The 54,785-nt window shown below is 70.3% G+C and carries 53 protein-coding genes, 8 tRNA genes and 1 riboswitch (1 of these 62 running past the window's edge); of the genes, 17 read left to right on the forward strand and 44 right to left on the reverse strand.

Annotation, left to right across the window (positions count from 1 at the left end):
- Nucleotides 1-34: 34 nt before the first annotated feature.
- The 12 genes from IEY63_RS11625 to murF form a co-directional block, all read right to left on the reverse strand.
- Nucleotides 35-349, reverse strand: coding sequence for an alpha/beta hydrolase-fold protein (locus tag IEY63_RS11625; RefSeq protein ID WP_229784672.1), 315 nt, complete (start codon nt 347-349; stop codon nt 35-37).
- Complete coding sequence (gene aroQ, locus IEY63_RS11630; protein ID WP_189069195.1) at nt 346-777, reverse strand: type II 3-dehydroquinate dehydratase; 432 nt, start codon at nt 775-777, stop codon at nt 346-348. Before aroQ ends, IEY63_RS11625 begins: the two co-directional genes overlap by 4 nt.
- A 69-nt stretch (nt 778-846) precedes the next feature.
- Nucleotides 847-1,902 carry a 3-dehydroquinate synthase gene (gene aroB, locus IEY63_RS11635; protein WP_229784673.1) on the reverse strand — a complete coding sequence of 352 codons (1,056 nt, stop codon included), beginning with the start codon at nt 1,900-1,902 and terminating at the stop codon, nt 847-849.
- The gene (locus IEY63_RS11640; RefSeq protein WP_373290910.1) at nt 1,889-2,668 is read right to left on the reverse strand and encodes a shikimate kinase; all 780 of its coding nucleotides are present in this window, start codon (nt 2,666-2,668) and stop codon (nt 1,889-1,891) included. Before IEY63_RS11640 ends, aroB begins: the two co-directional genes overlap by 14 nt.
- A gap of 5 nt (nt 2,669-2,673) precedes the next feature.
- Complete coding sequence (gene aroC / locus IEY63_RS11645; RefSeq protein ID WP_189069198.1) at nt 2,674-3,822, reverse strand: chorismate synthase; 1,149 nt, start codon at nt 3,820-3,822, stop codon at nt 2,674-2,676.
- Between the two features lie 98 nt (nt 3,823-3,920).
- On the reverse strand, nt 3,921-5,870 hold the full coding sequence (locus tag IEY63_RS11650; RefSeq protein ID WP_189069199.1) for a secretin N-terminal domain-containing protein: 1,950 nt from the start codon (nt 5,868-5,870) through the stop codon (nt 3,921-3,923).
- Nucleotides 5,871-5,873: 3 nt separating this feature from the next.
- Entirely contained in the window at nt 5,874-7,007 is a 1,134-nt protein-coding gene (locus tag IEY63_RS11655) for a hypothetical protein (RefSeq protein WP_189069200.1), read from the reverse strand.
- Nucleotides 7,004-7,648 carry a type IV pilus inner membrane component PilO gene (locus IEY63_RS11660; RefSeq protein ID WP_189069201.1) on the reverse strand — a complete coding sequence of 215 codons (645 nt, stop codon included), beginning with the start codon at nt 7,646-7,648 and terminating at the stop codon, nt 7,004-7,006. The genes IEY63_RS11655 and IEY63_RS11660 overlap by 4 nt, the downstream gene beginning before the upstream one ends.
- Nucleotides 7,638-8,339 carry a fimbrial assembly protein gene (locus tag IEY63_RS11665; RefSeq protein ID WP_189069202.1) on the reverse strand — a complete coding sequence of 234 codons (702 nt, stop codon included), beginning with the start codon at nt 8,337-8,339 and terminating at the stop codon, nt 7,638-7,640. The genes IEY63_RS11660 and IEY63_RS11665 overlap by 11 nt, the downstream gene beginning before the upstream one ends.
- Nucleotides 8,332-9,510: a type IV pilus assembly protein PilM gene (gene pilM / locus IEY63_RS11670; protein WP_189069203.1), complete on the reverse strand. Its 1,179-nt coding sequence runs from the start codon at nt 9,508-9,510 to the stop codon at nt 8,332-8,334. Before pilM ends, IEY63_RS11665 begins: the two co-directional genes overlap by 8 nt.
- A gap of 447 nt (nt 9,511-9,957) precedes the next feature.
- Nucleotides 9,958-10,674: a hypothetical protein gene (locus IEY63_RS11675; protein WP_189069204.1), complete on the reverse strand. Its 717-nt coding sequence runs from the start codon at nt 10,672-10,674 to the stop codon at nt 9,958-9,960.
- A 210-nt stretch (nt 10,675-10,884) separates the two neighbouring features.
- On the reverse strand, nt 10,885-12,174 hold the full coding sequence (gene murF / locus IEY63_RS11680) for a UDP-N-acetylmuramoyl-tripeptide--D-alanyl-D-alanine ligase (protein WP_189069205.1): 1,290 nt from the start codon (nt 12,172-12,174) through the stop codon (nt 10,885-10,887).
- 101 nt (nt 12,175-12,275) lie between these two features.
- On the opposite strand from murF, the gene IEY63_RS11685 reads away from it, so the two are divergent.
- Nucleotides 12,276-14,006 (forward strand): bifunctional metallophosphatase/5'-nucleotidase, encoded by a 1,731-nt coding sequence (locus IEY63_RS11685; RefSeq protein ID WP_189069206.1) that lies wholly within the window; start codon nt 12,276-12,278, stop codon nt 14,004-14,006.
- A 63-nt stretch (nt 14,007-14,069) separates the two neighbouring features.
- Nucleotides 14,070-15,053 carry an acetamidase/formamidase family protein gene (locus IEY63_RS11690; RefSeq protein ID WP_189069207.1) on the forward strand — a complete coding sequence of 328 codons (984 nt, stop codon included), beginning with the start codon at nt 14,070-14,072 and terminating at the stop codon, nt 15,051-15,053.
- A gap of 13 nt (nt 15,054-15,066) precedes the next feature.
- Here IEY63_RS11690 and IEY63_RS11695 read toward each other — a convergent pair whose 3' ends face one another.
- A complete protein-coding gene (locus tag IEY63_RS11695) occupies nt 15,067-16,407 on the reverse strand; it encodes an amidohydrolase family protein (RefSeq protein ID WP_189069208.1) in 1,341 nt (446 codons plus the stop codon).
- 30 nt (nt 16,408-16,437) lie between these two features.
- On the opposite strand from IEY63_RS11695, the gene IEY63_RS11700 reads away from it, so the two are divergent.
- Nucleotides 16,438-17,133, forward strand: coding sequence for a helix-turn-helix domain-containing protein (locus IEY63_RS11700; RefSeq protein WP_189069209.1), 696 nt, complete (start codon nt 16,438-16,440; stop codon nt 17,131-17,133).
- Nucleotides 17,134-17,155: 22 nt separating this feature from the next.
- Here the strand turns inward: IEY63_RS11700 and rsr are convergent, their stop codons facing one another.
- From rsr to IEY63_RS11755, 11 genes are all read right to left on the reverse strand, one after another.
- On the reverse strand, nt 17,156-18,760 hold the full coding sequence (gene rsr / locus IEY63_RS11705; protein ID WP_189069210.1) for an RNA-binding protein Rsr: 1,605 nt from the start codon (nt 18,758-18,760) through the stop codon (nt 17,156-17,158).
- A gap of 133 nt (nt 18,761-18,893) precedes the next feature.
- A tRNA-His gene (locus IEY63_RS11710) sits at nt 18,894-18,968 on the reverse strand.
- Between the two features lie 160 nt (nt 18,969-19,128).
- Nucleotides 19,129-19,204: transfer RNA gene (locus IEY63_RS11715), tRNA-Arg, on the reverse strand.
- A gap of 3 nt (nt 19,205-19,207) precedes the next feature.
- A tRNA-Arg gene (locus IEY63_RS11720) sits at nt 19,208-19,330 on the reverse strand.
- A 9-nt stretch (nt 19,331-19,339) separates the two neighbouring features.
- Nucleotides 19,340-19,479 (reverse strand) — tRNA-OTHER (locus IEY63_RS11725).
- Between the two features lie 19 nt (nt 19,480-19,498).
- Nucleotides 19,499-19,637 (reverse strand) — tRNA-OTHER (locus IEY63_RS11730).
- Between the two features lie 442 nt (nt 19,638-20,079).
- Nucleotides 20,080-20,157, reverse strand: a tRNA-Leu gene (locus tag IEY63_RS11735).
- 115 nt (nt 20,158-20,272) lie between these two features.
- Nucleotides 20,273-20,347 (reverse strand) — tRNA-Gly (locus IEY63_RS11740).
- 79 nt (nt 20,348-20,426) lie between these two features.
- A tRNA-Glu gene (locus IEY63_RS11745) sits at nt 20,427-20,501 on the reverse strand.
- A 257-nt stretch (nt 20,502-20,758) separates the two neighbouring features.
- Nucleotides 20,759-22,375, reverse strand: a complete 1,617-nt coding sequence (gene fakA / locus IEY63_RS11750; protein WP_505703709.1) for a fatty acid kinase ATP-binding subunit FakA — start codon at nt 22,373-22,375, stop codon at nt 20,759-20,761.
- A 4-nt stretch (nt 22,376-22,379) separates the two neighbouring features.
- On the reverse strand, nt 22,380-22,712 hold the full coding sequence (locus tag IEY63_RS11755) for an Asp23/Gls24 family envelope stress response protein (protein WP_189069211.1): 333 nt from the start codon (nt 22,710-22,712) through the stop codon (nt 22,380-22,382).
- Between the two features lie 257 nt (nt 22,713-22,969).
- Between IEY63_RS11755 and IEY63_RS11760 the strand changes: the two genes are divergently transcribed.
- Nucleotides 22,970-24,292, forward strand: a complete 1,323-nt coding sequence (locus tag IEY63_RS11760) for a M17 family metallopeptidase (protein WP_229784674.1) — start codon at nt 22,970-22,972, stop codon at nt 24,290-24,292.
- 67 nt (nt 24,293-24,359) lie between these two features.
- On the opposite strand, the gene IEY63_RS11765 is transcribed toward IEY63_RS11760, so the two are convergent.
- On the reverse strand, nt 24,360-25,280 hold the full coding sequence (locus IEY63_RS11765) for a transcriptional regulator (RefSeq protein WP_189069212.1): 921 nt from the start codon (nt 25,278-25,280) through the stop codon (nt 24,360-24,362).
- A 225-nt stretch (nt 25,281-25,505) separates the two neighbouring features.
- On the opposite strand from IEY63_RS11765, the gene IEY63_RS11770 reads away from it, so the two are divergent.
- From IEY63_RS11770 to IEY63_RS11785, 4 genes are all read left to right on the forward strand, one after another.
- Nucleotides 25,506-26,102, forward strand: coding sequence for a sulfite oxidase-like oxidoreductase (locus tag IEY63_RS11770; RefSeq protein ID WP_189069213.1), 597 nt, complete (start codon nt 25,506-25,508; stop codon nt 26,100-26,102).
- Nucleotides 26,103-26,139: 37 nt separating this feature from the next.
- Nucleotides 26,140-26,670 (forward strand): mismatch-specific DNA-glycosylase, encoded by a 531-nt coding sequence (locus IEY63_RS11775; RefSeq protein ID WP_189069214.1) that lies wholly within the window; start codon nt 26,140-26,142, stop codon nt 26,668-26,670.
- A complete protein-coding gene (locus IEY63_RS11780) occupies nt 26,667-27,410 on the forward strand; it encodes a hypothetical protein (RefSeq protein ID WP_189069215.1) in 744 nt (247 codons plus the stop codon). The genes IEY63_RS11775 and IEY63_RS11780 overlap by 4 nt, the downstream gene beginning before the upstream one ends.
- Nucleotides 27,411-27,548: 138 nt before the next feature.
- Nucleotides 27,549-28,988 carry an alpha/beta fold hydrolase gene (locus IEY63_RS11785; RefSeq protein ID WP_189069216.1) on the forward strand — a complete coding sequence of 480 codons (1,440 nt, stop codon included), beginning with the start codon at nt 27,549-27,551 and terminating at the stop codon, nt 28,986-28,988.
- A gap of 63 nt (nt 28,989-29,051) precedes the next feature.
- Here IEY63_RS11785 and IEY63_RS11790 read toward each other — a convergent pair whose 3' ends face one another.
- The 3 genes from IEY63_RS11790 to IEY63_RS11800 form a co-directional block, all read right to left on the reverse strand.
- Complete coding sequence (locus tag IEY63_RS11790; protein ID WP_189069217.1) at nt 29,052-29,357, reverse strand: hypothetical protein; 306 nt, start codon at nt 29,355-29,357, stop codon at nt 29,052-29,054.
- 66 nt (nt 29,358-29,423) lie between these two features.
- Nucleotides 29,424-30,569 carry an HD-GYP domain-containing protein gene (locus IEY63_RS11795; protein WP_189069218.1) on the reverse strand — a complete coding sequence of 382 codons (1,146 nt, stop codon included), beginning with the start codon at nt 30,567-30,569 and terminating at the stop codon, nt 29,424-29,426.
- Nucleotides 30,570-30,844: 275 nt separating this feature from the next.
- Nucleotides 30,845-31,705, reverse strand: coding sequence for a GNAT family N-acetyltransferase (locus IEY63_RS11800; RefSeq protein WP_189069219.1), 861 nt, complete (start codon nt 31,703-31,705; stop codon nt 30,845-30,847).
- Between the two features lie 349 nt (nt 31,706-32,054).
- Here IEY63_RS11800 and IEY63_RS11805 point away from each other — a divergent pair, with 349 nt between their 5' ends.
- Both IEY63_RS11805 and IEY63_RS11810 read left to right on the forward strand, forming a co-directional pair.
- Nucleotides 32,055-32,633, forward strand: coding sequence for a DUF4258 domain-containing protein (locus IEY63_RS11805; protein ID WP_189069352.1), 579 nt, complete (start codon nt 32,055-32,057; stop codon nt 32,631-32,633).
- 115 nt (nt 32,634-32,748) lie between these two features.
- Nucleotides 32,749-33,447 carry a hypothetical protein gene (locus IEY63_RS11810; protein ID WP_189069220.1) on the forward strand — a complete coding sequence of 233 codons (699 nt, stop codon included), beginning with the start codon at nt 32,749-32,751 and terminating at the stop codon, nt 33,445-33,447.
- Here IEY63_RS11810 and IEY63_RS11815 read toward each other — a convergent pair.
- From IEY63_RS11815 to purH, 3 genes are all read right to left on the reverse strand, one after another.
- Nucleotides 33,444-34,661: a cytochrome P450 gene (locus IEY63_RS11815; RefSeq protein ID WP_189069221.1), complete on the reverse strand. Its 1,218-nt coding sequence runs from the start codon at nt 34,659-34,661 to the stop codon at nt 33,444-33,446. The two genes, IEY63_RS11810 and IEY63_RS11815, sit on opposite strands and share 4 nt — an antisense overlap.
- Nucleotides 34,658-35,122: a MarR family winged helix-turn-helix transcriptional regulator gene (locus tag IEY63_RS11820; protein ID WP_189069222.1), complete on the reverse strand. Its 465-nt coding sequence runs from the start codon at nt 35,120-35,122 to the stop codon at nt 34,658-34,660. Before IEY63_RS11820 ends, IEY63_RS11815 begins: the two co-directional genes overlap by 4 nt.
- A gap of 177 nt (nt 35,123-35,299) precedes the next feature.
- Complete coding sequence (gene purH, locus IEY63_RS11825; protein WP_189069223.1) at nt 35,300-36,886, reverse strand: bifunctional phosphoribosylaminoimidazolecarboxamide formyltransferase/IMP cyclohydrolase; 1,587 nt, start codon at nt 36,884-36,886, stop codon at nt 35,300-35,302.
- 31 nt (nt 36,887-36,917) lie between these two features.
- Nucleotides 36,918-37,007, reverse strand: a riboswitch (ZMP/ZTP riboswitch).
- 171 nt (nt 37,008-37,178) lie between these two features.
- Between purH and IEY63_RS11830 the strand changes: the two genes are divergently transcribed.
- Entirely contained in the window at nt 37,179-38,411 is a 1,233-nt protein-coding gene (locus tag IEY63_RS11830; protein ID WP_189069224.1) for a PrnB family protein, read from the forward strand.
- Between the two features lie 11 nt (nt 38,412-38,422).
- On the opposite strand, the gene IEY63_RS11835 is transcribed toward IEY63_RS11830, so the two are convergent.
- From IEY63_RS11835 to IEY63_RS11850, 4 genes are all read right to left on the reverse strand, one after another.
- On the reverse strand, nt 38,423-38,983 hold the full coding sequence (locus tag IEY63_RS11835) for a hypothetical protein (RefSeq protein WP_189069225.1): 561 nt from the start codon (nt 38,981-38,983) through the stop codon (nt 38,423-38,425).
- Between the two features lie 42 nt (nt 38,984-39,025).
- Nucleotides 39,026-39,259: a hypothetical protein gene (locus IEY63_RS11840; protein ID WP_189069226.1), complete on the reverse strand. Its 234-nt coding sequence runs from the start codon at nt 39,257-39,259 to the stop codon at nt 39,026-39,028.
- A gap of 115 nt (nt 39,260-39,374) precedes the next feature.
- Nucleotides 39,375-39,959, reverse strand: coding sequence for a GrpB family protein (locus IEY63_RS11845; protein ID WP_189069227.1), 585 nt, complete (start codon nt 39,957-39,959; stop codon nt 39,375-39,377).
- Nucleotides 39,960-40,056: 97 nt separating this feature from the next.
- Complete coding sequence (locus tag IEY63_RS11850) at nt 40,057-40,413, reverse strand: winged helix-turn-helix transcriptional regulator (RefSeq protein WP_189069228.1); 357 nt, start codon at nt 40,411-40,413, stop codon at nt 40,057-40,059.
- Between the two features lie 87 nt (nt 40,414-40,500).
- Here IEY63_RS11850 and IEY63_RS11855 point away from each other — a divergent pair, with 87 nt between their 5' ends.
- The gene (locus tag IEY63_RS11855) at nt 40,501-41,121 is read left to right on the forward strand and encodes a nitroreductase family protein (protein WP_189069229.1); all 621 of its coding nucleotides are present in this window, start codon (nt 40,501-40,503) and stop codon (nt 41,119-41,121) included.
- A gap of 159 nt (nt 41,122-41,280) precedes the next feature.
- A complete protein-coding gene (locus IEY63_RS11860; protein WP_189069230.1) occupies nt 41,281-42,969 on the forward strand; it encodes a bifunctional metallophosphatase/5'-nucleotidase in 1,689 nt (562 codons plus the stop codon).
- A gap of 54 nt (nt 42,970-43,023) precedes the next feature.
- Here the strand turns inward: IEY63_RS11860 and IEY63_RS11865 are convergent, their stop codons facing one another.
- The 6 genes from IEY63_RS11865 to IEY63_RS11890 all read right to left on the reverse strand — a co-directional run bounded on the left by IEY63_RS11865 (nt 43,024) and on the right by IEY63_RS11890 (nt 49,054).
- Entirely contained in the window at nt 43,024-44,682 is a 1,659-nt protein-coding gene (locus IEY63_RS11865; protein WP_229784675.1) for an ABC-F family ATP-binding cassette domain-containing protein, read from the reverse strand.
- A gap of 400 nt (nt 44,683-45,082) precedes the next feature.
- Nucleotides 45,083-45,892, reverse strand: a complete 810-nt coding sequence (gene mntB / locus IEY63_RS11870) for a manganese ABC transporter permease MntB (RefSeq protein WP_189069231.1) — start codon at nt 45,890-45,892, stop codon at nt 45,083-45,085.
- 47 nt (nt 45,893-45,939) lie between these two features.
- Complete coding sequence (gene mntA / locus IEY63_RS11875; RefSeq protein ID WP_062158725.1) at nt 45,940-46,662, reverse strand: manganese ABC transporter ATP-binding protein MntA; 723 nt, start codon at nt 46,660-46,662, stop codon at nt 45,940-45,942.
- 103 nt (nt 46,663-46,765) lie between these two features.
- Nucleotides 46,766-47,689, reverse strand: a complete 924-nt coding sequence (gene mntC / locus IEY63_RS11880) for a manganese ABC transporter substrate-binding protein MntC (protein ID WP_229784676.1) — start codon at nt 47,687-47,689, stop codon at nt 46,766-46,768.
- A complete protein-coding gene (rpmB, locus tag IEY63_RS11885; protein ID WP_189069232.1) occupies nt 47,686-47,931 on the reverse strand; it encodes a 50S ribosomal protein L28 in 246 nt (81 codons plus the stop codon). Before rpmB ends, mntC begins: the two co-directional genes overlap by 4 nt.
- Before the next feature lie 67 nt (nt 47,932-47,998).
- Nucleotides 47,999-49,054 carry a CobW family GTP-binding protein gene (locus IEY63_RS11890; RefSeq protein WP_189069233.1) on the reverse strand — a complete coding sequence of 352 codons (1,056 nt, stop codon included), beginning with the start codon at nt 49,052-49,054 and terminating at the stop codon, nt 47,999-48,001.
- Between the two features lie 31 nt (nt 49,055-49,085).
- On the opposite strand from IEY63_RS11890, the gene IEY63_RS11895 reads away from it, so the two are divergent.
- From IEY63_RS11895 to IEY63_RS11905, 3 genes are all read left to right on the forward strand, one after another.
- Nucleotides 49,086-49,517 carry a hypothetical protein gene (locus IEY63_RS11895; RefSeq protein ID WP_189069234.1) on the forward strand — a complete coding sequence of 144 codons (432 nt, stop codon included), beginning with the start codon at nt 49,086-49,088 and terminating at the stop codon, nt 49,515-49,517.
- Between the two features lie 105 nt (nt 49,518-49,622).
- On the forward strand, nt 49,623-50,597 hold the full coding sequence (gene trxB, locus IEY63_RS11900; RefSeq protein ID WP_189069235.1) for a thioredoxin-disulfide reductase: 975 nt from the start codon (nt 49,623-49,625) through the stop codon (nt 50,595-50,597).
- An 81-nt stretch (nt 50,598-50,678) separates the two neighbouring features.
- Complete coding sequence (locus IEY63_RS11905) at nt 50,679-51,194, forward strand: HD domain-containing protein (RefSeq protein WP_189069236.1); 516 nt, start codon at nt 50,679-50,681, stop codon at nt 51,192-51,194.
- Nucleotides 51,195-51,254: 60 nt separating this feature from the next.
- Here IEY63_RS11905 and IEY63_RS11910 read toward each other — a convergent pair whose 3' ends face one another.
- Both IEY63_RS11910 and IEY63_RS11915 read right to left on the reverse strand, forming a co-directional pair.
- Entirely contained in the window at nt 51,255-51,734 is a 480-nt protein-coding gene (locus IEY63_RS11910) for an FKBP-type peptidyl-prolyl cis-trans isomerase (protein WP_189069237.1), read from the reverse strand.
- 102 nt (nt 51,735-51,836) lie between these two features.
- Nucleotides 51,837-53,018 (reverse strand): CAP domain-containing protein, encoded by a 1,182-nt coding sequence (locus IEY63_RS11915; RefSeq protein WP_189069238.1) that lies wholly within the window; start codon nt 53,016-53,018, stop codon nt 51,837-51,839.
- Nucleotides 53,019-53,080: 62 nt separating this feature from the next.
- On the opposite strand from IEY63_RS11915, the gene IEY63_RS11920 reads away from it, so the two are divergent.
- Complete coding sequence (locus IEY63_RS11920; RefSeq protein WP_189069239.1) at nt 53,081-54,274, forward strand: molybdopterin molybdotransferase MoeA; 1,194 nt, start codon at nt 53,081-53,083, stop codon at nt 54,272-54,274.
- Between the two features lie 64 nt (nt 54,275-54,338).
- Here the strand turns inward: IEY63_RS11920 and IEY63_RS11925 are convergent, their stop codons facing one another.
- Nucleotides 54,339-54,785 carry the final stretch of a glycoside hydrolase family 13 protein gene (locus IEY63_RS11925; RefSeq protein WP_189069240.1) on the reverse strand. It continues 1,020 nt past the right edge of the window, so 447 of the gene's 1,467 nt are visible here — the last part of the coding sequence; its start codon lies beyond the right edge, outside the window; its stop codon occupies nt 54,339-54,341.

A 54,785-nucleotide genomic window follows, 5' to 3' on the forward strand; every position in this document is an offset into this window, starting at 1 on the left:
CGTCCCTCTCTTCGAAAGGGTCAGATTCTGGAAGTCATCTCTGGAGCACTACCCGTACACCGTTGGGGATGCCGACCGCGATGGCCTCGGTGCCCTGCGCGGTTAGGGCGGTCAGGGTCTCGTCGGCGCCCCACTCGCCGCTGTAACTGGTGGCGGCGTCGAACACGTTCTGTCCGTCGTGAAAGTACACCACCGGGTACCGCCGCCCGCTGTCCGTGTAATAGGAGGGTGGCAGCCACACCAGCACAGGCCGGGTCGCGTGTTGCGCGTCGCCCACCCCATCCAGCTGCCAGAGTTCCCCGGTGACGGTGCTGTCCGCCCGGCGCGGGTAGGGCCGCCAGTCGGTCACGCCTGCCCCTCGACCAGCGCCTCCAGGCCCAGGCGGTAGCCCAGGAAGCCCAAGCCGCTGATCTTGCCGCGGCACACGGCCGCCGTGACGCTCTTGTGGCGGAACTCCTCGCGGGCGTCCACGTTGCTGATGTGCACCTCGATCACCGGGACGCGCTGCCCGGCGATGGCGTCGCGCAGCGCGTACGAGTAGTGCGTCAGCGCGCCGGGATTCAAGACGATGCCGGTAAAGCCGTGCTCCTCGGCCTCGTGGATCCATTCGATGAGCTGGCCCTCGTAGTTGCTCTGGCGGCAGGTGACAGCCTGCCCGAGTTCCGCGCCCCAGGCGTCGCACTGCCGTTCCAGGTCTTCGAGGGTCTGGGAGCCGTACACGCCGGGTTCCCGCAGGCCAAGTCGGTTGAGGTTGGGGCCGTTCAGCACGAGCAGCATGCCCGCAGCGTACCGCCCCCGGCGTGTGGGCCAGGGGCGGATTGTGCAGCCGTGATGAGGAGGGGAGCCTCAGGTCAGCAGGTCGAGGTCGCGGAGAGCCTGCTGCCAGCCGCTGAATTCCTCGCGCAGCACGCTTTCGGAAACGCGCGTCAGGTAGGGCTGGGCGAGGTCTTTCAGGAGCACGAAGCGTACGCCGTCCGCATCCGCCTTCTTGTCGCGGGCCATGAAGGTCAGGGCGTCCTCGAAGGTCACTGGGGGCAGAGGTGCCGGCTGCTGCCATGTCAGGAACGCGAGGGTGTGCCCGGTCAGGTCCGCGCCGCCCAGCGCGCGCGACAGCCGCGCCGCGTAGTGCATGCCGTACCCGACGGCGTCGCCGTGGGATACGCCGTGGTGCGTGACGGCCTCCAGCGCGTGCGCCAGCGTGTGCCCGAAGTTCAGGTACGCCCGCTCGCCGCGTTCGGTTAGGTCGCGGGTGACGACGCCCGCCTTCACGGCGATCGCGTCGGCCAGGGTATCTTCCAGCAGTGGGCCGCCGGGGCGGAACTCCGGGGACAGCACACGGTCCAGCAGGGTGGGATCGCTGATCAGACCGTGCTTGAACGCCTCGGCGGCGCCCTCGCGGAACACCGCGCCCGGCAGGGTGCCCAACGTGTCGGTATCGCACCACACGGCGCGCGGCGGCCAGAACGCGCCCACCAGATTCTTCCCCTCGGGGAGGTTCACGCCGGTCTTGCCGCCCACCGCCGCGTCCACCATCCCCAGCAGCGTGGTGGGCAGCGTGTAGAACGCCACGCCGCGCAGGTAACTGGCCGCCACGAAGCCCGCCAAGTCGGTCGCCGCGCCGCCCCCCAGCCCCACGACTGCGCCGTCGCGGGGGATATTCGCCCCCGCCAGTTGCGAGAGCACCCCCGAGAGCACCTCCAGCGTCTTGCAGTCGTCCCGCGCGGGGACGGGTACGGTCACGACCGGATTCAAGGCGGCCTGCACCCGCGCCACGAACTCGGCGGGCAGGTCGGTGGGGTGAATCAGGGCGACGTGCCGCTCGGGGACCCTCAGCGTGCCCAGCAGTCCCGCACCGACCTCCACCGCGTACGGCTGCGCGCCACCGATCTCAATCCGACGCACGCGACTCCCCGCCACCCGCCGCGTCCAACGTGTGATCGTGCGCCACATGATCGAGGGCCCAGGCGTGCTGCGCGTCCGCCCACGACCACAGGCGGTCGATGATCTCCTCGACGATCTCCTCGCTGGGCCGCCCGTCACTGTGCACGTGAATGGTGCCCTGCTGGTACACCGGGGCGCGCTCGTCCATCAGCGTGCGGATGCGCTCCAGGGGGTCCTCGGTCCGCAGCAGGGGACGGTCGCTGTGCTTCGTGCGCTGGTACACCGTCTCTGGCGTCGCCCACAGCACCACCACCGGCCCACGCTCCAGCAGGCGGCGGCGGTTGTCCTCCTGAATGAAGGTCCCGCCGCCCAGGCTGATCACGGCGTGCTCCAGCCGCGTCACGCGCTCGACGACCTCCTGCTCGCAGGCGCGGAAGTACCCCTCGCCCTCCTGCGCGAACACCTCCGGGATGCTCTTGCCGACCACCCGCGTGATCAGCTTGTCGGTATCCACGAAGTGCAGCGCCAGCGCCCGCGACAGTTCCCAGCCGATCCGGCTCTTGCCGGTGCCCATGAAGCCCGCCAGCGCCACCCACGACACCGGACGCTCGATGAGGCCGGAACTGAACATGGGGGACAGTGTACGGGAATCCTCCGGGAGCGGCGTGACGCTTCCCCCGATCCAGTCCTCAGGAACCTCCCGCAGGTGCTCCGTCAGCCCGGCCTCCAGACCCACCCGGAATGCCCGCAGGCTGCGGCTTCGGCCCCCCTCGGTATCGTTCAGCATGCGGCTCAGTACGTCTGCGCGAAGGCCCGCGCCGCCGCCACCCGCTCCTGCAACTCCGGCAGGGTGTCCCCACCGAACTTCTCCAGGATCGCCTCGGCCAGCACCCAGCCGATCACGCACTGCAGGATCACGCCCGCCGCCGGAACAGCTGTGGTGTCGCTGCGCTCGCGGGCCGCGTCGGACGCCTCGTGCGTCACCACGTTCACGGTCGGCAGCGGTTTCATCAGCGTGGCAATCGGCTTCATGGCGACCCGCACGATCAGCTCCTCGCCGTTCGTCATACCCGCCTCCAGGCCGCCCGCGCCGTTCGTGTCGCGCGCGTACGTCCCCTCCCGGTAGTACACGGCGTCGTGCACGCGGCTCCCGGGCTGCACGGCGTTCTCGAAGGCCCGGCCGATCTCCACGCCCTTCATCGCCTGCACGCTCAAGGCCGCCTGCGCGATCTTCCCGTCCAGCTTGCGGTCGTAATGCACGAACGACCCCAGGCCAACCGGCAGGCCCCGGAAGCGCACCTCTAGGATGCCGCCCAGCGTGTCGCCGTCCTTCTTCGCCTGATCGATCCTCTCCCGCATCTGCGCGGCGGCGTCCTCATCCGGGGTGCGCAGGTCGCTGTTCTCGATGGCATCCAGCGCGGCCCAGCTGAACGGCATCCGCGTCTCGATCCCTGCGAGGCTCGACACGTAGTTCGCGCCCTCCACACCCAGTTCGGACAGCAGCTTCAGCGCGATGCTGCCCACCGCCACGCGCGCCGCCGTCTCCCGTGCCGAGGCCCGCTCCAGCACGTCCCGCAGGTCCTTATGCCGGTACTTCACGCCGCCCGTCAGGTCCGCGTGACCGGGCCGCGCGTCCGTCAGGGCCTTCTTGCGTGGCTCGCCCCCCGGCTCGGGCGACATGATCTCCGTCCAGTTCCGGTGATCCTTGTTCGCAATGGCCAGCGTGACCGGCGCGCCCGTCGTCCGCCCGGCCCGCACCCCGGAGAGGATCTCGGCCTCGTCCGTCTCGATCACCATGCGCCGCCCACGCCCATACCCGCCCTGACGCTTTCGCAGCCACGGGTCAATGTCCCCCTTGCCAAGCGGCAACTGGGAGGGCAACCCCTCGATGATGGCCGTCAGTTGCGGCCCGTGCGATTCGCCAGCGGTCAGGTACCTCATGCCTCCCGACTGTACCGCCTGCTCCGCAGACGCCCGGCGCCCCTGCACAAACAAAGCGCGCCCCCACCACGCAGGCAGGGGCGCGCCACCGAAATGACTTACTGAACGATGTTCCCGGTGATGACCACCAGCAGCTGCGTCTGCTGCTTGGTCGTGCTCTGTGACCCGAACAGCGCCCCCACCACGGGAATGCTCGACAGGAACGGCACGCCCGCGTTCGTGGTGGACTCCTTGGTGGCCAGCAGCCCGCTGAGCAGCAGTGTCTCCCCGTTCTTGAAGGTCAGCGTGGTCTGCGCCTCGCTGTTCGTGAACTGCAGGAGATTCGGCAGGGTCGACGCATTGATGGCTGTCTGGAGCGCATTGACCTGCCCGCGCACGCGCAGTGTGATCGTGCCGTCCGGCGCGACCTGCGGGCTGAAGAAGTCCAGATTCACGCCGTAATCAATCTGCTTCTGAATCGGCGGCACGCCAGCTGCGGACGAGGGAATGTTCACTTCCAGGCGGCCGCCACTCTTGACGCTGGCCGCCGCGTTGCTCGACGCGTTCTGCGTGTCCCCGGCCGTGCCCAGCGAACGCTGACCGCTCTGCATGGTGATGCTGCCGTCATACACGCTCTTGCTCAGTCCCTGGTTCTGCAGGGTGTTCAGCGTGGCGCCCAGGTTGAAGCCATATAGACTCTGCGTCGGGTCGAATGACACAGCCAAGCCGTTTGCAGCGCCGGTAGAGATGTTGAAGCCCCCGAAGCCCGCCTTGAGGTTCACGCCCAGGCTGCGCGCAGCGGTCTCCGTGATCTCCTGAATGCGGACCTGCACGTTGATCTGCGGCACCTTCTGATCCAGCTGCGGGATCAGTTCGGCCACCTGCGTCACCTGACCGGCCGTACCGCGCACGATCAGCGTGTTCGTCCGCTTATCCGCGATGATCGTCACGGCGTTCGCTCCGGTGGCCGCAGGGGCCGTGGTGACGGGGGATGTCGCGGTCGTCGTGGTGCCCGTGGTTGCCCCGGTGATCTGCGTGGTGCCCAGATCGCGGGACAGCGTGCCTTCCAGCGTGGCCTTGACTTCCTCGGCGCTGGAATTCACGAGCGTGAAGACCCGCTGCGTGATCTGCTCGCCGGCCACGACCGGTGCGGCGCGGTCCACCTGACCCAGCAGGGTCAGTGCAGCGTCCAGCTGGTTCTGCGGGCCGGTCACAACCAGCTGCCCGGTCTGCCCGACAGGCGTGACCTTCAGGCCCGGGTACTGGGCGGCCAGCAGCGCCACGATGTCAGCCTGTGCGCCCTTGACGGTGTACACGCGCTGCACGGTCTGCACCTCGGCGGTACCTTGCGTCGCTGCCGTGCCGGTCGTGGCGGGTGTGGTGTCCAGCTGCGCGAGCAGGCGGGTCACCTCGGCCACCTCCTTGTTCGTGCCGCGCACGATCACGGCGTTGCTGCGCACGTCCGGCACGATCCGCAGCGTGCTGCTGTCCAGCTTCACGTCGACCAGCGTGCGGGTCACGCCGACCGTGTTGCCCTGCGCGTCCTTCTGTGGGGTCTCGCTGTAGGTGGGCGTGCCGAAGAACAGCTTCACCTGCTGGCTGGCCTGCGTGGCGTCCGCGTTCTTCAGGGTCACGGTGCGCTGGATGGGTGTGTTGCTCACGCGCAGGACCGGCTGCCCGGCCAGGGTCACCACGTCGTAGGTCAGGCCGTACACGTCCATCAGCAGCGGCCACACTTCATTGAACGGCTTGTTCTGGAAGGAGTACACGACGGGACGGGTGGCGTCGGCGGCCGTGCCGGCCGCGGCCGACCCTGTGGTCGCCGCGGGGGCGGTCCCGCTGGCCTGCGGCAGGGCGTCCACGTTCGTGTCCAGGATCAGGCCGTACCCGGCGCTCTTGGCCAGCGCGGCCAGGAGGCTGGACAGCGGCCCGCCGTAGCGGCCGATCTCGACCGTCACGCTGGCGTTTGTGAGGAGTGGGTCGGCCACCGAGGGGGTCGTGGGGGCGGTCTGAGCGGCGGCCATGCCCAGTGCAGCGGTCAGCAGGAGAGAAGCGAAGCGTTTAGTCATGGCTCACCTTTTATCCAGTTCGAGGGTCTTGGAGTCGTTACCGAGGCTGAGGGTTGCGCCGGTCGCCGTGACTTCCTTCACGGTGACTTGGCTGTCCGGCAGGGTCTGTCCGACAGCCACGACCACGTACCCGTCCTTGCTGCGGAAGATGGCGGTGTTCACCGGGCCGAGCACCACGGCATTGAAAGCGAGTTGCTGCGTCTGAACAAAAGCGTCGAGCGACGAGGCCGTGGAGGAGGTCGCGCCGGGGACGCCGCTGCCGACCTCGCTGATGACCTCCGGCGTTCCGGGGGTTGGCGCGCTGGTCGGGAGGGTGCTGGCGGGCGTGGCGCTCGGCGTGGCCTGCGCAGTCACGTTGGGCACGCGGGTCAGCGTGGGGACGTTCACGCCAGCCACTGGCGGTTTGACCGGGGCGGTGACGGCCGTGGCGGTCGGGGTGTTGACGGGCGTGACGGCCACGGTGCCGCCCGACGTGATGGGCGTCACGACCGGCGGGTTCGTGCCGCCGTCCGCGCCGGGAATGGTCGGGACCGGGATCGGGCCGGTGCTGCTGCCGCTTGTGGGGCCGGACGAGCCTGGAATCGAGTTCAGGCCGAGCGCGCCGCCCGTCTGGATCGGGGTGATTGTGGGCGTGCTGGCCACGGGGCTGGGGTTGCTGCTGGTCGTGCTGGCCTGCGTGGGGGTGGGTTCAGGGGCGCTGCTGGTCGGCGTGGCGCTGCCCTGCGCCTCACCCGTGCCGTCCAGCGCGAGGGGCCGGAAGGGGTTCGAGCCGGGAATTGCGGCCAGCGTGCCCGCGGGGTTGATGCCGGCTGGCGTGGGCGGAGTGTCGGCCGGTTCGGCCGCGCCGGCTGTGGTGCCCGCGTCCCCGGTGGGGAAGGGCGGGATGACCTCGACGTCCACCTTGCCGCCGGTGGCCACGCCACTGCCTTGCCCGGCACCCTCGCCGGATGCCTGGGGCGTGGTGACGGGCACGGTGTCGCCGGGCGTGGTGACGGGCGTCTGCCCGGCGGTCGTCTGCGGGTCGGCCGAGTCGCCCCTGTTGGTCAGGACGTACCACAGGCCAATCGCAGCGACGAGCAGCAGCAGGCCCAGCAGCAGTTTCATTTCACGGGAGAGTTTGACGGGCGCGCGCGTCACGGGTTGCCTCCTGCCGGGGCGGGTGCGGCGGGCGCAGCGTCAGGCGCGGCCGGGGTGGTGCCCGCCGCGGGCGTGCTGGCCTGCGTGGGATCGAAGGTGTACACGGTCAGGGCCAGCGTCCCTTCCAACCTGGGATCGAAGCTGTCCGCCTGCGGAAGCTGCAGGGCCACGTTGTTCACGTTCGTGAAGCGGCTCATGGTCTCCACCGAGCGCAGCAGCTGGAACAGCTGCCCGAAGGTGCCGGACACGTTTACGTTCAGGTTGATGGGCCGCACGCCGCCGGGCAGTCCGGTGGCGGCTGCGCTCGCGACGGTGAAGTTCGACATCGTGGCCCCGGCCGCGGCGGCGTTCAGGCGAATCTCGTCCAGGATGCGGTAGTAGTTCGCGGTCTTGGGGAGCGCGGCCAGGAAATCGTCCTGCTGTACCTTGAGCCCGGCGACCTCCTCGCGCAGCGCGGGAAGCTGCTGGGCATTGCTGCGCATGACGGCCACGCGGCTCTGTGCGGTGTCGAGATCGCTTTGCAGCAGGCTGATCTCCTGCTGGCGCGCCTGGTAGCGCATGGTGTACCACAGCGCCGCCACCACAATGCACGCGGCCAGCACGATGAAAAAGAGGTTGCGTGGCGAGAGCTTAATTGACACGGCCGCCCCCTTGCGAGCTGGACGCACCCGGCGCGGGCGGAGCCTCCGGGGTGCCGCCGGCCGGGGTCGTGGTCGGGCTGGTGGCGGCCGCGTCGCCCTTCACGATGCCGACCGTGGCATTGAAGGTGTAGCGGCCCGTCTCACCCTCAGACTGGAGACTGCGGAAGTTCACGCCGAAGTTCGGGTTGTTCTCGAACGTCCGCAGGAAGTTCACGACCGCCTGCTGACTGCTCGCTGAGCCGCTCAGGTCAATTTCACGGGTCACGTTCTGACCAGTGTACACACCGTTCTGCTGCTGAGAGGCCAGGTTGGTGGCGTCCACCGGGCGAATGGTCAGGCTCTTGAGGGCCACGCCACTGCCGCCCGGAAGCTGCGCCGTGAAGCTGGCCAGGTCGTTCGTCCAGTAGGTCTTGGCGTCGCGCAGCTGACCGGCGATGGCGGTGACCTGCTGCAACTCGGTCTTCTCCTGTGTCAGCTGCCTGAACTCGCGGTCGGCGGGGGTCAGGGCGGCGATCTCACCGTTGACGCTGTCCAGTTCTTTCTTGATGTTCCCGATCTTGGTGGCGGTGGCGACCTCCACGCCCAGCAGGATCAGGGCGGTGAGGACGGCCACGCCGATCGCGGCGGGTTGCCACAGCGTGGGCTCACTCTGCTTGCGGTACTGCTGCGGCAGCAGGTTGACTTCAACCACGGCCGGTCACCCCCCGCAGCGCCAGGCCGAGCGGCACCGTGAATTCTGGCGCGTTGGCCTGCAGGTACCCGGTATCCACGTTTGCCTGATCGGTCTGCACGGTCAGCCAGGGGCTGGCGACCTCCACGCGGAAGCCCAGCGCGTCACTGATTGCGGCGGCCAGGCCGCGCAGTTTCGCGCCGCCCCCGGCCAGGAACGTCCGGTCGATGACCACGTCGCCGCTCTGCACGCGGTAGAACTCCAGGCTGCGGCGGATCTCGGTGATCAGGTCACCCAGGACGGGCCGGACGACCTCGAACACCCGCGCGGGCGAGTACTGCTCGCGGGACATGTCGAAGTTCAGCAGGTCCTCCTCGTCCTCGGTGGGGGTCGTGGCGGTCGCGTAGCCCAGCTTGACTTCCTCGGCGGCACTGAAGTCCAGATCGAAGGCCTTCTGTAGCGCGGTCGTGAAATCGTCCGCGGACACGTTGATGTTGCGGGCCATCAGGACGCGGTCGCCGCGCACGAGGTTGATCACGGAGCTGCTCGCGCCGATTTCCATGACGAGCGCGACCTCGCCGGATTCGGTGTAGTTGCTGCCGGTCAGGGTGCTCTTGGTGAGGTGTTCGCCCAGCAGATTGCCGCGCAGGGCGCGCAGGGCCGCGAAGGACTTCAGGTCCACGATGCTGGGTTCCAGGCCCGCGAGGCGCAGCACCTCGACCTGACGCGCCACCGCCTCGGTCGGCGCAGCCGCGATCACGACCTCCATCTGCCCGTCGTCAGGGACGTTGGCCGGATCGTCCAGCAGGTCGAAATCGAGGCTCACGTCATCGATGGGGTAGGGGATGTACCGTTCCGCCTCCCACTTAATGGCTTCCTGCAGGTCCTTGCGGTCCATCTTCGGCACCATGATGTTGCGCGTGACCGCCACTTGGTTCGGGACCGAGGTGACGGCGAAGCGGTTCGTGATGCGGTGCTCGGCCAGCAGGTTCTTGAGTTCGGTCGCGACCGCCTGCGGCTCGACCACCAGTCCGTCCCGCATGCTGCCGATGGGCGTGGGCACCATCACAGCGTGCTGGAGGGACGGGGGCGCGCCGGGGCGCAGGGCCACGACCTTGATGGCACTCGTGCCTATTTCCACGCCCAGGGCATTCGGGCGTGGACTGAGTAAGCGGTTCAGGAAACTCGACATTCTCCCTCCAGGATCAGGCGGATTTTAGCATTCACTCATCTGGCGGCGGGAAGGCCGGAGCAGGCGGTGAGACGACGACGCACGGACAACGAAGTGAGGACCACGGGAACTCCATATAACCACCTCACCACTCACGCAATCCTGACTCCCTGAAACGCACGCGGCACGTCCGGGCGCGCTTCTCAGCTCCGGTCACCTGCTGCCGCCTCCGAACCCTGGTGGGCACGGCACGAACAGCCCGGTCACCCACCCCGTACATGAAGGCTTCTTGAACGGGGTGCTTTAGTACACCACAAGTCAGCCCCACAATTCACGGAATTCCTCACGTCCAGGTGAGTTCCAGGCACGAATCACATGAGTTCACCCGCTGCCATGCCTATAGTCTGGGCAGCGCGTCAGGTGAGGGCATTCAGCACAGAACTCTGGCCGTCAGCGGCCCTGAACGGCTCAGCGGGCGACCAGATCCGGCGAGAACACCCGCACGCGGCCCTCGGGCGTGACCGTCACCAGCCACGGACCCACCACCCCCACCCGGCCCGGCCCGTGCGGCACACTAGCCCGCACGACTCCCGCCGCATCCACCCGTTCCAGATTCAAGCCCGTCAGGCGGTACGTCCCCGCACTGGTGACCACCTCGGGCACCGTGCCGCCCCGCACGCCATCTGGCACCCAGTTCAGCAGCGTGAACCCCGCCCCCGGCTGCACGGAATTGTCCGGCACCCGCACCACCTGACCTGCCCGCAACACGTACTCCAGCCCGTCCCCACCCGTCAGCGCGGCCACCGGCATGCCCAGGACCCCACTGGCCGCCGCCCCGCTGTACTCCACGGCGCTGCCGTTCTCCCGGTACACCCGGGAGGCACTCAGCGCCGCCACGCGGCCCACGTCCACTGTGCGCGGTACGCCGTCCAGCGTCACCACCGCCGCCAGGGACGGCACGCCCGCCCACGCCTGACCGTCATGCCACGCGACATCCACCGTCGCCGGCAGCGCCGGACACGCCGCCTGGAAGGACGGCGCGCGCGCCACGCAGGCCCGGCCGTTCACCACCCACGCCACGCCCGCCTCACTGAACGCCGCGCGCAGCGCCCCCGCCGGGGATGACGAGAGCGTTGGCGCGCAGGCGGTCAGCGCACCCAGAAGCAGAGCAGGCAGGAATCGCACCCCTGCATTCTGCCGGACCCTGCCCGGCAGCGGATGGCGGCTTCATGACAGCTGGTTTCCACCGCCACACAGCGTTCAGCAGGCAGAAAGTGGGGGACTGAAACTCAGGCGCAAAAGTGGGCCATGCCCTGCTCGTTCGTCGGCTCTGGCCTCTGCCGTGACGAACGATCGGACAGACTGCGGCGACGCACGCCCGGTTCGGCTGTCCGGTCAGTCGCCACGGGCGTCCAGAAGCCCCTGCACCACCACGTCCAGACCCACGCCCTCCTGAGCGCGCCGCTCGGGCGTCCAGCTGATCCCGCGGCTGGCCTTGACCAGCACCACGTCCCCCTCCTGCACCTGGGCGAGCAGCGCCTCCAGCAGTTCCGGCACCGTTGCGTAGGCCTGCTCGCCCAGCTCGGCAGCGAACGCGCCCACCCCGAACGTCACGTCCGCACGCTCCCGGGCGTACGCGCCCACCTCAGCGTGCAGCGCCCGTTCCGTCGGGCCGAGTTCCAGCATGCGGCCCAGCACGCTGATGCGCCGCCCCTCCCAGCCGCTCAGGGCGTCCAGCGCCGCCCGCACCGCCACCGGCGAGGCGTTGTACGCATCATCAATGACCGTGAACCGGCCCGGATGCACGCGGTACCGGCCGCCCGGCACGCTGACCCCCGCCAGCCGCTCCGCGGCGCCCGCTAGGTCCAGACCAGCCTCGCGGGCCAGGTGCAGGCTCAGTACGGCCGCCTCGGCCTGCACCGTGGACGCCAGCGGCAGCGTCACGGGCCGCCCCGCAAAGGAGAACGAGGCGCCCTCTGGCGTCACCCGCAGGTTCTCACCCGCGAACGTCACCGGTCCGAACCCGTAACTGTCCACGCCCGGGTAGAAGGCGGCCGCCTGCGACCCCACCAGCGAGCGGACCGGCTGCCCCTGCACGTCCCGCAGGATCACGCCCTTCTCCCGCACGATCCCCTCCATGCTGCCCAGCTGCTCCAGGTGCGCCGGACCGATGGACGTGATCACGCCCACATCCGGACGCACCAGGTCCACCAGTTCCGCCATTTCGCCCACCCGGTCAATCCCCATCTCCACCACCAGGGGCCGCCCAGCACGCCCGAACTCGACCAGGAAGCACGCAATGGCCGGCATGGTGTTGAACACCGGCATGAAATGCGCGTCCAGCGCCGCCGCCGCGTAACTCTTCGCCGTGGTCTTCCCGGCGCTGCCCGTGATGCCCACCACCAGCGGCGCGTGCTGCCGCTCCGCGCGGCCCCACGCGAACAGCGCCTCCCTTGCGTCCGGGACCCGCACCGCGCGCGGCACGTCCAGATCCGTCAGCACGAACGGCGCGCCCGCCGCGAGTGCCTGTTCCACGAACGCATTCCCATGCCCCCGCTCGCCAGGCAGCGCCACGAACGCCACATCCGGTGAGGCTTCACGCGAGTCCCAGGTGAGGCGCCGCGCCACGCGGGCCTCCGGATGAACAGCAGCCTGAAAAGGAAGAGGCAGGTGTGGGTCCAGCATGCCCGGCAGGGTAACACCCCCGCCCGGGGGAACCATGCCCCCAGCAGTGGCGCCCGCCCACATTCACAAACCGCCCGGGATGAGTAGACTGTTTGGGCCATATGAAAACCCTGCCTGTTCTGCTGCTGACCGTGTCACTGGGCCTCACCGCCTGCACCACGGGTCCCCTCACGCCGGTTCCCACGAATGTCACCATCCTGGGCCTGAATGACTTCCACGGGAATCTCGCCCCAACGAGTTTCACCACCGCCGAGGGCGCCAAGATCAGCGCCGGCGGCATCGAGGCCATCGCGGCGGAAGTCAACGCGGCCAGGAAAGCCAACCCCAACACCGTCCTCGTCGGCGGCGGCGACCTGATCGGCGCCAGCCCCATCAACAGCGGCCTGCTGCGCGACGAACCCGCCGTGTACGCCCTGAACGGCATGGGCATGAAGGTCAGCGCGCTGGGCAACCATGAGTTCGACCAGGGCCTGGACGAACTATTCCGCATGCAGAACGGCGGCTGCGCCAGCAACGACCCCAGCAAGGCCTGCAAGTACGACACCACCTACACCGGCGCCACCTTCAAGTGGATCGGCGCGAACGTCGCGTACAACGCCACCTCCGGCAAGACCGGCACGCCCTTCGCGCCGTACATCATTCAGGACGTCAACGGCCTGAAGATCGCGTTCGTGGGCGCCGTCACCAAGAGCACCCCCGGCATCGTGTCCCCCGACGGCGTGAAGATGCTCAACTTCACCGACGAGGCCGCCGCCGTCAACAAGTACATCCCCGAGATCAAGGCCAAGAAGCCCGACGCAATCATCATGCTGATCCACGAGGGCGGCGAACTGGCCGAGGGCAGCACCGACAAGTACAACACGGTCGGCTGCAAGACCCTCAGCATCAAGAGCGCCATCGTGGACATCGCCAAGCGCGTGGACCCCGCCGTGAGCGCCATCATCAGCGGGCACAGCCACCAGGGCTACAACTGCCTCGTGCCCGACCCCACCGGCAAGGACCGCATTGTGATCCAGGGTGACTTCTACGGGCACCTGCTGCAGCGCCTCGACCTGGTCGTGGACAAGGCCAACCACCGCGTCATGCAGGTTCAGGCCGCCAACCTTGTCGTGAACTACGACGCCCGCAAGGCCGACGGGACGCTGGACCCGAACATGACCAGCATCCTGACCAAGACCAACGAGAAGGTCGCCGCCATCAAGAACGTTGAGATCGCCAAACTGGGCGACCCGCAGATCCAGCGTGGCATCAGCAACGCCCGCAACACTGAGTCCGCGCTGGGCGACGTGATTGCTGACGCACTGGTGTACACCACCCAGGCCCAGGGCAGCCAGATCGGCCTGATGAACCCCGGCGGCATCCGCGCCGACCTCCCGGATGCCACCGCCATCAAGGCGGGCAACGCAGTGAACTTCGGCGATGTGTTCGCCGTGCATCCCTTCGGCAACACCACCACCGTCCTGACCCTGACCGGCCAGCAGATCAAGGACCTGCTGGAGCAGCAGTGGAGCGGCGCGAACGCCTCCGCCGTCAAACTGCTGCAGGTGTCCGCGGACTTCAGCTACAAGTACACGCTCAGCAACCCCGACGGGCAGCGCGTGAACATCGCCGACATCACCTTCAAGGGCGCGCCCATCAGCGCCACGGCCACCTACCGCGTCGCTACGAACAACTTCCTGGCCGCGGGTGGCGACAACTTCACGGTGTTCAAGAACGCCACGAACGTCGTGCAGCTGCCCGGCCTGAGTGACACGGACGTGCTCAGCACCTACCTGAAGGCGTTCGGTCCCAACCTGAAGAACGTGGTCCAGAACCGCATCATCAAGCTCTGATCTGAGCCGCCTGCTGCCCGCCCCGGCCCGCGCCAGGGCGGGCGCTTGCCGTACCCTGAACGCATGGCCCACCATCACCTGAAGCTGGACGCGCTGCACACCGTCTGGGACAACGCCCTGTCGCCTGCCCTGACGGTCGCCAGTGGGGATACGGTCACGCTGGATACGCTGGACGCTTCCGGTGGGGGCGTGGCGCGCCGGGTGCTCAGCGGTGAACTCAGCGCCCCGCCCACGCTGATTTCCCCTATTGAGGCGGACGCGCGGGCCCCATTGGGCGGCCCCCGTGGGCATCCGCTGACCGGGCCGGTCTTCGTGGAGGGCTCCCGGCCGGGCGACGCCCTGCGCATCGAGCTGCTTGAGGTGCGGACCGCCGCGTGGGGCTGGACCGGCTGCCGGCCCAACGGCATTGGCCTGCTGGATGCGGCACTGGCCGCCGAGGGTCTGGAGTCCTACACGCACATCTGGGATCTGCGGGCCGGGACCCACGCGGACCTCAAGCCCGGCGTGCGCGTGCCTCTCGCGCCGTTCCCCGGGGTGATTGGCGTGGCGCCCGGCGCCAGCGGACCGCACCCGACCGCGCCGCCCCGGTCGGTCGGTGGGAACATGGATATCCGGCAGCTGGTGGCGGGAAGCACCCTGTGGCTTCCGGTCGAGGCGCCCGGGGCGCTGCTGTCCGTGGGTGACCTGCACGCCGCGCAGGGCGACGGTGAAGTGTCCGGGACCGGCATCGAGACGGCCGGGCAGGTGACGTTGCGCGTACACGTGGAGCGTCAGGCCGGCATTACCATCCCTGAATTCACGACGCCCACCAGCGGCGGCCGCAGCGGCGCCTGGCACGCCACCACCGGCCACCACCCGGACCTGATGACCGCCGCCCGGATCGCCCTGCGCGCCCTGCTGCGTCACCTGGAACGGCGCGGGCTGACGCTGCCTGAGGCGTACGTGCTCGCCAGCGCCTGCGTGGATCTGAAGATCAGTCAGATCGTGGACGCGCCCAACTACACTGTCAGCGCGTTCCTGCCGCTGGACATCTTCATGGAGGGCTGACTGGCCAGGGCTTCTACGCTTCCAGGGCGGCGTGCAGGGTCCCCGGGGTCAGGAGGTGTCCGCCCTGCACCACCAGCTGAATGGTGCGGGTGGCGCGGATGTCGGTGGTGGGATCGCCCGCCACGACGAGCAGGTCAGCCACCGCGCCGGGCTGGACGCGGCCCAGGTCCGCGCGGCCGAGGAGATCGGCGGCGGTACTCGTGGCGGCGCGCAGGGCCTGTGCGGGGGTCAGGCCGGCCTGCACCAGCCGCTCCAGTTCCGCGTGCAGGCCCCCGCCGGGCAGGGTGAAGGCTCCGGCCGGGGTGTCGGTGCCCGCGCCGACCCGACCACCCAGCTGGGCGATCCGAACGGCGAGCTGCGCGGCCAGCCGCGCGTCTGCCTGCGCCAGGGACCGGATGGGCCGGGTGCCCGCGTGCACGACCTGCCACTGCGCCTCCAGGCTCTCCCGGAGTGGTCCGCCCTGACCGGCGAGGGGCAGGTCACGGCCATCAGGCCGGGTGTTGGTCGTCAGCGGCGCGAACACGCTGAGGGTGGGCACCAGCGCCGCACCCGCCGTGACGGTCAGCGCGGCCAGTTCGTCCAGCACTTCAGTGGGCAGGTCAAGGGTCGGGTCGAAGCCCGCGCGTTCGGCGGCCAGGGCGAACCCGCTGGCGTGCTCGACTGAGCGCACGCCCAGCGCCAGGGCCTGCCGGGCGTCCACCTGCGCCGCGCGGCCCCGGGTGGTGAGCATCCCCAGGTCAGTCATGACAGGCAGGTGCAGCCGGGCTGCGGCGCGCATGGCCGCTGAGTAGACCTCCGGAGCGAGCGCCTCATACAACTTCAGGTGCGTGACGCCCTGATCGGCCAGGAACGCCACCGCGCGTTCCGCCTGCGCGGGCGTACGCACGATCAGCGCAGCGGCGCTGCGCTCCTGCCCGTCTCCCGGTTCGTGCACCGCGCCGGATCCAAAATGCCGGAAGAAGGCGTCCGGACCGTCCAGCATGGGCCCAGAGGGCAGTACCCGCGGCCCGGGACCCGGGTGGGCCAGCAGGGCGTCCACAGTTTCCAGCGAGTTGCAGGCGTCCCGCACGGTGGTCACGCCCGCAGCCACGAACCACGGCAGGTACGCCGGGCGGGCGTGCACGTGCAGGTCGATCAGGCCCGGCAGGATCGTGCCGGTGGTCTGCACGGTCACGGCGTCCTCCAGGGCGCTCAGGTGGGCGGCCGGGCCCACGGCCTCGATCCGGCCGCCGCGGGTCAGGACAGCGCCGTCCGCCACTGGCGCCTCGTCCTGGCCGTTCCACACGCGGCCCCGCCACACGACGGGCGTGGTGGGCGAGAGGACGGGCAGGGTCGCTGGCGTGAAGGTGCGCATGCCCGCAGCTTCCCCGCTACGCTACTCACCATGACAGGCCCCGCTGCGAGTAGACCGCATGAGGTCACCGACCCTGCCGCCGTGGCGCTGCTGGCGCATGAGCGCGTCCGGCGCGTCCTGGGAGCGTTCCTGGGCCGCGAGCAGACCGTGGCGGGCGCCGCGCGCGAGGCGCAGCTGGACGTGCGCGTCGTGCACCGGGACGTGCAGGCCCTGCGGCGCGCAGGTCTCCTGACCGTACAGCGGGAACAGACCCGCGCGGGGCGACCCGTGAAGGTCTACCGCGCCTGCGCCGACGACCTCTTCATTGACGCGCGCCGCCTGCCCCCACAGGCGCAGGAAACGCAGGCCGCCGCGCTCGACTCCCTGTTTCACCACGCGGCCGGGCGGGAATTTCACCGCGCCCTAAGTGACTTCGCACCCGGATGGGGCCTGCGGGTCTATGCCACGCCCGACGCGCCCGGTTTCGCCGTGCTGGAAGGGCCCCGCACCGCCCGGCCGCTGAGCGCCCTGGACGAGTGGCAGGGCCCCCCCGCCCGGATGCTGAGTGGCGCGCCCACCGCCCGCCTGACCGGTGAGCAGGTCGTGGAGGTGCAGCGCGACCTGATCCTCCTGATGCGCAAGGTCGAGGCGTTCCACGCCGCGAACGCCGGTGGGGGCCAGCCCACGCTGCTGCGCCTGGGTCTGGCCCCCCTGACCGAGGACGAGTTCCGCCGCCTGCACCGCTGACCGGCCTGCTGGGCGGCCGGGTCTACAGCGTGCCGCGGGCGAAGTCAGCCATCACGCCCGGCGCGGCCGAGTCGAAGCCCACCACGTCCAGCATGTCCGCCCGGTCCGGGTCCGCGATGCTGAAGCGCGTGGCCGTCAGGCCCACCACGATCAGCCGCGCGGGGAGGCCCATCTTCTGCTGGTACGCGTCGAGCGCGGCGGTCGGGTGCACCTTCCCGGCCCAGGTCTCGTTGTCGGTGTACACCACGAACGTCTCCACCTGGACCTTCTCCTGCGCGGCCCACAGCATCGGCAGGGCGCAGTCGGTCGCGCCGAAGCTGCGGCTCTGCGCCTTACGCATCGCGCCTTCCAGCGTGTCCCGCGCCGTGATGCCCAGCGGCCGGAACGAATCCGCGAAGCCCATCGTCAGGGCGTCCGGCTCGGTCCGCAGCGCCACCAGACTCATGGCGGCCGCTGCCATGTTCGGGCTCAGGCCCGGCACGCCGCCCACCGTGCCACACGTCATGCTGCCCGACACGTCCAGGCCCAGCAGGTGCCGCGTGCCCGCCGGGCGCACGTTCCCGAACGACAGGTGAAACGCGTCCTCCAGGGCGTCCACGACCTGCGGCACGGCCAGCCATTCCCCTTTGCCTTTCACGCCGCGGCCCTGCGCGTATACCAGCCGGGCCTTCAGGACGTCCAGCGGGTGAATCCGCCCGCGCCGCAACGCCTCAACGCTCGTCAGGCGCGCCGTGACCGCCTGCACCACCTCGCGGTCATTCACGCTCAGCACCCCTGCGCGGCCCAGGTTCCCCAGGTTGCGCAGCAGCCACGTCAGGCCGTTCGTGTCCATGGCGGCGCGGTACACCGCCGCGCCCCGCAGGTGCGTCGGCACCGCCTCAATCGGCAGGCCATACGCCCGCATCAGGGCAGCCGCCCCGGCGTCCGAGGTCACGCGCTGGGCCAGCAGGTGCCCCTCGATCACGCGCAGCGCCGGGTCACTGACCTCACCCACGTCGGGCAGCACGCCGTCCACCATGAACTTCAGAACCGCGTTGCGCCCGGCGTCTGCCGTCTTCGGGTGGCTCAGGCGCAGCGCGTCCGCCTGACTCCAGCCGTCCCGCGCCTTGTACTTCACAGCCCACAGTGCCAGCCGCTGCGTGTCCACCGTCTCGAACACGTTCGCCACGCCCCGGCGGGTCAGGCGACCCCAGCCGCCCAGGGCGTCCACGAACGCCAGGAAGTGCAGCAGCATCGTGCCCGTGCGCGCCACCTCCGGTAGCGCCGCCCACGCCGCCTGGCGGTGCGCGGCGTCCGGCGCGGTCTTCGCGATCAGCGCCAGCACCAGCAGCGCCGGGGCAGGCTTCGGCGCTCGGTTCCCCCGCACCACGTCCAGCGTGACCGCCAGCGCCCGCGCCGCGTCCACCTGCACGAACGTCCGCACGAACTCGGTGGCCTGCACCGTGTGCGCCCGCTCGGCCGCGTAGAACGTCCCGCCGTCCGTACCCAGGATCAGGAACCGCGTCAGGCGCGCCTCGTCGGACACGGCGTACACGAAACCGCCGGCGTTGTTCGCCACCTGACGGTGATCCAGACGCTCGGTCTGGGGGCGGCTCAGGGGGTTGATGGCACTCAGCAGGTTCTTCATGGGGATCGGCCCTCCTTCTCGACAGGGCGACAGGGAACGGGAACACCCGGAATCGCCGGGCGCGAACACGTGCAGGTGAACCGGGCGACCCTGGCGTCCACGCGGGAGCGTCCAGTACAGCCCGGCACACGGTTGGGGAGGGTGGCGGGAATCGAACCCAGGACCTCCGCCTCCACAGGGCGGCGTGCAGCCGGTACACCACACCCTCCACAAGGCACGTTCTTCCCCGCACCGGTCCCCCGGCCTGCACTGGCGGTCTGAGCTGAAGGCCACAGTGGCCCTCAGAGGTGGTCCCGGGAGCAGGGACCGAACCTGCGACGTCCTGCGGGACAGGCAGGCGCTCCTGCTCCTGAGCTCGTACGGAATGCTGGTGAACTGGGCAGGACTTGAACCTGCGACCTCCCCGTTCGTCGCGGGGCGCTCTTCCAGCTGAGCGACCAGTTCAGGTGGTGGAACGGGTGGGATTCGAACCCACGACCTCTCGATCCGAAGTCGATAAGCCTGACGCTTCGGCCCCGGTGGGGCAAGGGACGCGCAGGCCAAAGTGCTCTGCCACTGAGCTACCGTTCCAGGCGTGTGGGGGACGGGCGGGACTTGAACCCGCAGGGCCTCTCGGCGCATGTTCCAGATCACCTTCACGCACCGGCCCAGGGGGCAAGGAGTGGCGAAGGAAAGCCCGCAGGGGGCACATGTGCGTCTACCAGTTCCGCCACCGTCCCCACGGTGGACTTGCAAGAGTGCGGCGAGGCGGGAGTCGAACCCGCGACCGTCTGGGCAAGATCACCTTCCCCGAACGGCCCGCCGGGCGGACAAGGGTGTGGAGAAGAGGATGCCTGTGAAGGCATTCAGATGCTCTGCCAGCTGAGCTACCCGCCGCGTAACGTGGCTTCAGGTTCCCCGCAGGGCACGCCGTTCAGCGCGTGTCTTGTGGTGGATGGGTGAGATTCGAACTCACTTGCCGTGAGGCAGGCGATGTACAGTCGTCCGCGACTCGTCGTCGCCGCCCATCCAGAAATTTCGCGCCTGGACAAGATGGCGATATCGAAGGTGCAGCGGCGTACCACGGGTGACCGGCATGAACGGACCTCGCTGCTCCTGCCCGGTTCGCCGTACGTTCATCAGTTGTGCGCTGGAGGCGGGAAGGAGGGGGAGCGGGAGTGCGTTCATGGGATGACCTCGGGTCGTGGATTTGCCGTGCTGTTGGGGTGGGTGATTGGATTCGAACCAGTTTCGCCAATAACCCTCACGCATCGGCCCAGAAGTGGGCAAGGGGCGTGTGAGGGGTCGAATCACCCACCATGCAGGGCCCGCTGTTGGGCTGGTCCTCCGGGTGAGATTTGAACTCACACGGGCCCGCGTCTGAGGCGTGTTCGTCTACCGGGTTGGGAGACCGGAGTGTGGATCAGGATGGTCGGAAGGGCCGGAGCCCGGGATCAGCGCAGGCTTCTGCGCCCTCGGTTGCGCCATCATCCGACGGTGGCTGGGCGCCCTGCCGATGGGCAGAAACCTGAATGGAGCAGATGGATGGAGTTGCACCACCGTCCTCTCGTTGGCAACGAGAAATCCTGACTGCTGGACGACATCTGCGTAACGGGCGGGCGAGGGGTGAACGCGGGGTGTTGGTCCAGTTGACAGTGGGGTAACCCGTGTTCTTCGGCCCGCCCAGTGGGACTCCCAGCCGGAATTGAACCGGCGTTTTCAGAGTGAAAGTCTGAGGTCCTCACCACTGGACGATGGGAGCGGTGCTGGCGGCGGACAAGTGGGTCACGCAGGGTGGTTCCTTTTGAAAGAGAACCCTGGGTATCCGGCCCGCGCCGGGGTGTTGGGGGATGCCCTCACCTGCCGTGCAGTGTACGGGCGTGGGAGCGCAGGTCACATTCGCCGTGTGGCGTAAGGGACGGCTAGGCCATCCGGCGGGCCCGCAGCGCGGACCGACCGCAATGGGAAAGCAGGAAGGCCGGAAGCGGTATCCTTCCGGCCTTCTGCGGTGCTCTGAGCTTATTCCACGGTCACGAGGTAGTCGTACAGGTCCGGCCCGCCGGGGTGCGTTTCGACCTCGGCCATGCTGAATTCCTTGCCGATCCGCCCAGCCAGGGTGTCCAAGTCCTCCTGGGTGTGCTGGGGACCGCCGAACACGGTGATGATCTCCTGACCCTGGTAGTGGCGGTTGAGCATCTCCAGGACGCTGTCCTCGGGCGTGCCGCCACTCTGGACGAGTTCGTCGTCCATCAGGCCGATCACGTTGCCTTCCTTGATGTCCAGCGTGCGGCCGTCCTTCACGGTGATGTTCGTGGTGCGGCTGGCGCGCGTCACCTCGAAAGTCGTGACAGTGCGGGACGCCTCGGTCATGCCGTCCACCAGTTCCTCGGCGGGCACGTCGGGGCTGAAGTTCAGCGCCGCGCCGATGCCCTGGCCCAGCGTGCGGGTGGGGATGACGACCGCGCGGCCCTCCATGAGTTCCATGGCCTTCTCGGCGGCCATCAGGACGTTCTTGTTGTTCGGCAGGATGATGACCTTCTCAGCACTCACGCTGCGGACGGCGTCCACGATGTCCTGCACGCTGGGGTTCGCGGTCTGCCCGCCGGACACGATCCGCGCGCCGAACCCGCGGAACAGCTTGACCAGCCCGTAGCCGCTGGCGACGGCCACGAGGCCGGTCGGGGCGATTTCTTCCTCGGCGCGGGCGGTGGCGCCCGCCATGCCCAGGATCTCGGTGTGCTGCTCGCTCATGTCCTCGACTTTCGTCTTGAGCATCTTCCCGTAGCGGCCCACCGTGGCGAGCAGCTGATCAGGCTCGTTGGTGTGGATGTGGCCCTTCACGTATCCTTCCGCGCCCACCACGAGCAGGCTGTCCCCGAAGGGCGTGACCAGTTCGCGGATCTCCTCGATGGGTTTGGTCGCCTCGCTCATCAGGAACTCGGTGCAGAACCCGAATTCCTCGTTCTCGAACTGCTCCTGCGCGTAGCTGGTGATCTCGGGCGCGGGGGGCAGCGCCTCGCCGCGCAGCTGCGCCAGCATGCCCTGCACGACGTACAGGTAGCCCTGGCCGCCGCTGTCGATCACGCCCGCCTGCTTCAGCGCCGGGAGCATCTCGGGCGTCTGATCCAGCAGCGCCTGACCGCGGAATAGTGCGTTCTCCAGCACGTCCTCGATGTGCTCACCCTGGGCACCCTCGGCCACGCCGCGCGCAACCGTCAGGATGGTGCCCTCCACAGGCTTCATGACGGCGCCGTACCCGGTCTTCTGCGCGGCTTGGAACGCGCGGCCCAGCGCGGCGGCGTCCACGACCTGCAGGTCCTTGATGGTCTCCGCGAAGCCCTTCAGGAGCTGCGACAGAATGACGCCGCTGTTCCCGCGGGCGCCCAGCAGCGCGCCGTAGCTGATGGCGCGCGCCACGCCGGGCATGCTGGTCTCGTCGCAGGTGTCCAGCTCACGGCGCACGGACTGCATGGTCAGGTGCATGTTCGTGCCGGTGTCCCCATCCGGGACGGGGTAGACATTCAGGGCGTTCACCTGCTCGCGGTACACGCCCAGCCAGTCGGTCGCGTAGCGCAGCATGCGCGCCAGATCGGCGGGGGACAGGTGCGCGCGGTGCCCGGTGTGTGCGGCGTTCATGACGTCAGACACGCTGGACTCCCACGGCGTGCACGCGCGCGGCCGCCAGTTCGATGCCCGCCTGGGTCTTCACGGTGTGTTCCACGCGCTCCACGATATTGCGCGCCACGGTGGGGATGCTCACGCCGTACGCGACGACCACGTACAGGTCCGCGGCATAGCGGCCGCCGTCGCGGCTGATCACGACGCCGTCACTGACGTTCGCGCGGCCCAGCACGCGGCTGAGGCCCTCTTTCAGGTTGCTGGGGGCCATGCCGACCACGCCTGGGATCTCGTGGGCGGTCAGCCCGATCAGTGAGGCGAGGGCCGCCTCGGTGATTTGAATGGAGCCATTCACAGTAAAGGCCAGTATACCGGAGCAGCAGGAAGCGGTTCCGCAGGTCGGCGGTGAAGGTGGGCCGGCCCCGGACCCTGCCGTTCAGGCGCAGGCCAGAGAGCAGAGAGCTGCCGCAGGGCTGATCGGTACTGCAGCCCTGTGGCGCACGCCGCCGACGCGGGCCGTAGCCTCGCGCGGCGGCCCGTCGGTCGCCCGGGTCGCGCGAGGCGTCCCGGCTCGCGGAACCCTGCCGGGGCGGCGCGTGGTCTACTCCCCGCATGCCTCTGGTCAATTCAATGGACGCCGCCGACCTCACCCTGTCGTTCATCTCCCCGGATGGAGGGCGCCTGACCCGCGACCTGAGCGGGGGAGAGGTGCGCCTGCACGCCCGGAGTGAACAGGGTGATCAGGCCGTGGCCCTGCTGCCCGCCAGCGCCGCGGAGGCGCGCGAGGTGGGCGCCGCCCTGATGCGGCTCGCCCGGGAGCTCAAGTCCGCGCGGGTGCAGGTGCCCGCCACCGAGCACGCCTCGGCCCTGGCCGCCGCGGCGCTGGGCGAGGGCTGGCGCGACGCCCGCTACCGTCAGCGCGGCCCCGGCGAGCCGCAGCTGCTCGTGGCGGGCCTGACGGGTGACGAGCAGGCCCGCGTGGAGGCGCTGGGCGCGGGCGTGACCTTCGCGCGTGAACTGGTAAGTGCGCCCGGGAACGTCCTGAATCCCGTCACGCTGGCCCGCGAGGCCCGCACGCTGGAGGCCCTCGGGGTGGACGTGGATGTCTGGGACGGGGACGACGTTGCCGCGCGCGGCATGAACCTCCTCGCGGCGGTGGCGGCGGGCAGCGCTGCGGGCCCGCGCCTGATCCGCGCGACGCTGCCCGCGCGGGGTGAGGCGCACACGGTGGTCGCGCTGGTGGGTAAGGGCATCACGTTTGACACCGGCGGGTACTCCATCAAGACCGCCGCCGGGATGGCCACCATGAAGAGCGACATGGGCGGCGCCGCCGCCGTGCTGGGCGCCATGCGGTCCCTGGCGGCCCTGCGCGACCTGATTCCTGATGGGGTGGAGGTCCGTGCGTACGTGGCCGCCGCGGAGAATATGGTCGGCCCGCACGCCATGCGCCCCGGCGACGTGTACCGCGCCGCGAACGGCCTGCACGTGGAGATCACGAACACCGACGCCGAGGGCCGCCTCGTGCTGGCCGACACCCTGACCGTCGCCTGCGAGGAGGGGGCCACTGAACTCGTGGACCTGGCCACGCTGACCGGCGTGAAGGTCAGCGCGCTGGGCAATGACATTGCCGCGCTGTTCAGCAGCGACGAGACCCTCACGGCCCGGCTGAAGGCCGCCGCGCGGGACGCGGGCGAGCACGTGTGGGAACTGCCGCTGCACCAGCCGTACCTGAAGTCCTACCGCAAGGGCACCATCGCAGACCTGAAGAACAGCGACATGCAGCCCGCCGGGGGCAGCATCAAGGCGGCACTGTTCCTGGCGCAGTTCGTGACGCGGCCCTGGGCGCACCTGGACATTGCCGGGAACGCCGACCGTGAGGAGGTCGCCACCGGCTGGGGCGTCGGCACGCTCGTGGAGTACGTCCTGGCCCGCTGAGTCAGCGGCCAGAAGAGGGGCGGGCCAGCTGGAGTGTTCAGCTGGCCCGCCCCCCTTTCTGCCCCGGTTACATCGCCGGGTTCAGTTTGCCACGCAGGACGAGCTTCACGCGCTGGCCAAGTCGCTTGTACAGCGGCGGCGCGTGCTGCGCGCGGAAGTCCATGGTGGCCTCCTCGCTGCCCACGTCATGCCCGTACTTCTGCGTCAGGAAGTACCGGTGATCCATGATCCACAGGTACAGGTCGGCCTCGGTGCGCCCGGGGAAGCGGGACATCACGTCGTGCAGGTCGATGTTCTCCACGATCCGGCAGTACAGGCGGCGGTACCAGCTTTCCACCGCCTCCTCCCAGGTGATGGGGGGCAGGCCCGCGCGTTCGGGCTTGCGGTCCAGGAAGTACTGGCGGGTGCGGATGTGTTCCAGCAGTTTCTCGTAGCGGCCCGGCGTGGTGAAGCGGATCGGGAGGTGGTGCGGGATCAGCGTGTCGAGGTTGGTGGCCTTCAGGAACTGCGCGTACTCGCCCTTGATGATCAGGTCCTTCAGCGTGTCGCCTTCCTCCGGGGGGACCGTCACGTGCAGTTCGATCACGTACGCGTCGATGAACTTCTGCCCCTGGCGCCGCGCGACGGACACGCGGTGGTTGCCGTCCTTCACGAAGTACAGGTCGCCCACCTTGTACACCTGGATGGGCGGCAGTTCCTTGCCCTGAAGCTGCGCGGCGCGCACGCCGATCCAGCGTTCGTCCAGGTGCGCTTCCTTGGGCAGGTAGTGCCGGTCGAACTCGCGGTAGCGGTCCACCGACCCGATGATGTGATCCACCTCAATGGTCTCCAGGCCCCGCTGGTGCTCGCCGTCCGGGGCGAGGTGACGCACCCAGTCGAAGGGCAGCAGTTCGTTCGGTTGCCGCCGCAGGATCGCCAGGAGATCGCGCACGTCCCCGATGAACCGGGCGCGTTCGACGTCATGTTTGGCCTGATCAAAAATGGACATGGGGCTGGCTCACTCCTTCATGCCCCCGGGAGGGGCGCGCTGGGGCCGGGTCGCCTCTGTCACCGCCGGGAGAGAGAAGCCCGGACTTGCCGTCATCCTAGCGCACGCCCGGTCAGGCCTTCGTGACGAAAGCCCCCCGGGCCAGCCTTCAGGAAGCGTTTACGTTCCGGCGTAAAGGTGTGCTGCGCCGCCGGACGCCCGCCGCCGCGCGGTGTTGAATGCGGCATGCTCGGCAAGTTCTTCAAGAAACCCGCGGACGACATGGGGGGCCGCGTCCCCCCGGGACAGACCCTCACCACGCGCTTTCCCGTGCTGACCTACGGCCCCACGCAGCACTACAGGCCTGAAGAGGTGGTCATCCGCATCACGGGCCTCGCCGAGGAGCGCAGCTTCACCTGGGCGGACCTGATGGCCCTGACGCAGACCACGCTGACGTACGACATCCACTGCGTGACGCACTGGAGCAAACTGGACACCACCTGGACCGGCGTGCGCGTCACGGACCTGATGGACCACATCGGCCTGAAACCCGGCGCCACCCACGTCATGCAGCACTCGGTGGGCGGGTACACGACCAACCTCGCCCTGGACGACTTCCTGCGCCCCGAGAACCTGCTGGCCCACACCTTCGACGGGCAGCCCCTGGACGCCGAGCACGGCGGCCCGCTGCGGCTGGTCGTGCCGCACCTGTACTTCTGGAAGAGCGCCAAGTGGCTCAGCGGCCTGGAATTCATGAGCGCCGACCAGCCGGGCTTCTGGGAACGCAACGGCTACCACATGCGCGGCGATCCCTTCGCGGAGGAACGCTACGACGACGACTGACCCCACCCCGGACCTGACCGGCGGCGGCGAGTACCTCGTGCCGGACGTGCTGCGCCCCGGCCTGACCCTGGTGCTGGTGGGCACCGCGCCCAGCCGCATCAGCGCCGCCGCCCGCGCGTACTACGCCAACCCCGGCAACCGCTTCTGGTTCACCCTGCACGAGGTCGGCCTGACCCCCCACCTGCTGCTGCCGCAGGAATACCCCCGCCTGCCCGAGTACGGCATCGGCCTGACCGACGTCGCCAAGCGGCACAGCGGCGTCGACGCCGCCCTGCCCGGCGAGGCCTGGGCACCGGAGGAACTGCGCGCCAAACTCCGCACGTACCGGCCCCGACTGGTCGCCTTCACCAGTAAACGCGGCGCGTCCGAGACGCTGGGCCTCCCCACGGGCCGCCTGCCATACGGTGAGCAGACGCAGAAGCTCGAGGGCTGCGAACTGTGGGTGGTGCCCAGCACCAGCCCCCTGGCCCAGACGCACTTTCAGCTGGCGCCCTGGCAGGCGCTCGCGGCGCGCGTGCAGGCCCTGCGCGGGAACCCGCCCGCGCCGAACCCCGTACCTGCACCATGACCCGCTCCCGCCCCCACCGGCGCGGCGGCGCGCGCCTCGCCCGCCAGTTGCTCCGCGCCCCCTCACCCGATCAGCAGGACCCCTGGCTGGCGCGTTCCCCGGCTGATCCACGCGCCGCCCTGTCCCGCGGGCGCGCCCAGGTGCGGCGACTGAGCCGCGTGGGCCTGCTGGTCATCCTGACCCTGACCGCGCTGTCCTTCCTGGGCACCCTGGCCCTCCTGCTGGGCATTGGCGTGGCGTCCGGCAGCGACGTGGCCGGGTGGCTGCTGGGCCTCACGCTGCTCCTGAGCTTCACGCTGATCGGCTGGAGCGTCCACCGCGCCCGGCACCTCCTGCGTGCCCCCACCCCTGAAGCCCTGCCCGCCGCGGCGCCCCCCGACGAGCAGGACCTGCTGCGCACCCTGCGCCTGTCCGAGCGGGCGCTGCCCACCCCCTCCCTGCCGGCCTTCCAGCGCGCGGTGACCGCCACACGCGACGCCCTGCGCGCCACCGAGCACGCCCCCACCCTGACGCGCGACGTGTTCGACGCCCGACAGGCGGCCCGTGAGGACCTGCCCCGCATTCTCGACGCCTACCAGCGCGCCCCGCACGCCCGCGACGAGCAGGAACTGCACCGGCAACTGCACCTGATCGAGACCCGCATGGCTGACATCACCCGGATGCACAGCGAGGCGCAGCGCCGCGACCAGCAGGCCGACACCACCTACCTGCGCGACAAGTACGACCCCCCCCGCGACTGACCACGGTGCGCCCGCCCACCGGACCAAACCGTTCGGGCTCAGCGTAGCCGCCACGCGTAAAGAACTCATGCAGAAAGCCGAAACGTCCCCCAGGCCAACCGGCACTCGGCCCGCCCCGCCCCCTGCCACGCTGACGGTATGCGCCGCGCCGCCCAACTCCTGCCCCTGCTGCTCCTGACCCCACCGGCCGGGGCTCAGACCACTGCACCCCAGACGCCGGCGGCCCAGCCCGCTGCGCTCACGGCGCAGGCGACCGTTGCCTTGAACCTCGTGCCCGCCACCCGCGTCGCCCGGTCGGGCGTGACTGTACCCGGCACGCCCGCCGCGCTGAACACGAGCGTCACCGTCCGCTACGGCCCCAGCAGGCCCGCCGCCGTGCTGCTGCTCATGCCGGGCTACCTGGGCGGCGCAGGCAGCTTCGACCGGCTGGCGCGGCAGCTGGTGCACCTGGACCCCACCCTGGCCGTCTGGGCGGTGGACCGGCGCTCGAACCTGCTGGAAGACCACGCCCCGCTGCTCAGTGGCAACGCCACGCAGCTCGCGCAGGTCGTGCAGCGCGGCCTGCCCACCCGCGACCCCGCCACGCTGACGTACATGAAAGACTGGGGGCTGGACACCACGCTGCGCGACTGGCGGGCCGCGGTCCTGGAGGCCCGCACCCTCACCCCGAACGTGTTCATCGGCGGGCACTCCATGGGCGGCACCCTGACCGGCCTGTACGCCACCTACGACTTCGGCGGGGTGCGCGGCGAGCGGGACGTGCAGGGCCTGATCATGCTCGACGGTCTCCCTGGTCTCATGAGCGGCAAGCCCCTCTCCCTGGACCAGTACGAGAAGGGCGGCGGCACCAATCCCATCGGCTCCCTGCCCGGCCTGCAACAGCTGAACCGCGCGCCGTTCGTCAGCGCCCCGTACTTCAGCCCTGACCTGGCCACGCGCGCCGCCGCGCAGGCCCGGCTGGCCGCGCTGCAACCCGACGCGCGCGCCCCGCAGGGCGGCTTCGCGTCCTTTCCCGCCACGAACCTCGCGGCGGCCATGACCCGCCTGGACCGCCGCTACGCGCTGCTGCCGTTCATGGCCATCAGCGCCGGGCGCGCCACCAACGCCACGGACGCCCCCTTCCTGCCCTCGCAGGCCCTGGGGGGGCAGGACACCCGCTGGATCACGGGCGCCACCGACCCCGCCCGCCCCGTCGGGTGGGCCAGCGACCCCACGCAGCTGACCGACGCGCTCGACTTCGTGCAGCGCTACCTAACCCCGCTGACGGACTACACCGAGTGGTACTTCCCGAACCGACTGACGCTGGACCTCGCGGCTGCCCGCACCGACACCACCGGCACCCCCTTCGAGAGGAGCCTCCCGGTCCGCTCGGCGCAGACCCTGAGCCTGCCCGTCCTGGGGATTGCGGCGGAGCAGGGCGTCACCACCGCCGAGCAGTTCCGTGCGTACGCGGCCGGAACGCGCGCCAAACTGACCACCTACACCCTGAAGGGCGCGGCGCACCTGGACGTCACCACCGCCAGCAGTGATCAGGTTGCGCGCCGGATTGTCACGTGGCTCAGGCCCCTGCGCCGCTGACGGCCGCTGTGGGGGCGGCGACCGGACAGGCAGGCCAGGGGCGCCCCGCCCCACATGCGCCTCTTAAGTCTCGTCGTCCCAGCTGTCGCGCTGGCCGCTGCGGCGGGCGCGGCGCCGCTCTTCCTTCCCGGCCTTGCGTTTCGGTTTCGGCGGCACGGTCAGAATGTACGCCCGGTCCGGCTGGCAGGGCGCGGGCACTTCACCCAGGGCGTCCACCGGCTCAGCGTCGCGTAGGTTGCCGATCACGTGCATGTGCCGCTCGCCGCAGTAGGGGCAGGCGTCCACCACCCAGAACAGCACGCGGGTGCCCGGCAGGTCCCGCAGGGTCACGAACGCGGGCTGAGGCGCCCGCCGGTCCTTTTTCGCCATAGGCGCGCAGCGTACCGCTGTGGCCCGCGCGCGTGTGTGGCGCCCGCCGCCATCCGGGGCGGGTGGTCAGGCGACGTCCAGTGGCGCGTCCGCGAGTTCGGATTCGATCAGGTCCACGAACACGGACACCAGGGCCGGATCGAACTGACGGCCCGTCTGCGCCCTCAGTTCCGCCAGGGCCGCCCCGGCCGTCCAGGCGGGCTTGTAGGGCCTTTCGCTGGTCAGGGCGTCGTACACGTCGCACAGCGCGAACACGCGGCCTTCCTCGCTGATCGCCTCGCCCCTGGTGCCGTGCGGGTAACCGCGCCCGTCCCAGCGTTCATGGTGATCGCGGATCACGTGCAGGGCCTGCGGGGGCAGGAAACTCAGGGCCAGCGCAAACCGCAGCCCCTCCCTCACATGCTCCTGCATCTCGAGCCGCTCCGCATCATCCAGCGTCCCGCGTTTCAGCAGGATGCTGTCCGGCACGGCAATCTTGCCGATGTCGTGTAGGTAGGCGCCCCAGCGCAGGGTGTGGAGCCGCTCCTCGGGCCAGTTCAGGCGCCGCGCGACCCGTTCGGCCAGCGCGGTCACGCGGTCGGTGTGGCCCTGCGTCTCACGGTCCCGGGTTTCCAGGGCCAGCCCCAGGGCGCGCAGCGCCGCCTCGCGCGCCTCACGGGCCTGCTGTTCGGCCGTGAGGCGGCCCGCCAGCGTGGCCAGGGTGGCGCTCACGCTGCCGAACAGGGTCTGCTCATCCGGCTGCCACAGGTGCGGCGTGAACGTATGCATCAGGAAGGCGCCGATCAGCTCCCCGGTCGGTGAGAGCACCGGGGCCGCGGCGAGGCTCACGACGCCCAGCTCTGGAAAACCGGCCGTGATGCCGGATGCGGCCGTGTCCGCGAAGAACAGGGGAGCCGGGCTGAGCCGCAGGGCCTCCAGCAGGGGCGTGCCGCTCGGCAGGCCGTGCGTGGCAATCGCCTGCATGGCCGGCGTGTCCGGCAGTTCCCCGGCCGCGGCCTGCACGCGGAAGGTCAGGTCCTGCGCTTCCAGGTGAAAGTACGCGCTGCCCACGGCGGCGGTGTCCGTGATCAGCGCCTCGAGGGTCGGCACGATGCCGCTGGAGAGATCCTGAGCGCGCAGGGCCAGCTGCGCCAGGTGAACAATCCGCCCGGCCAGCCCATGATCAGAGCCGGTCCTAGAGGCGCCGGGGGTTCCCAAGCCGGATTGCGTCATGCCCTGCACGCTGCGCCGCCCGCTGTCACAGGATCACCACAGCTGACCGGGCGAGAAGGGGCCAGCCGAGGGTCCGCCGGTCAGCCCCGCCCAGTTTCTGGCCCAGGGCCTGACACCGGTTCCGGAGGCTGCGTCCGCACTCAGCGCACGTTCAGTGAGGGTCGGCCTACCCAGCAGGGGCAAGTCTGGGCAAGGGGAGGGGGCCCCTCCGGGTGCGCGGCGAGCTGGCTTACAGGAACCTGACCGCCGCGCCGTTCACCGTCCATTCAGGCAACTTACACGTCCTCGTCGCCGTCGCGCATGTAGGTCACGATGCTGCGGCAGTGCGTGAAGCCCGCGCGGGCGTACAGGGCGCGGGCGGGTTTCATGTGGTCGTGCGCGCGCACACGCAGGGTCCGCACCTCGGGGTGCGTGTCGGCCTCGGCGGCGGCCAGGGCCAGCAGTTTCAGGCCGTAGCCCTGTCCGCGTTCCGCCGGATGCACGGCGACGTACGTGACGTCCGCGCGGGCGTCCTCGGGGCAGAATTCCAGTTCAGCGAAACCCAGCGGCTGGTCCCCGCGCAGCAGGGCCACGAGCCGCACGTCGTCCCGCGCGAAATGCTCGTCGAACTGCTCGGGCGTCCAGTTCAGGCGGCCCGCCCAGGCGTCCTCGCTGGACTTGAACAGCTCGCGGTACGCGCCCAGCGGCAGCTTCCGCGCGATGCGCGTACCGGCTGGTGCGCAGGCCTGCTCGGTCAGGCGGGCCAGGGGCGCGCTGTAGAAATCCGTGGTGTGCATGGGCGCGAAGCCCGAGGCTTCCAGCGCGGCGCGGACCGGCAGGTTGTCCCGCGCCGCGAACGCGTACACGGGCAGACCGTCACTGTGAGACAGCGCGCGCCGCAGCAGTGGGCGCAGGTGCCCGCCGTCACTGATGGGCCCTTCCAGGACCATGCCGTCCCGGAAGGGCGAGAGGGCGCAGTACGCCAGCACGCCCTCGTCCTCCACGTCCACGAGGCAGAGGTTGTCCTCGCATTCGGACTGCAGTTCGCGCGGGTCGCGGGCGTCCGGGGAGAACACCTCACGTTCGGGAGAGTCATCCATCCAGGTGAGCAGGGCGAGCACGTCGGGAACATCGGTGGCCAGCATGGGGCGGATCATGAGGTGACCTCCAGGCAGGAAAGGCGATGCAGGCAGAAGACGGGTGCTGACCCTCAGCCTAGTGACGCGCCCGCCGCCCTGTCTGCCCCGCCCGTCACGCCGCGCGCCGCCCGCCCCGTGCTATGCTGCGCGCATGCCCTGAACAGGGTACGCCGCCTGCCTCCCCACAGACACGAAGCCGTGTTTGAGGGGCCTTTTCTTTTTTGAGAGGAGCGGCCCAGCAGCGCCGCAGCAGTCCCGGCCCGACCGGAGGTGCACCGCCGTGACGAAACAGTCCAGCAAACCGGGCCCGACGCCCCCACCCCGCCGCGCCCGCCCCCACGCCGATACTCCGCGCGCCGACCACACCCTGCAGGCCAGCGCGGACCTGCTCGCCCTGCGCGCGCAGCTGTCCCGCGCCGAGAAAGCCGCCCGCCGCGCCCCCGCGCCCACGCCCGCCCGCACGCGCCCGCAGGCGCCCCTGAAACCGCAGCGTCAGGCGGAACTCAGCGGCGTCAGCACCGACGACTTCAGCCTCGCGCAGGCGCACGCCCGGCTGCGGGACGCTGTCTATGACGGCCACTACCACCTGTGCCCCCACGCGATCGGCCACGCCCGCGCCGAGGGCTTCCTGGAACACGACGTGCTGAACGTCCTGCTGACCGGCCGCGTGCGCGCCGTATACACCCAGGAGCGCCGCTGGCTGGTCTGCGGTTACTTCGAGGCGTGCGGCGTGGCGCTGCCCCTGCACGTGGTGGCCGAGCCGCACCGGGACGGGCACGTGGATATCGTGACGGCGTTCGTGCCCAAGCACCCGCACCACATCATCAGCCGCGCCCGGCTGGCCGTCATGCTCCGCTACGACGACGAGCAGGTTCGCGCCCGCACCGCCCACGCCGGCAGCCGCGTCGGCCACCGCAGCAAGGGACGCTGGAAAAAGAGCGCCTGACCCGGCGCTGCCCGGCGGCCCCAGTCCTGAGCCCGCGCCGGGCCAGGACGGGTCTCCCCGGTCCCTGCCCGCTCCGGCCTCTGAGGGGCCAGAGGGACGCTCTACACTGGCGGGCATGACCCCACCCGACAGTGCCCTGCAGGTGATCGGCGGGGCCGCCGTGCTGCTGCTCGCGTGGCTCCTGCGGCCCCTGGTCCGCGCCGGGCTGGACCGCGCCAGGGCGCGCCGCACGCCGCCCCCCGAACCCCGTGACTCGGACGACGAGTGGAAGCTCCGCGAAGCGTCCCACCGCCGGGACGTGCTGAGGCCCGGACTGCTGCACGCGGCCTTCGACCGCGAGAGCGTCAGCCTGGGAGACGACAGCGAATGGCACTGGCGCCTGCTGATGTTCGAGGAGAACCTGCCGCTGTCGGCGGCGCTGGGACCCGCGATCTTCAAGGTGCTGGCGTCCGTGCCGGACGGGCAGGCCACCTGGCTGATCGAACTGCGGGAGGACGTCCGCGCGCCTCAGCGCTCCAGCGCGGGTGAACTGGAACGCCCGGGCCTCGTGAGGATCACGCCCCTGGCGGTGGTGGCGCAGCAGTGGACCGCACCTCACCTGCTGCACGCGGACATGTCGGTGTCGCGCCTGATGGGCGCCACGCTGCACGCCCGGTACTTGGGCCGGCAGGACCCGGATGGGGTGGCCGGGGCGCCTCACCCCATCCGGGAAGAGGAGTCCGGCACGAGCGCCGGGTATGACGAGTCGCAGGTGGGCGCGAACGACCGCGTGATGATCCGCGTGCGCGCCCCCCGGCCGGGCGCTGCGGTTTAGCTCCGGCCCAGCGCGACCCGCAGGCCCCGCAGCTCGTAGCCCTTGACGACCTCGTTGAAGGTCACGCGGGGCTCGGCGACCAGACGCAGGTCCTGCCAGATCAGCAGGCGGCGCAGGAACGTGTCGGTCTCCTTGATCGCCAGGAACGCGCCCGGGCAGCGGTGGTGGCCGTCCCCGAAGGCCATGACCGGGGCCTGCACGCCGCGCGGCAGGGGCCGGGCCGGGCACACGGACGCGGCCTGCTCGCCCGCCACGGCGGGGTCAGTGTTCGCGTCCGCGAGGTTCAGGGCCAGCAGCGTGCCCTGCGGGATGGTCTGGCCGTCCACGGTCAGGTCCGCCTGCGCGCGGCGGTACAGGGTAGACACGACCGGTTCCAGGCGCAGGATCTCGTGCAGGATGTCCAGGCGTTCCTTCTCCGTGCCGTGCACGTACGCGGCGCGCAGCTCCGGCTGGCGCAGCAGGTGCCACGTGGCGACCGTGATGAACTCGCGCGTGGTGACCATGCCCGCCGTGCCGTAGGTCAGGCACTCGGTCAGGATCTCCAGGTCGCTGTACTTCCGGTCCAGCAGGTGGCTGATCAGGTCGTCCCGACGTTGTGTGCGGCGCGCCTGAATGGCGGGCTTGACGTCCAGCAGGTAGAAGGCCAACAGGTGCCGCTGATCGAGAATGCTGCGCAAGCGGCCCTTCTCGGGGTTCATGCCGGGCTCGCTGTTCCCGTCGTGTTCCACGAAGGTCATGACGCGGCGTTCCAGGCCCGGCACGCGGCTGCTCGTGAGGCCCACGACCTGCGAGGCGACCTGAACGGCCAGCGTGAGACTCAGGTCATCGATGTTCGCCTCGCCGCGCGCCGCGAGCCGCCCGATCAGCCGGTCGGCCAGGGCCGCGATCATGGGTTGGTACGTGGCGACCGCGGCGGGCGTGAAGTACCGGGCGGTGTCGCGGCGCATCTCGTGGTGCTCCTCGCCCTCCGTGAACAGCACGGGGCGGCGCTTGAGGATCCCGGCGTCGTTCACGGTTTCGGCGTTGAAGCCCGCCTGCGTGACGGCCTCGCTGCGCAGCACGTCCCGCGCGCCCTGGAAGGAACGCACCTGCACGACGCCGCGCGCGTCGGCCTGCGGGGCCTCGCCGGGCCGGTCCGGGTGATCGGGGCGGCGGGTCAGGGCGTCGCCCCCGAAGGGGCAGCGGGCGGCGGGGGTGGATTCAGGAACAGTCATGCGGTGGCCTCCGGGGTGGGGTCGGGAATGGTCAGGGCTTCCAGGCCGGCCGTGACGGCGTTCAGGTGCGGGCCCAGGCGGTTCAGGGCGGGTTGCGTGGCGCGCTGGAGGGTCTGCATGGCGGCGTGCCACAGCTGCTGCCCGGCGGGGGTGACGTGCAGGGCGCGGCGGCGGGCGTCGCCGGGCTGCGGTTCGTGCGTGAGCGCCCCGGCGTCCTGAAGCTGACGCAGAGCGCGGGCCACCTCGTAGCGGGGCAGGTCCAGGCTGCGGGCGAGGTCGCTGGGCGTGAGGGGTCCCGCCTGGACGTGGCTGAGGATCAGGAAGGCGCGCAGGTTCAGGCCGTGCTCGCGTTCCAGCGCGGCCTGAACCTGTCCGCTGAGGCCCTGCCACGCCGTCCAGTACGCCGCCAGGAACCGCAGCGGCTGGCGCGTCAGGTCCAGACCGTGTGGATCAGGTGACATGATTGCATTCTGCAACAATCTGGGCCCGGGCAGCTGAGGGGCCGGTGAAGAGCGGCAGTCCCTGGTGACGCAGAGGCTGGGTGTCCACCCCACCTCGGGTCTCCTCGACCACGCGGCTCGGCCCAAACAGAAGGGGTGGACGCCGCCACGTCCACCCAGGAAGTCAGAACGGAAATGTCAGTGCTTGAAGTGCCGCGAACCCGTGAACACCATGCTGATGCCCAGCTCATTGCAAGCGGCGATCACCTCGGGGTCGCGCTTGGCGCCGCCGGGTTGCAGGATCGCCGTGACGCCCACACTGGCCGCGAGACGCACCACGTCATCGAAGGGGAAGAACGCCTCGGACGCCAGGACGGAGCCCTGCGCCTTGTCGCCCGCGTTCGCTACCGCGCGCTCGGCAGCCCAGATGCGACTCACGGCGCCCGCGCCCAGGCCTACGGTCACGCCGTCCTTGGCAAGGACGACGGCATTGCTGCGGGCGTGCTTCACGGTCGCCCACGCGAAACGCAGGTCCAGCCACTCCTGCTCGGTCGGTTCGCGCTTCGTCACGACCTCTGGGCACAGGTCATCCCAGGGCCGCGCGTCGCGTTCCTGCACGGCAAAGCCGCCGGTCAGGGGCCGCACGTCCAGCACACTCACGCCCTGTGCAGGCGCGGCGACCAGCACCCGCAGGTCCGGTTTCTTCTCCGCGAACCACGCGGCAGCCTCCGGGGTGACCTCGGGCGCGATCAGCACTTCCAGGAAGGTGCCGCGCGTCGCCTGCGCCGCCTCCAGCGTCACGGGCTGGCTGACGGCCACCACGCCGCCAAATACGCTCAGGGTGTCCGCGTCCCGGGCGCGTTCCCATGCCACCCTCACGTCCGCCGCGACCGCCACGCCGCAGGGGTTGGCGTGCTTGACCGCCACGCACACGGCGGCGTGCTCGGGCAGCGCGGCCTCCTGCGCCGCGAGTTCCTGGCACAGCGCCCACGCGGCGTCCGCGTCCGCGTAGTTGTTGAAGCTCATGGGTTTGCCCGCCACGACCTGCGCGTCGATGACGGGACCGGTGGCGCTGCCCAGACGGTAGATGGCGCCGGGCTGATGGGGATTCTCGCCGTACCGGACCTGCGCGGCGCGCGTCAGGTTCAGCGTCAGCGTCTCGGGCAGCGCGGTGGGCAGTTCGTCGCTGGCCCCGGTCAGGTACGCGGTGATCGCGGCGTCGTACTCGCTGGTATGCCGGTACGCCTTCGCGGCCAGTCGGCGGCGCTCGGCGTCACTCACCTCATCCTGCAACGCCACGCTGTAGTCCGCAGGGTCCACCAGCACCAGCACGCCCGCGTGGTTCTTCGCCGCCGAGCGGATCATGGCCGGCCCGCCAATGTCGATGTTCTCTATCACGTCCGCGTCCGGCGCGCCGCGCGCCACCGTCTCCCGGAACGGGTAGAGGTTCACGCACACCAGATCAATCGTGCCGATCCCGTGCCCCTCCAGCTGCCCCAGATGCCCGGGCTCACGGACCGCGAGGATGCCGCCGTGCACCGCCGGATGCAGCGTCTTCACGCGCCCGTCCAGCATCTCGGGGAAGCCCGTCACGTCACTGACCTGCCGCGCGGCAATTCCAGCCTGCATGATGCTCTGATACGTCCCGCCGGTGCTGAGGATCTCCCAGCCGCGCGCCTCGAGCTGCCGCGCGAACTCCACGACGCCCGTCTTGTCACTTACGGAGATAAGGGCCCGCCTGCGGGCGCCGGTCTGGGTGCTGCTCTGTGTCCCACTCTGCGTCACTGTGACCTCCGAGGACCCCACCAGCTAGGCGGGGATCGACCCAGGCGCGCGATCAGGAAAAGTCCGTGTCGGGGGCTTCCCCGTGGTGTGTCCACGTTCAGCGCCAGTCGCCCCCCGGCCCAGCGGGCAGTCTACCCTCACGCGGCGCGCCCCGCCGCCCCCACCCTGGTCAGCAGTGCCGGACGGCCCGGCCCGGGGCTGTCGCCGGCGGTGCCCCCGGCCCCTTCTGGGAATGACGGATATGAGCGGCGTCAGGCCCCGCCACTGCCTACAGTGAAGGCAGGAGGTCCAGATGCCTCAACCTGCCCACGCCCTTCCCGCCCTTCTGGACACCGACGCGCAGCCGTTCGCCCGCACGGGCTTTCTGCCGGCGCGCGCGCCCGTCCTGCACCTGCCCGGCTCCTTCCAGGCGCTGCTGGACCTGATCCCCGAGCTGGCCGGCGCCTACGGGGGCGGCGGCGTGCGCCCCCTGATCCGGGAGGCCGCGCAGGCCTGGCCCGCCGACCTGACCCGGGCCAGCCGGGACCTGAGTGGCGATCAGCGCGACGCGCTGCTGTCCGCCGCCGCGGTCCTCATGCACCTGTACCGCTGGGACGCGGTGCCCGTCCACCCGGACCGTTTCCATGAGGTGCCGGACTTCCCGCCCGCCCTGAACCGACTGTTCCGTACCCTCAGCGCCGCGCGCGGCCTACCCCCCTGCGGCAACCTGTACACCCTGAAGTACCTGAACTGGCGCAGCCCGGACGTGACCCCCGGTGAGCCCTACGACGCGGGCATGCTGCGGGCCGGGAACGTCCAGATGGCCCGGGTCTTCCAGGCGGGCTTGGCCGGCGAGCAGCTGGACCTGTGGATTCAGACCTTCGTGCTGGCCGAAGCGCGCGGCCAGGCGGTCCTGCACGCGGGCCTGGCCGCCCTGCGCGCCGCGCACGAGCAGGACCGTCCTGCGCTGGAAGCCGCCCTGTTGGCGCTGCGAGACGCGGTCCGCGCGGTGGCGCGCGAGGTGAACGTGTTCACCCGCTTCCACGTGATCCGCACGGACCTGTGGCGCGTGTACACGCAGCCCACCTTCGGCTGGGGCCTCACGGAACGCGGGCCGGTGCTGGAAGGCGCCAGCGGCCTGCAACTGGGCGCCACGCAGTTCGCGGACCTCGCGCTCGGGGTGCCCCTGCACGGCCCGCTGGGGCGCGCGCTGCGGCACTCCCGCGCGTACCTCCCGCCCGAACAGCGCGCCTTCCTGCGGGCCTGGGAGCCCCACCGGTACGCGGTGCGCCGCGCCGTCCTGGCATGGGGAGACACTCGGGCGCGGGACCTGTTCGACGCGTGCGTGCAGGACCTGGCACGCTGGCGGGTCAGTCACCGCGAGCGCGGCTCGGCCTACCTGCGCGGGGACGGCCAGGAGCACGTGATGGCGTCTACCGGCACGCAGTTTGCTGCCGGAACGCCGCACGATCACGCGTTCCGGCAGCTGATGGACTCCCGCATTGAGGACACCCGGGCGCAGCGGACCAAACCGGAGCCGCCTTGAGGTTCAGCCGTTCAGTTGCTGTTGCCGCTCCCGTCGGGGGAGGGCCCAGTCAGTTCAGCCTGCGCGGGGGCAGACGTGGACGCCTCCTGGCCCAGCAGGTTGCGGAGCTCCTCGATCACGGCGCGTTCCCGGTCGTTCACCTGCTCGCCGCCGATCCCCAGGAAGCCCCCCTCCTTCGCGGCGCTGGCGGTCCGTTCCGCCACGCTGAGCAGCATGGCGCGGTACGCGGCGGCGTCCTCCGGGCTGGCCTTCGCGGACACCAGCCACGCGGCCTGCCGCACGCCCTCCAGGCTCTGCGCGCGGGCCTCGTCCATGTTCCGCGCGCGGTCCTGGTGGGGCATGGCCTGCGGGTCGGGCGCGGTGCCCAGCAGGTCGGCCGCCATGGCTTCGAGCAGGGGCGTGCGCGACTGCGCGCTGACGCTCTCGCGGACCGCCTGCCCGATCGCCTGGGCTTCTGCCACCAGGCCGGTCAGGCCGCTGGGGCTGGCCGCGACGACCGCCGCGCCCGCCCGGCCGGGGCCGGTCATGACCTTGAACCACTCGTCTGCCGTGAAGTTGTCCTTGATCGACATGCGTTCAGGGTAAGGGCCGGGGCAGGGCGGCGCGTTCGCGGTTCATTCACGCTCGCGCGGGGGCAGGTCGCTCAGATCGAACCGCACGCGCTCGGTGTCCTCGCGGACGCTGACCGGGTCGGCGTCCAGGCCGTGTGAGCCGAACATGCCGCCGGCCGCTCCGCTGGCGCCCAGCGGGTCACGGCTGCGTTCGTCCGGGGGAACCAGCGGCTTCATGCGCAGGGCGAGCACGATCAGGACGATGGGCAGCACGATGAACATCAGGAACGCGGTCATGCATCCTCCGGCGCGTCCCGGTCAATCCGGGAGGCGTGGCTCCATGCTGACACGTGCCGGCCCGGTCGGCTGTCAGACCGGGCCGCTGTCCGCACAGGCGCCTGCGCGGGCGGCCTCAGGCGTCGCCTGGGGGCAGCTGCCAGTCCACGCGCGCTGCCCAGTGTTCCGCCCCGGCGGTGATCAGGTCCATGGCGGGGTCCTTCACGGCGTAGTAGGCGTCCACGTCGTGTGGGTGCAGGCGGGCCAGCTGGACTTTCACCTCGCCGTACGCGGCGGCGGCGGCCGGGCTGGCGCGCAGGTAGTCGCGCATCAGGAGCGGGTAGCGGTGGTTGAAGCGCCCTGCCTCCCGGATGTGCACGTGCACCTGCTGGGCGCGGCGGGCGTACGCCTTACGCAGCTCGGGGGGGGAGAGGCGCAGGCCGGGTGGGTGGTGGTCGTGCGTGACCGAGGGCCGCGGCTCGTAGTTCAGGGCCGCCAGAACGGCCAGGACGCCCGGCGCGGCGCTCAGGTCTGGCAGGCCAATCTGGATGTCGATCACGTCCTTGGCGCTCAGGCCGGGCACCGCCGTTGACCCGATGTGATGCAGGGTGACCCCCGGCAGGGCCGCGCGCAGCGGGGCGGCCAGCGCCTGAAACCGCGTCGCCCATTCGGGTCTGGACGGCACGATGACAAGCTGCTTCGCCTGATTTTCGCCGGTCATGGCGCGCAGACTAGCGCGCGGGCTGACGGGCCGGGTGACGCACAAGGGGCGCGGGCCGCGCGGCTTGACCGGCGCGGCCCGCTGGTGGGGGCGGGGCTCAGCAGGGGGAGGGTTGGGGCAGGGCGGGCGCAGGGGCGTCGAGATGCGTCTTGGCCCAGCCGTCGATGGCGTCAATGACGCTCTGGAGTTCCAGTCCGGCGGGCGTGAGGCTGTAGACGCTGCGGGCGAGTTTGCCGTGACTGTCCTCGGTGCGCTTGTTGATCAGCGAGAGCGTCTCGAGTTGCTCGAGGCGCTGCGTGAGGGTGGCGCTGTTGCAGCCGCCGACGGCGCGGGCCAGTTCGTTGAATCCCTTTTCGCCGTTCAGCAGGGCGCGGACGATGTGCAGCACCCATTTCTCCTGCAACACCCCGATGGCCCGGTAGACCGGGCAGAAACCAGTGTGTTCAGTGCTCATGACCAGAGTCTACACGGCATGACTGACCAGATCATGACGAAAGACACACCGCTTGACTTTTCAAAGTAGTGGGGCTAACCTTGCGACATGACCGCGACGACCCCCAAAGTACTGGATATCAAGGAAGCCATCGAAACCCGCCGCAGCATCCGCAAGTACGTCCAGGAACCCATGAACCAGGACGACCTGCACGAGATCCTGCGCCTCGCCAGCCTGGCCCCCAGCGCCTGGAACGCCCAGACGTGGCGCTTCGCCGTCGTGCAGGACGCCGCCATCAAGCAGCAGATCCAGGACGCCGCCTACGGCCAGGGTCAGGTCACCAACGCCCCCGCCGTCATCGTCGTCTACAGCGACATGGAAGACACCCTGGCCACCGTTGAAGAAACCGCGCACCCCGGCATGGGCGAAGCGGGCCGCACCGGCCAGCGCAACACCTTCGACGGCGTCTTCGGCGCCCAGCCCGTCGCGCAGCGCGGCCAGTGGGGCCTGAGCCAGGCAAACATCGCCTTCGGCTTCCTGATGCTCGCCGCCCGCGGCCTCGGCTACGACACCGTGCCCATGCTCGGCTTCGACCCCGCCAAGGTCAAGGAGATCCTCGGCCTGCCCGAGCACGTCCAGTTCGCCGGCCTGCTCCCCGTCGGCAAGCGCGCCGAAGACGGTTTCCCCCACCACCGCCACAGCGTCGAGCGCATCACCAAGTTCTACTGAACCCGCTCATACCCCCGGTGCCGGGCCCGCGCTCGCGGGCGCACCACCAGACCGCCCCCCCCGGGGGCGGTTTTCTGCTGCCCTGGCCCGGCTGGTCCCAACCACTCCCGCCCCGGGCTGATGCCAGGCAGACACGCCGCGCATTACACTGAGCAGCGCATGAAAAACAATCTCCTCCTGATCGGCGCGGCGCTGACCCTCAGCAGCTGCTCCATGATCCTGGGCCCCTCCACCACCGACGTCACCGTGATCGGCGTGAACGACTTCCACGGGAACCTGCTGCCCACCAGCTTCCGCGTGCCCGACCCCGCCGACCTCACCAAGACCCTGACCGTCCAGGCCGGCGGCGTCGAAGCCATCGGCGGCGTCCTCGCCGACGCCCGCAAGGCCAACCCCAACACCGTCTTCGTGGGCGTGGGCGACATGACCGGCGCCAGCCCCCTGATCAGCGCCCTGCTGCGCGACGAACCCACCATCGCCGCCCTGAACGGCCTGGGCATGGCCGTGAACGTCGTCGGGAACCACGAATTCGACAATGGCATCTCCGAACTCATGCGCTACCAGAAAGGCGGCTGCGACAGCAACGCCCCCGAACGCGCCTGCAAATTCAACAACACCTTCGAAGGCGCCAAGTACCAGTACATCGCCGCGAACGTCGTGGACGAGAAGACCGGTAAACCCGTCTTCCCCGCCTACAAGATCGTGCAGGTCGGCAAGGCCAGGATCGCCTTCGTCGGCGCCGTCCTGAAAGACACCCCCACCGTCGTCACGCCCAGCGGCGTCGCCGGCCTGAAATTCACGGACGAGATCGCCAGCGTCAACGCCGTCCTGCCCGAAATCAAGCGCCAGCGCCCCGACGCGATCATCGCCCTGATCCACCAGGGCGGCGCCAGCAAGGACAGCTTCGACATCGTGGACTGCAAGACCCTCACCGGCGACATCGTCAAGATCGCCGAGGGCCTCGACGCGGGCATCGGCGCGATCATGACCGGCCACACCCACAGGGGCTACAACTGCCAGGTGCCCGACCCCACCGGCAAACCCCGCACCGTCATCCAGGGCGACTCCTACGGGCACCTGCTGCAGCGCCTCGACCTGCAGGTCGACACCCGCCTGCACAAACTCCTGAGCGTCAAGGCCAGCAACGTCGTCGTGGACGCCGCCAAACAGGCCAAAGACCCCGCCATGACCACCATCGTCACCCAGGCCAAGGGCCTCACCGACACCCTCAGCAAACAGGTCGTCGCGACCCTGGGCACCGAGCAGATCACCCGCACCGTGAACGCCGCCGGTGAAAGCCAGCTGGGCGACGTCATCGCCGACAGCCAGCTCGCCGCCGCCGCGCCCGCCGACAAGGGCGGCGCCGTGATCGCCTTCATGAACCCCGGCGGCATCCGCGCCGACCTGCCCGTCAACGTCCCCAACGCCAGCAAGCAGGTCACGTACGGCGACGTGTTCACCGTGCAGCCCTTCGGGAACGTCATGATGGTCGTCACCCTGACCGGCGCGCAGATCAAGGCCGCCCTCGAACAGCAGTTCGACAACCCCGCCGCCGGTCAGAACCGCATCCTGCAGGTCAGCCGGGGCTTCACGTACACCTGGGACAACGCCAAACCCAAGGGCGAGAAGGTCAGCGACGTTAAACTGAACGGCCAGCCCATCGACCCGGGTGCCAAGTACCGCGTGACCATGAACAACTTCCTCGCGGACGGCGGCGACGGCTTCACCGTGTTCGCGCAGGGCACCGACCGCCTGGGCGGCGCCGTGGACCTGGACGCCTTCCAGAACTACCTCAAGTCCACCACCGTCACCCCCGAGCCCGCCACCCGCATCACCCGCCTGAACTGATTTCAAACAGGGGAGGGGCCGCGTCCGCGCGGCCTCTTTCTCGTGCCCGCAAGCTCACGCCTCCTGCACCCCGCCGCCTCCGACGCGCCACTCGCGCGTGGCGACCCGTTCCACCAGCCGCCGGTCGTGACTGGCCAGCAGCACGGTCCCCGTGAAGTCCAGCAGCAGCGCCTCCAGCGCCTCGATGGCCCGCACGTCCAGGTGGTTGGTGGGCTCGTCGAGCAGCAGCACCTGTGAGCGCGTGACCCGCAGCCGCGCGAGACTCAGGCGCGTCCGCTGCCCCCCAGACAGGCCCGAGAGGGGGAAAGCTGGGCCGCCCGGCACCTCCAGCGCCGCCGCGACCTCGTGCAACTGGTGCGGCGTCAGCAGCGGATTGGCGTCCAGCAGCGCGTCGCCCACCGTGTCCAGCCCGAGCAGCTCCTCACCGTGCTGCCCGATCAGGCTGACGGTCAGGCCCGCGCCCCACGTCACCGACCCCGCGCGCGGCAGTTGCCCTAACAGGGCGCGCAGCAGCGTACTCTTGCCGCCCCCGTTCGGGCCGGTCAGGGCCACCCGGTCCCCGCGGCGCACGTGCAGGTTCACGCCGGACAGCACCACCTCCGACTCCCGAACCACGCTCAGGTCGCGCACGGTCAGCACCTCCAGCGGTCCCGGCGGAACCGGCGGCAGCGTCAGCCGCAGCGTCCGCGCGTCCCGGAACGGCTTGTCCGGCGCCTGCGTGTCCATCCGCTCAATCTGCCGCTCCATGGCCCGCGCGCGGTTCGAGAACAGCACCTGCGCCCGCCCCGCCTTGTGCGTCGACAGGAACTTGTCGTTGTCCCGCGCCCGCGAGCGGTTCTCCTCGACGCTGCCCTTGCTGTTCAGGCGGCGGCGCTCCTCGTCCAGCGCGGCGCGCTTGCGGCGGTACGCCTCGAAATCCCGGGCCTGCGCCTCGCGCAGCGTCGCCTTGAGGGCCATCGCCGCAGAGTAATTCCCGGCGTACACGCTCAGCGTGCCGCGCTCCAACTCGGCCACGCCGGTCGCCACCTCGTCCAGAAACGCCCGGTCGTGACTCGCCAGCACGAACGCCGCACCCGACGCGCGAATCCACTCCGTGAGCCACGCCGCGCCCTCTGCATCCAGGTGATTCGTCGGCTCATCCAGCAGGTACACGTCCGCCGGGGCCAGCAGCAGCGCCGCCAGCAGCACCCGCCGCGCCTGCCCCCCGGACAGCCGATCCGCCCGCGCCCCAGCGTCCAGACCCAGCCCGGCCAGCGCCGCCGCCGCGCGCCCCGCGAACTCATAGCCACCCGAGAGCCGGTACGCTTCCTCGGCGTCCGCGAAGGCCAGCAGCGCCGCCTCCGACCCATCCGAGAGCGCCGCCGAGGCCAGGTCAAACGCTACCTGCGCCTCAGCCAGCGCCGGGGGCGTCACGGCCTCCAACACCGACCCGCCCAGTGACCCCGCCTGCGCCAGCAGCGCCACGCGGCCCGAGCGGGTCACCACGCCCGCATCCGGCGCGTCCAGCCCCGCCAGCACGCGCAGCAGCGTGCTCTTGCCACTGCCATTCTCCCCGACCAGCGCCAGCCGCTCCCCGGCTCCCACGGTCAGCTCCACATCCGAAAACACCACACGGTCCGCGAACGACCGCGCGACCCCACTCAACATCAGCATCAGTTGATCCCCCTGACGGGACAGGCCACCCCACACGCGGCGGGCAGCAACTAGAAACACGGCAGTCAGGGGTTACAGACGCAAGACAGGGAGGTCCTTTGAGTGAACGGAGGGTCAGAGCAGCCGGGCCACCCCGGCAGTCAAGGCAGAACCTAACACGAGGCGGCGGAAGCAAGCATGCGCCGAGTGGCGTATAGGCCCCACCAGGGTCGAACCCCCGCCTCCGCCCCCGCCACGTCGTGCTTTCAGCAGGCGCGAACCGCTGGATCAATGCCGTCCCAGGCCCATCTCATGCCCGCCTGAAAAGCATCACCCGGTCCGCCACGGCCAGTGCGTCGCCAGCCGCACGGTATGGCCGGAGGGACGGTGGGTGGGGATCAACTTCTGACCGTCAGGGCGCTGCCTCAAGAAAAAGCCGGCGCTTTCGCCCCGGCGTCTGTTCTCAGGGTCTGTCTCCCTGCTATTCCCGTCTGCGCAGCGCCAGTGCCGCCAGGAAGATGGCGGTGTTCACGAGGACGATGGTCGCGCCGGGGGCGGTGTCCTGGTAGTAGCTGAGGTACAGGCCGGTGACGCCGCCGACGGTGCCCAGCGCGGCGGCGAGGAGCATCATCTTCCTGAGGCTGCGGGCCAGCAGGCGTGCGGCTGCGCTGGACGTGATGAGCAGGCTGACGCTGAGGGTCGTGCCGACGAGTTGCACGGTCAGCACGACGACGAGGCCGATCAGGATCAGCAGCAGGCTTTCGAGGCGGCGCACGGGGAGGCCGACGGCGCGGGCCTCGGTCGGGTCGAAGGACGCCAGGAGGAGTTCCTTCTGGACGGCCGTGAGGATGCCGCCGACGACTACCGTGACGGCCAGTGCGCCCCAGAGGTCAGCGGGGGTGACGCCGAGGGGGTTGCCGATCAGGAAGTTGCTGAGGTCGGTGGTGAAGGTCGGGGCGCGCGACAGCATGACGATGCCCAGCGCGAACATGCCGACGAACACGATGCCGATGGCGCTGTCCTGCTTGAGGCCGCTGCGCCGCCCGATGGCGCCGATGCCCAGCGCGGTGAGGACGGCGGCGATGAGCGCGCCGACGAGCAGGTTGCCTTTCATGAGGAACGCGCCGACGATGCCGGGGAACACGGCGTGGCTCATGGCGTCCCCGATGTAGCTGAGGCCGCGCAGCACCACCCACGCGCCGACGAGGGCGCACAGGACGCTGACGAGCACCACGGCGAGCAGCGCGCGGGTGAAGAAGTCGAATTGCAGGGGGTCGGTCAGCAGGTGCACGGGAAGCCTCGGGCGGGGTGGGGAAGGGGACGGATGGTCATGGCTGCTCAGGCTTCGGCGTGCGTATGCCCCAGGAAGCTGGTGCTGAACGTCGCCTCGATGTTCTGGGTGGTGTACACCTGCTCGGGCGTGCCGTCCGCGACCACGCGGCGGTTGACGAGCACGAGGTGGTCGCACCAGCGCCGCGCCTGTTCGAGGTCGTGCGTGACCATCACGACGGCGCGGCCCTTGTCGGCCTGCCGCCGCAGGAGGGCCATCAGGGTTTCCTGCGTGGCGGCGTCCACGCCGGTCAGGGGTTCATCCAGCAGCAGCAGGTGGCCCTGGCGGGCCAGCATGCGGGCCAGCAGCACCCGCTGCCGCTGCCCGCCGGACAGCGCCCCAATGTGGCGCCCCCGCAGGTCGAACACGCCGGTTTCCTTCAGGGCGTCCTCCACGATCTGCCTATCTTTCCGGCCCGGCCAGCGCAGCCAGCCCAGGCGACCCGTGCGGCCCATCATGGCGACGTCCCAGACGGTCACGGGGAAGCCCCAGTCGAGCGTCTGCTGCTGCGGCACGTAGCTGATGCAGCCGCGCGCGGTGTGCCCCGGGTCAAAGCGCACGGCGCCTTCGGGGTCGGGCAGCAGGCCCACCAGGGTTTTCAGGAGGGTGCTCTTGCCCGCGCCGTTCGGGCCGATGATCGCGCTGAACGATCCCGCCTCGAAGCGCACGCTGGCACGCTCCAGCGCCGTCTGCGGGCCGTATTTGACTGTCAGGTTCTCGACGCCCAGCATCAGACCAGCATACCTCCCCGCGCGGTGATGTTGCGAGTGCAGAATCAAAAGGGGAGCGGATGGAGCCGTGGGGTCCGTCTACACCCGCTGCCGCCGGTGTCGGTCAGCCCTTCAGGGCCTTCACCATGATGTCCACGTTCGTCCGGAACGCCTTGAGGTACGTCTCGCCGCCGCTGCCTTTGGGGCCCAGGGCGTCGGTGTACAGCGCGGGGGCGATGCGGGCGCCGGTCTCGCGGGCGAGCGTCTGAGCGAGGCGAGCGTTGACGGTGTTCTCCGTGAAGATCACCTTCGCTCCGGCCTTCTTCATGGTCTGGGTCAGCACGGCGAGTTCGCGGGCGCTGGGTTCCCGTTCGGTACTCAAGCCCGGGATGACGGCCCCGATCAGCCGCAGCCCGTACCGTTTGGCAAGGTAGTGGAGGCTGTCGTGGTTCGTGACGAGCACACGCCGCGCGGTGGGCACCGTGGCGAACTGCCCCTTCGCGTACGCGTCGGCCGCGCTGATGGCCTTCAGGTAGGCGGCGGCGTTCTTCGCGTACGTGGCCTTCCCGGCCGGGTCGAGGCGGGTCAGGGCCGCCTGGGCGTTCTTCACGTACCCGGCGGCCAGACTGGCGTCCCACCACGCGTGCGGGTCGAGCGCGCCGTGGTCGTGGTCGTCATGCCCGGCCTCCGCGTGGTCCTCGCCCTCCCCGGCGGGGTGCAGTTTCAGGCCCGCCGTGAGTTCCTGCACCGGCACCTTGGGCGCGCTGGCCTTCAGTCTGGGCAACCAGGGTTCCAGGCCCGCGCCGTTCGCGAACAGCGTGCGGCTGCGGGCGAGGTCGCGGATGGCGCCGGTGCTGGGCTGGAAGGTGTGGGTGTCCCCGCCGGGCGGCACGATGACGTTCACGCTGACGCGGGTACCGCCGACGGCCTTCACGAAGTCCGCGATGATCGTGGTGGTGGCGCTGACCTGCAGGGGCGCGGCCTGCGCGGTCGGTGCGGCGCACGCGGCCAGCAGCAGCGCGGGCAGGAGGAGGTGGGGGCGCGTCACAGCACTTCGATGCCCCGGTACGGGCCACGGCTGAGGGTGCGCAGGGCGCTGGCGCTGAGCCAGACGGTCTTCGTGACGCCGCCTTCGCGGATGGCGCGCTTGTGGAGGTTGGCGCGCTGCACGCGCCGGGTCACGCCGGTGACCTTGCGGCCCACGCCGCCCTGCGCGCGGGCCTTGCCGCGCCGGGTGACGCTGTTCACCACGAGGTTCTTCTTGCCGGTCAGGTAGCATTCACGACTCATATTGATTTCTCCTTATCACAAATGTGAGTAGAGGGAAGGTTCACCGGCGCACGTTCCGCCGGTCCGGTCAGGCGCGCAGCGCACGATTCAGCAGTTGATCCAGCGCGTCCGGGTCGAGGTCGTGCCCTATGAACACCAGTTCGCTGAAGGCCTCGTCAGGGCTGAGCCACTCGCCCGCCGTTTCCAGCGCCAGCTGCCGCCCGGTGTGGTTCCAGAGGGTCGCCACGCCGTTGCCCAGGTTCACCCAGCCCTTGGAGCGGATCACGTTGCGCGGCAGGCCCAGCGTCAGCGCCTCGTTCAGGCGATCCGGGTCGAAGGGCCGCTCACTGCGGAAGATGTGGGTGCCCAAGCCGTACGTCTCGGATTCCGGGGTGTGCTCCTTGTCCAGTTCGGCCATCCACGCGTCGAGCTGGCTGGAGTGGTCGAAGTCGAACAGACCGGTGTTCAGCAGCGCCTCGGCGGGCAGGACGCCGCGCGTGGCGTCCAGCACGCGGGCGCGCGGGTTGGTGATGCGGATCAGGTCGCGCAGTTGCCGCACGTCGTCCGGCGCGGCCAGGTCGAGTTTGTTCAGCACGACGATGTCCGCGAATTCCAGCTGCTCGGCCAGCAGTTCCCCGAAGCCACGTTCGAAGTCGTCGCCGGGGATGGTGTCCTGGCGGTTCCACAGCGGGAAGAACTGGGCGCTGTCCACGACGGTGATCATGGCGTCCACGTGCACGCGGCCCAGCAGGTTGGGCAGGGGCGGCTGGCCGTCCTCCGGTTCGATCTCCAGTTCCTCGGGGGTCAGGCAGAAGCTCTGCGCGATGGGCAAGGGCTCGCCGATGCCGGTCGATTCGATGAGGATGGCGTCCAGGTCGCGCGTTTCCAGCAGGTCGTCCACGGCGTGCAGCAGGTCGCCGCGCAGCGTGCAGCAGATGCAGCCGTTGCTGAGTTCGATGGTCTGCTCGTCGGTCTTCACGACGAGGCTGGCGTCGATGTTCACGGCGCCGAACTCGTTGACGATCACGGCGATGCGTTGCCTGCCTGTCTGCGTCAGGAGGTTGTTCAGGAGGGTGGTCTTCCCGGCGCCGAGAAAGCCGCACAGGACGGTGATGGGGACGGAACGAGAGTCAGGAGTGGACATGCCCTGATAACGATATTCTATTATCATTAATATGGCAAGGTTCCACCTCCGTAGGCGCTGCCCGCTGACCGCCCGGTTCTGGTTCCTGGGCCTCGACGCCCGCCAGGGCGACCTGACCCTGCGCGGCCTTCGTAAGACCCCCACCCCACACGGCAGCAGCCGCTCCACCCTGGGCGGCCTCAGCCTGCATTCCGCCGGACTGACCCTGCTCCTGCCCGGCGAGCCGCTGCACTTCAACCGCCGCACCCAGACCTTCACGCGCGGTGGCCGCACTGTGCCTGCTACCGAGGGCCGCCTGCACCTGCGCGCCGCCGTGCACGCCCACGAAACCTGGATCGCCGCCCGCCACGGCCCCACCTACCGCGAGGGACTCGTGGCCCTGCACCGCCCACCCCGCCCGGTGATGGGTGCGCTGGACCCCTGGCGCGCGTTCATCGGCGGCCTGCCGGGCAAGCCGGTGTAGGGCGTCACCGTGCTGCTCCAGTCCGCCGCTGGGTCGGGGATGCTTTAAAAAATAAACTGTGCGTGGCTGACCATCCCCAATCGTGCCCGGTGGTACGCTTCACCCATGACGGGCAACACCCAGAACTACGACGTGGTCATCGTCGGCGGCGGCCCCGCCGGCCTCACCGCCGCGATCTACACCGGCCGCGCCAGCCTCAGCACCCTGATCCTCGAAAAGGGCCTCCCCGGCGGGCAGATCGCCCAGACCGAGGAAGTCGAGAACTACCCCGGCTTCCCCGAACCCATCAGCGGCATGGAACTCGCCAGCCGCATGCAGCAGCAGGCTGAGAAGTTCGGCGGCGTCATCGAGATGGACGAGGTCCAGAGCATCACCCGCACCGACGACGACCGCGAACACGCCTACCCCTTCACGGTCACCGGCTACGGCGGCACCTACCGCGCCAAGGCCGTCATTCTCGCCACCGGCGCCAACCCCAAGCGCCTGTACGTGCCCGGCGAGGAGCACTTCTGGGGCAAGGGCGTCAGCACCTGCGCCACCTGCGACGGCTTCTTCTACCGCGGCAAGAAGGTCGTCGTCGTGGGCGGCGGGGACGCCGCCGTCGAGGAAGGGCTGTTCCTGACCAAGTTCGCCGACGAGGTCACCCTGATCCACCGCCGCGACACCCTGCGCGCCAACAAGGTCGCCCAGGCCCGCGCGTTCGCGAACCCCAAGATGAAATTCATCTGGGACACCGCCGTTGAGGAAATCAAGGGCGAGGACACCGTCACCGGCGTGCGCCTGAGGAACCTCAAGACCGGCGAGGAAACCGACATGAGCACCGACGGCGTGTTCATCTTCATCGGCCACACCCCCAACACCGAATTCGTCAAGGACACCGTCAAACTCCGCCCCGACGGGTACGTGGACGTCACGGACGAGATCTACACCAGCGTCCCGATGCTGTTCGCCGCCGGCGACGTCAGCGACTACATCTACCGCCAGCTGGGCACGTCCGTCGGCGCCGGGACCCGCGCCGCCATGAGCGCCGAACGCGCCCTGGCCGCCCTGGAACTCGAAACCGAAACCGCCGCCGACTGAACGCAGCGTTAAGAACGCGTCAGCACGCCAGAGGGACGCCCGGACCGCACCGGGGCGTCCCTCTCCCGTTATGCTCAGCGCATGCCCCGCCGTTCCCTCCCCGCGCGAATCCGCCGCAAGGCACGCGGGTACGCCGCCAAGGCCCGCCGCCTGCTGCGCAGCGTCAACGCCGAGGACGCCCACCCCGACGACCCCTGGGCCGAGCACCTGCTCACCCCCGCCGAGCAGGTCGTGTACCGCGCCATGGACCCCCGCGACCGCGAGCACGCCTGCCGCGTCACCCGCCACCTGCTGCGCGACCACCCGCACGCCGACCCCGAACTGGTCGCCGCCACGCTCCTGCATGACTGCGGCAAGAGCCTGCGCCCCTACTACCTGTGGGAACGCGTGCTGGTCGGCCTGATTCCCAACCGCCTGACCCGCATCCTGCCGCCAGTCGGGGCGATCGGGGTGCGCGCGCACCACCCGGAACTCGGCGCGCGGCTCCTGGCACACGCGGGCGCGCGGCCCCGCGTGGCCCGCCTCGTGGCGCGCCACCACCACCCCGGCGGTGACCCCGACGCCCAGCTTCTGCATGTCTACGACGATCAGGAGTAGGCGCCACCACGTGAACAGCGCCGCCTTCCTGCATTGGGAAGGCGGCGCTGTCCGGTGCACTTACTCGTGGTGGTGGTCACCCTCGGTGTGCGCGTGGCCATGATCGAGTTCCTCGGCGGTCGCGTCACGGACGTCCAGCACCTTCACGTCGAAGTTCAGGACCATCCCGGCCAGCGGCGGGTTGAAGTCCACTTTCACGGTGTCGCCGTCCACGCTCATGACCGTGAACGGAATGACACTGCCGTCCTCCGCCTGCGCGTAGTACGTCGCGCCGATCTCCACGTCGTCCTCGAAGTCCTCGCGGGACAGTTCCTCGACGTTCTCCTCGTCCCGCTCGCCGTAGCCGTCCTCGGGCTGCACGGTCACCTGCAGCTCGTCCCCGACGGCCTTGCCCTCCAGGGCGCGCTCCAGTCCGGGAATGATGTTGCTGTGGCCCTGCAGGTAGACCAGCGGCTCGCCGGGTTCGCTCTGGTCGATGATCTCGCCGTTCACGGTGAGTTTGTAATCGAGTTCGACAACCTTGTCCTGGGTGATGTTCATGGGGTCTCCGTTGCCCCGCCGCACCGAGATCAGGTGGGCGGGCGGGCGTGATCGCCTCTCAGGAGTGTACCCCCTGACCTGAGCGCCGCGGTCACCCGCGCGTCAGGGTTGCGTGCGGAACGACCAGCTCACCGCCCCGCGCGTCGTGCTGAAGCGCACGCTCACGTCCGCCCCGGCCGGCAGCGGTGCGTCCGGCAGGGCCAGCGCGGCCCCCTGCGCGGCCAGCACATTCCGCCCCACCCGGGTCTCCCCGTCGTTCGCGCCGGTGAAGGTCGCCGCGGTCAGCAGGCACGCGCCCACAGGCCGGTCATTCACGCGGACGTTCACGTCCGTCACGGCCCCCGTCCAAGCGGGCCCCAGCAGCAGCGCGACCGGCGCGCCCCGCGTCGGCACCGCCGGACACCCCGCCAGCGCGTCCGGCCACTCGCCGGTGGCCGCGTTCAGCGTGGGCGCCACCTGTCCCGGCGCCGGGAAACGCACCGGGTACCGCCCCGCGCCGCTCAGGCCGCGCCGCACGTCCAGCACCAGCGCCGAGCGGAAGTCGCCCCCCTGATCATGCGCCGCGCCCCCCGCCACGCGCGTCAGGCGCGGATCGATCAGCTGCGGCAGGTGAAACGCGCCGCCCACCCAGTACGTCAGGGCCCGCTCTGGGCTGGCGTCCTCTCGGCTGGACACGAAGTAATGCCCGGGTGCACACGCCTCACCCGCCGCCGACCGGAACGGACTGGCGGGATCCTCGCGGTGCTCGGCCCGGTCCGCGCGCACGAGGTACCGCGCGTGCCCCGCGCAGCTCGCCTGCCACGCGCCCTCTGCCTTCACGGGTGGCAGCCCCGCCCGCGCCCGCACCCGGTTCAATCCCGCCAGCAGAGGTGGGGCGGCCGTGGCGGCGGCCTCAGGCGCGGCCATGACACTCGCCAGGGGCGTCTCCAGAGCGGGCTGACGCTCGCCTGTCGGTGCGGGCGCGGGGACTGGCTGCGGCACCCCCTGCTGGGCTGCGGCAGGGTCAGGCGCCGCCGGTGCGGGGACTGGCAGGGGCGCGGCCGCCTCAGATGGTGCCGGCGACACCGCGGGCGAATCTAGGACCGGCTGCGCTGGCGGGGGCGTGCTGGCCACCGGGTCGGGAAGGCGGGAGGGGGGCGTGGCCGGTGCTTCCAGCTGTGGGGCGGGGGGCTGGTTGACTGTCCGCCCCGGCCACCACCCGGCCAGCCAGATCCCAGCGAGACCCAGCGCGAACAGCGCCGCGCCGCTCAGAATGGTCCACAGGGCCCGCCTCCAGTTCGTCATGCCACGTTCAGGCTAGACGGGACGGGGCTGCGCTGCGTGCGCCGCGCGCCTATCCTGCCTTCATGACCGCCGCCCCGCCCTTCCCCATGCACGTCAGCGTGGATGACGCCCGCGCGCATTTGGCCGCGCTGCTGCCCGCCCGCCCCACCGAGACCGTGCCGCTCGCGCAGGCGTACGGCCGCACCCTGGCCCGGGACGTGCCCGCGCTGGTCAGTCATCCCAGTGCCACCGAGAGCGCCCTGGACGGCATTGCCGCCCGTGAGGCCGACACGCTGGGCGCCACCCCGGACGCCCCAGCGCGCCTGCGCGTGATCGGAGAGAGCCGCGCCGGGGCCGCGTTCACCGGCACGGTCAGGTCGGGCGAGTGCGTGCGGATCTACACCGGCGCGCCCCTCCCAGCGGGCACGGACGCCATCTGCCCGGTCGAGCAACTGAGCGACGACGGGCCGGACGGGGTGCTCCTGCGCCGCCCCGCCAGTCCCGCCGACGTCCGCCATGAGGGCGGCGACTTCCGCGCGGGCGAGGTCGTCCTGCACGCCGGGCAGCACCTCACGGCCCCCCGGCTGGCGCTGGCGGCCGCCCTTGGACACGCGGCGCTGAGCGTGCAGCGCCGCCTGCGGGTCGCGCTGCTCTCCACCGGGGACGAGGTCGTCCCGCCCGGCCAGCCCCTGACGGCGGGGCAGGTGTACGACAGCAACAGCGTCGGCCTGCACGCCATGCTGCTGGAAGCCGGGTGCGAGGTCCTCCCGCTGGGTCACGCGCCCGACAGCCCGCAGGCGCTCCAGGCGGCCATTGACGCGGCGGGCGGCGCGGACGTCCTGCTGACCAGCGGCGGCGTCAGCATGGGCAAGTACGACTTCATGCGGGACCTGCTGGTCGAGCAGGGCCGCGTGAGCTTCTGGAAGGTCCGCATGCGCCCCGGCGGGCCCGCCATTCTGGGCGGCTGGAACGGGCTGCCCGTCTTCGGCCTGCCCGGCAACCCGGTCAGCAGCCTCGTGGTGTTCCACGTGATCGTGCGGCCCGCCCTGACCGGGCAGCCCCCCCAGACGCTGCGCCTGCGCGCCGCCACGCCCTTCCGCGCCCTGCCCGACAAGACCGCGTTCTGGCGCGGCGTGATCGAAGGCGGGCAGGTCCGCGACTACGGCCAGCAGGGCAGCGGCATCCTGCGGTCCCTGAGTGACGCGGGCGCCCTGGTGATCGTCCCCGAAGGGCAGGCCGTGCAGTCCGGCGACGACGTGGACGTGATCCTGATGTAGCTGAGAAGTCGAGGGCGGACGGCAGAGGGCGTGTGCGCTCTGCCGCCCGCCCCCGGCCTGCGGTTTACGCCAGAGGGACCAGCACCAGCGCGCCGCGCGCGGGCACGCTCAGGGGTGTGTCGCCGGTCAGGTGGACGGTGCGGCCCGTGAGCACGTCGCGGTAATCGCCGGGCGTGACGCCCGTGAACGGCAGGTGCGCGTCCTTCAGGCCGGTGTTCAGACCCACGAACGCCGCGCCGCTCGCGTGACGGCGCGCGTACACGAGCTGCTCGCCCTGCGCATGCGTCACATGGAAGTCCCCACGTTGTAGGGCGGGGCTCGCGTGGCGGGCCGCCGTCAGCTTGCGGGTCAGGGCCAGGGTCTCCTGGTTCCAGCTGCCCTCGTCCCAGGGGAACGCGCGGCGGCAGTCGGGGTCCGGGCCGCCGGGCAGGCCCACCTCATCACCGTAGTAGATGCAGGGCGTGCCCACGTACGTCATCTGGAACACCGTCGCCAGCCGGAATGCCGTGTG

This window comes from Deinococcus radiotolerans (assembly GCF_014647435.1).
Taxonomy (GTDB): domain Bacteria; phylum Deinococcota; class Deinococci; order Deinococcales; family Deinococcaceae; genus Deinococcus; species Deinococcus radiotolerans.

Excerpts from the sequence above, each read along its gene's own strand:
- aroQ (WP_189069195.1), bottom strand. The coding sequence starts at position 777 with ATGCTGCTCGTGCTGAACGGCCCCAACCTCAACCGACTTGGCCTGCGG.
- IEY63_RS11640 (WP_373290910.1), bottom strand. The coding sequence starts at position 2,668 with ATGCTGAACGATACCGAGGGGGGCCGAAGCCGCAGCCTGCGGGCATTC.
- aroC (WP_189069198.1), bottom strand. The coding sequence starts at position 3,822 with ATGAGGTACCTGACCGCTGGCGAATCGCACGGGCCGCAACTGACGGCC.
- IEY63_RS11650 (WP_189069199.1), bottom strand. The coding sequence starts at position 5,870 with ATGACTAAACGCTTCGCTTCTCTCCTGCTGACCGCTGCACTGGGCATG.
- pilM (WP_189069203.1), bottom strand. The coding sequence starts at position 9,510 with ATGTCGAGTTTCCTGAACCGCTTACTCAGTCCACGCCCGAATGCCCTG.
- murF (WP_189069205.1), bottom strand. The coding sequence starts at position 12,174 with ATGCTGGACCCACACCTGCCTCTTCCTTTTCAGGCTGCTGTTCATCCG.
- IEY63_RS11685 (WP_189069206.1), top strand. The coding sequence starts at position 12,276 with ATGAAAACCCTGCCTGTTCTGCTGCTGACCGTGTCACTGGGCCTCACC.
- IEY63_RS11690 (WP_189069207.1), top strand. The coding sequence starts at position 14,070 with ATGGCCCACCATCACCTGAAGCTGGACGCGCTGCACACCGTCTGGGAC.
- IEY63_RS11695 (WP_189069208.1), bottom strand. The coding sequence starts at position 16,407 with ATGCGCACCTTCACGCCAGCGACCCTGCCCGTCCTCTCGCCCACCACG.
- IEY63_RS11700 (WP_189069209.1), top strand. The coding sequence starts at position 16,438 with ATGACAGGCCCCGCTGCGAGTAGACCGCATGAGGTCACCGACCCTGCC.
- rsr (WP_189069210.1), bottom strand. The coding sequence starts at position 18,760 with ATGAAGAACCTGCTGAGTGCCATCAACCCCCTGAGCCGCCCCCAGACC.
- fakA (WP_505703709.1), bottom strand. The coding sequence starts at position 22,375 with ATGAACGCCGCACACACCGGGCACCGCGCGCACCTGTCCCCCGCCGAT.
- IEY63_RS11760 (WP_229784674.1), top strand. The coding sequence starts at position 22,970 with ATGCCTCTGGTCAATTCAATGGACGCCGCCGACCTCACCCTGTCGTTC.
- IEY63_RS11765 (WP_189069212.1), bottom strand. The coding sequence starts at position 25,280 with ATGTCCATTTTTGATCAGGCCAAACATGACGTCGAACGCGCCCGGTTC.
- IEY63_RS11770 (WP_189069213.1), top strand. The coding sequence starts at position 25,506 with ATGCTCGGCAAGTTCTTCAAGAAACCCGCGGACGACATGGGGGGCCGC.
- IEY63_RS11780 (WP_189069215.1), top strand. The coding sequence starts at position 26,667 with ATGACCCGCTCCCGCCCCCACCGGCGCGGCGGCGCGCGCCTCGCCCGC.
- IEY63_RS11785 (WP_189069216.1), top strand. The coding sequence starts at position 27,549 with ATGCGCCGCGCCGCCCAACTCCTGCCCCTGCTGCTCCTGACCCCACCG.
- IEY63_RS11790 (WP_189069217.1), bottom strand. The coding sequence starts at position 29,357 with ATGGCGAAAAAGGACCGGCGGGCGCCTCAGCCCGCGTTCGTGACCCTG.
- IEY63_RS11795 (WP_189069218.1), bottom strand. The coding sequence starts at position 30,569 with ATGACGCAATCCGGCTTGGGAACCCCCGGCGCCTCTAGGACCGGCTCT.
- IEY63_RS11800 (WP_189069219.1), bottom strand. The coding sequence starts at position 31,705 with ATGATCCGCCCCATGCTGGCCACCGATGTTCCCGACGTGCTCGCCCTG.
- IEY63_RS11810 (WP_189069220.1), top strand. The coding sequence starts at position 32,749 with ATGACCCCACCCGACAGTGCCCTGCAGGTGATCGGCGGGGCCGCCGTG.
- IEY63_RS11815 (WP_189069221.1), bottom strand. The coding sequence starts at position 34,661 with ATGACTGTTCCTGAATCCACCCCCGCCGCCCGCTGCCCCTTCGGGGGC.
- IEY63_RS11820 (WP_189069222.1), bottom strand. The coding sequence starts at position 35,122 with ATGTCACCTGATCCACACGGTCTGGACCTGACGCGCCAGCCGCTGCGG.
- IEY63_RS11830 (WP_189069224.1), top strand. The coding sequence starts at position 37,179 with ATGCCTCAACCTGCCCACGCCCTTCCCGCCCTTCTGGACACCGACGCG.
- IEY63_RS11835 (WP_189069225.1), bottom strand. The coding sequence starts at position 38,983 with ATGTCGATCAAGGACAACTTCACGGCAGACGAGTGGTTCAAGGTCATG.
- IEY63_RS11840 (WP_189069226.1), bottom strand. The coding sequence starts at position 39,259 with ATGACCGCGTTCCTGATGTTCATCGTGCTGCCCATCGTCCTGATCGTG.
- IEY63_RS11845 (WP_189069227.1), bottom strand. The coding sequence starts at position 39,959 with ATGACCGGCGAAAATCAGGCGAAGCAGCTTGTCATCGTGCCGTCCAGA.
- IEY63_RS11850 (WP_189069228.1), bottom strand. The coding sequence starts at position 40,413 with ATGAGCACTGAACACACTGGTTTCTGCCCGGTCTACCGGGCCATCGGG.
- IEY63_RS11855 (WP_189069229.1), top strand. The coding sequence starts at position 40,501 with ATGACCGCGACGACCCCCAAAGTACTGGATATCAAGGAAGCCATCGAA.
- IEY63_RS11860 (WP_189069230.1), top strand. The coding sequence starts at position 41,281 with ATGAAAAACAATCTCCTCCTGATCGGCGCGGCGCTGACCCTCAGCAGC.
- mntA (WP_062158725.1), bottom strand. The coding sequence starts at position 46,662 with ATGCTGGGCGTCGAGAACCTGACAGTCAAATACGGCCCGCAGACGGCG.
- rpmB (WP_189069232.1), bottom strand. The coding sequence starts at position 47,931 with ATGAGTCGTGAATGCTACCTGACCGGCAAGAAGAACCTCGTGGTGAAC.
- IEY63_RS11890 (WP_189069233.1), bottom strand. The coding sequence starts at position 49,054 with ATGTCCACTCCTGACTCTCGTTCCGTCCCCATCACCGTCCTGTGCGGC.
- IEY63_RS11895 (WP_189069234.1), top strand. The coding sequence starts at position 49,086 with ATGGCAAGGTTCCACCTCCGTAGGCGCTGCCCGCTGACCGCCCGGTTC.
- trxB (WP_189069235.1), top strand. The coding sequence starts at position 49,623 with ATGACGGGCAACACCCAGAACTACGACGTGGTCATCGTCGGCGGCGGC.
- IEY63_RS11905 (WP_189069236.1), top strand. The coding sequence starts at position 50,679 with ATGCCCCGCCGTTCCCTCCCCGCGCGAATCCGCCGCAAGGCACGCGGG.
- IEY63_RS11910 (WP_189069237.1), bottom strand. The coding sequence starts at position 51,734 with ATGAACATCACCCAGGACAAGGTTGTCGAACTCGATTACAAACTCACC.
- IEY63_RS11915 (WP_189069238.1), bottom strand. The coding sequence starts at position 53,018 with ATGACGAACTGGAGGCGGGCCCTGTGGACCATTCTGAGCGGCGCGGCG.
- IEY63_RS11920 (WP_189069239.1), top strand. The coding sequence starts at position 53,081 with ATGACCGCCGCCCCGCCCTTCCCCATGCACGTCAGCGTGGATGACGCC.